We start from the raw sequence: 48,272 nt of genomic DNA, 5'->3' as shown, positions 1-48,272 counted from the left end.
TAATGGACAAACTGCTGTTCCAAGCTGAGAGTTTTGTCCGATAGAAGGCCTCTAATGGATAAACTGCCGTTCCGAGCGAAGAGTTTTGTCCGATAGAAGGCCTCTAATAGACAGGACTCACGTCCCGAGCAAAGCGTTTTGTCTAATAAAAGATATCTTTATCAATCAAATGAGGTGATCTTATGACATTTAAACCACTAGACCTCACATTTTTTCATCAACCGACACTTGAATTAGCGCCATCTTTATTAGGCAAGGTGCTTGTGAAGGAGTCGGAAACGGGTGTAGCAGCTGGAATCATTGTTGAGACAGAGGCATATATGGGTCCAGAGGATCAGGCAGCCCATAGTTTTGGGAACCGGAGAACGCAAAGAACAGAAGTCATGTTTGGTCCTGCGGGTTTCGTTTATACATATGCGATGCATACACATTGCTTAGTCAATGTTGTTAGTGGAGAAGTAGGAAAACCAGAGGCTGTGTTAATAAGAGCGGTTGAGCCGATTTTAGGGATTGAACAAATGTATGAGCGCCGGGGGTTGAATAAGAAAAAGCAAGAATTAACAAGCGGACCAGGAAAATTAACGAAGGCACTAGGAATTGTAAAAGAAGACTATGGAAAGCCAATTTTTGAGCCACCTTTATATATAGCAGAGGGAAAAGAGTATAAAGAAATTGAAAGTGGTCCAAGAATTGGTATAGATAATAGTGGGGAAGCAAAAGATTATCCTTGGAGATTTTGGATTGCTGATAATCCATATGTTTCTCGAATAAGATCTAATAAGTTTAAAAAAATGTAAAGTGCCAGGTAACTGAATATCTGGCACTTTTCAAACGTTAATTTAGTTGTATCCTTAACAATTGATCATCATCTTCACTTGGATTTCCGCGTCCATCTCGATTACTCGTGATCGTATAAAGGTTAGTATCTTCAATGTAAATATCACGCATTCTACCACTATTCTCATGAAGAGTGTCTACTGATTTGCTTTCAAGATCAAAGCTACGGATCCGCGAATCTCTTAAGGTTGCAATGTATAATTTCTCATTATAATAGTCTATTCCAGAAGGTGCCCAAGTTGTTTCTCCTGTATGAAAAATAGGTTTGACCATCCCGTTTTCTTCTTCATCTCCCTGAATAATCGGCCAGCCATAGTTCTGACCAGGCTCAATTAAATTGATTTCATCATGGGCACTTTGACCATGTTCACTACTATAAAAATTTCCTTTATCATCCCAAGCTAAGCCTTGAGGGTTTCGATGTCCAAAGGAATAAACATAGGATTGACTGAATGGGTTATCTTCTGGAACTTGTCCATCTAATGTTAACCTAAGAATTTTTCCAGCTAAACTATTCTTGTCTTGTGAAAGGTCTGGGTTTGCAGCATCTCCTGTTGTTACATAAAGCATACCATCAGGCCCAATCTTCATTCGGCCACCATTATGAATAGCGGCACCTGGAATGCCTCCTAGTAGTTCCTTCACTTCCACCCATGCTTCATCCTGTTTATGAAGGAGAACAATTCTGTTTTGAATGGTACCATCTTGTTGATAAGTATGGTAGGCGTAGGCTTGCTGAGTGGCTACAAAATTAGGAGCAAGCAAGAAACCGAGTAATCCTCCTTCTCCTTCATGTAATACATCCTTAGTCAGGGAAAGAGTATGAATGTTTTTGGTCGGGGAATCCAAATCTATTTCTATGATTTTACCTTCTCGTTGACTAATATAAAATGTATTTTCCTGTTTGGTAATCATCCATGGGATGTCTAGATTTTTTGCAAGTGATTCAGCGGGGACTGCAATCGTTTCGAGATGATCAGTAGTTGGGTTAGTAGATTCATTGTCTTTCGTTGAACAGGCTGTTATTGTCATCACTAGTACTATTAAAATAACGAACTTCTGCATATGTATTCTCCTTTCCATTTCCTGTTTTCTATTTTACACCTGTTTAATCATGTTGAAACAACGAATCATGCTATTTTTTGAAACAAGTTGCTAGCCATTTTAAAATTAGGCTGTTTCTCATAGTTTGTTGTTTTAGACATAATTGAAACGATAATTATAAGTAGGATGAATACACGGAGACTCCTGCGGGACCAGTGGCCAAAGTGAGACCCCACAGGAGCGTCAGCGACGAGGAGGCTCAATGGTCACCCGCCGGACGCGGAGTGTATTCATCCTGCGGTTTTGAAAGCAATAATATATACGGAAACAGCCTAAAATGATCACCAATCTAGTGAGGAGGGATAAAGTTGGAGAATCAACAGGTTGCATTAGTTACAGGCACATCAAGTGGCTTTGGATTACTAACTTCAATTGCTTTAGCGAAAGCAGGATATTTAGTTATTGCTACGATGAGAGATTTAAATAGATCTGGTCAATTAATGACCATGGCGAAGGAATTGGGTGTATATGAAAAAATTCAAGTACATCAGCTTGATGTGACATCAGAAGATTCAATCCACCAAATAAAGAATTTGGTGAATTCCATTGGACAAATCGATGTTTTGGTAAACAATGCAGGATATGCCGGAGCTGGTTTTGTTGAGGAAATTCCAATTACTGAATATCGAAAACAGTTCGAGACAAATGTTTTTGGAGTCATTTCAGTTACTCAAGCTATTTTACCAATTATGAGAACTCGTGGCAGAGGTAAGATTATTAATGTGAGCAGTATAAGCGGGAGAATAAGTTTCCCAGGTTTATCTCCATATACATCCTCAAAACATGCACTAGAGGGCTGGAGTGAATCGCTTCGAATCGAGTTAAAAGCTTTTGGCATTGATGTTGTTTTAGTCGAACCCGGCTCCTATCAAACGAATATTTGGACCAGTGGTAAAAAAGTAACAGAGAAATCTCGTTCTACTAAATCTCCCTATTTTCAAACAATGGTTAAAATAGAGGACCATTTGAATAAGAATATGAAAAACTATGGAGATCCAAATGAGGTAGCAAACCTCATCGTTACCATTGCAAGGAAAAACAAAACTAAGTTACGTTACCCAGTAGGGAAATCTGTGGGGGTGACAATGTTTCTTAAAAATCTACTGCCATGGAGTGTATGGGAGAAGTTAGTCTTAAAGCAATTAAAGTAGTAGTGTAAGAGACTTAACATGCTATATTGGGCGTAGTTGATTCCACTCACCTAAAGTGGAGTTCAACTACGCCCTTATAAAATAGTCTGAAGAAAATATAAAATGAGAATAGATCTAGTATAAACAAAATACCTTAATCTCAGTAATACGAAAATAAAAGTGAATTACGATAATAGGCACTTGTATTTACGGATTCATTTGGTTAAACTATAAAACGTAATGATTACGATTTAATTCAAGGAGGCACAAAATGTATGATTGGTTAGTTATTGGAGGTGGTATTCATGGTTGTACTATCTCAACATATTTAATTAAACATAAGAAAGTGCAAATTGAAAGGCTTTGTATTATCGATCCACACACTGAGCCTATGGCCAGATGGAAACGAAATACGGAAAGAATCTCAATGCAATATCTCCGGTCTCCGTCCGTTCATCACATTGATGTTCCACCATTTAGTTTGCAGCAGTTCAGCAAAATTTCCGAAGAGCATAACCGATTTTATGGGGTTTATAAACGCCCGTCACTTGAACTATTTAATGAACATTGTGATGAAGTTATATGCGAAACAGACCTTCAGAAAAGTTGGCATAGAGGTTTAGTAGAAAGTATTCGAAAGGAAAAAGGAGATTGGAGAGTAACTACGGAAAAAGGAGAGGTAATTAGGTCGAAAAATATAGTCATTGCTATTAGCGTAAATGAGCAGCTGCTGATACCTAATTGGGCAAAGGAACTTACTATACATGAACCCAAAAGAGTTCAACATATATTTGATGAAAACCAAGGAGATATAACGGAGATTAAAGCTCCTATTGCGATTATTGGCGGAGGAATTTCTGCAGCCCATCTTGCCATAAAAATGTCGAGAGAATACCCAGGTGAAGTAACACTAATAAAGCGTCATCCGTTTCGGGTTCATGACTTTGATAGTGATCCAGGCTGGTTAGGGCTAAAACTACAAGGTCCATATCGAAAACTTAAGGATTATAATGTTCGTCGAGAAAAAATAAAAGAGGCTAGACTAAAAGGGTCTATTCCTAGGGATGTCTTACGTAAAGTAAAGAGTCTAGAAGCTGAGCAGAAATTGCGTATTATAAATGGTGAAGTTAGCTCTTATAAAATGGAACCGGAATATCTAATGCTTAACATTAACGATATCTCTATTCAAACTAGAAGCATATTACTCGCAACAGGTTTTTCACCAACGAGACCTGGGAAATGGGTAGAAAAACTTATTGAAGTAGAAAAGCTAAGTTGTGCACAATGTGGCTATCCAATTGTAGATGAGAACCTGCAGTGGTACCCGCATTTGTATGTAATAGGCCCGTTGGCTGAGTTGGAAATAGGACCAATTGCTAGAAATATTTCAGGAGCGAGGCAGGCGGCTGAAAGAATAGTAAGTCATTTATAAAGTATAAATCGTAATGATTACGAAAAACAACAAGTAAAAGGGTGAAGATGATGAAAAAGGTACCAGTAACTGTCTTAAGTGGCTATTTAGGATCTGGGAAGACGACATTATTAAATCATGTGTTGCAAAACAAAGAAAATTTAAAGGTTGCAGTTATTGTTAATGATATGAGTGAAGTAAATATTGATGCATCAATGGTAAAAAAAGGCGGGTTTTCTCTTACTGAAGAAAAGCTTGTGGAAATGCAGAATGGTTGTATCTGTTGTACCCTTCGTGAGGATTTAATCGTAGAAGTGGAGCGACTTGTTAAAGATGGCGACATTGATTATATCTTGATTGAATCGTCGGGTATTTCTGAGCCTGTACCTGTTGCACAAACATTTAGTTATATTGATGAAGAATTAGGGGTTAATTTATCAGAGTATTGTCAGCTTGATACGATGGTAACCGTAGTTGATGCGAACCGCTTTTGGCATGACTTTGCATCTGGAGAAAGTCTACTAGATCGAAAACAAGCCAATGATGAAACAGGTACAAGAGAAGTTGTTGATCTACTTATTGACCAAATTGAATTTTCAAATGTTCTCATTTTAAATAAAATTGATTTAGTCGATCGAAAGAGCATTGAGGAATTGAGAGCAGTTCTTCAAAAGTTGAATCCAGAAGCGAAGATTGTTGAAAGTGCTCATTCTGTTGTAGGATTATCCAATATCTTGAATACTGGCATGTTTGACTTTGAAAAAGCAAGTCAATCTGCTGGTTGGATCAAGGAGTTGAACGAAGAGCATATTCCGGAGACGGAGGAGTATGGTATCTCCTCTTTTGTGTATCGTAGAAGAAAACCATTTCATCCAGAAAGATGGCTAAAATGGTTAGAGAATTGGCCTGTGGAAATCGTTCGTGCAAAGGGGTTCTTTTGGCTAGCAACTCGGAATGATACATCAGGACTATTATCCCAAGCTGGTACATCTATTGTCTTTCAAGGTGCAGGAGAATGGGTTGCTTCAAATCCTGAACAAGAACAAGCTAGATTTCTAGAAGAAGAGCCAGAGATGTTACATCGTTGGGATGAGGTGTATGGGGATCGAATAAATGAGCTTGTTTTTATTGGGATTGACTTAAAAAAGGAGGATATAGAGCTTGGTCTGGATTCTTGTTTGTTAACAAAGGAAGAAATGAATCAAGATTGGAGCAAAATGTCTGATCCCTTGCCATCTTTTTGAGGAATCGACTTTAACTGCGCATGATGTTATTGCTAAAAATGAGCATATTACTATTAATTAGTACTTGTCAAATCGTAATCATTACGATATCATAGATAAATCGAAATGGTTACGGTTATTGTGTAAAAAAATGTACATAAAAAAGGGGTATAATGATGAGATTATTTAAAGGGCATTTTTATAAAATTAGTATTTTACTAGTATGTATAAGTTTGTTGAGCGCGTGTGCACAGTCATCACAGAATAATTCTGAGAAAAACGAAGGAAAGCACATTAGCTTTCTTTACAATTTTTCAACGAATTCTCTAGATCCTCATGTGGATTCTAGTTATGTGCCATTAAGGGCGGGAATCACAGAAACATTAGTCCAATTAGATGAAGAAAATCTAACGGTTGCACCATGGCTAGCAGAAAGTTGGGAAGGTGAGGATGGACAAAATTGGACAATTAACCTTCGCAAGGATGTTACTTTTCATAATGGTAAAAAGATGGATGCAGAAAGTGTTAAAGCCTCACTTGAACGAGCATTACAGGAGAGTGTGGCGATTCAAAATGCATTGAAAATCGATAAAATTGAAGCTGAAGGATATACTTTACATATTTCCACAAAAGTGAACTTTCCTGAATTTATTTCGGAGCTTGTTAATCCGAATGTGTCAATTATCGATGTAACAGAAGAAGACATTATCAATAAACCAGTTGGTACTGGTCCTTTCGTTTTGGAAAAATTCACACCAGGAAGCAAGCTTGAGCTTAAGCGCTATGATCAATATTGGGATGGGCCTTCAAAGCTTGATACTGTTACATTTGCTTTTAATGAGGATGCAAGTGCTCGAACTCTTGCGCTGAAGTCTGGGCAAGTAGATATTGTTTATCGTCCTGAGGTTGAGAGCTTAGAATCGTTGCGTGCTGAGGAAGGGATTAAAGTTGAATCTACTGCAACCTTCCGTGTACACCAAATGACGATGAATATGGAACGAACAAGTTTAAAGGATGTTAATGTACGCCGGGCAGTTGATGCATTAATTGATCGCCAGAAGATTGTTGATACAATTCTGTTAGGCCATGCTGAACCAGCTATTGGACCATTTTTACCTTCATTACCGTTTGCACCGACTTATGAACAGAGTGAAACGGGTACAGGATCTGACATCGCAATTAAGCACTTGGAGGAAGCGGGTTATTCATTACAAGATGGGAAAATGGTAAAAGACGGAGAGCAGTTAAAATTTACGCTATTAACTTATAGTGCTCGAGCTGACTTACCGTTAATTGCTCAAGTATTTCAATCAGATGCTAAACGTATTGGAATTGATGTAGAAATACGTCAAATCGATACTCCTGAGGAATATATGGCATCAAACCGTGATTGGGATTTAGCTACGTATAGTAATTTAACAGCTCCGCGTGGGGATGCTGGTTATTATTTAAATGCAACCTATCACCCAACTGGCGCTCTTAACTTTAGTGGATCTCATGAACCAGAGTTGACTGCAATCATTGAGAAGCTGAATCAAACGGTTTCCCAGGAAGAACGAGCTGTTCTTGCAGAACAGGCAGCTGATTATGTGCATGACAATGTAATCAATTCTTTTGTCTTACATCCTTCCACTATTGTTGCCTATAACGATAATAAGGTTGAGAATTGGATAACCACTCGAAGTGAATATTACATGATAACAAACGAGCTGGATGTGAAGTAAATGGTTCAAATTTTAACAAGAAAGTTTTTGGAAGTTTTCCTTTTTATGTTATTTATTACATTCGTTAGTTTCTTATTTGTACGCCTTGCACCTGGAGATCCTGTGCTAACGATTTTGAATGTTGATGAGTTATCAGTTAGTCAGGAACAAATCGAGGAATTAAGAGAAGAAATGGGATTTAACAAGCCTTTACTGACCCAGTATGGGCTTTGGCTACTTAATTTCGTACAATTGGATTTCGGAAATTCTTACGTAACAGGTCAGCCTGTAATGGATATGATTTTAATTGGATTACCTGCTACTATCGAATTAACTCTTGGTGCACTCATCGTCATGTTGATTGTATCGATTCCCCTCGGTTCATTTTCTGCTCTTTATCGGAACAGTTGGATTGATCAGGTGAGTAGAATTCTATCCATTCTTGGGGCTGCTATCCCGAGTTTTTGGCTTGGATTGATTTTTATTGATTTATTCGGGGTGCGTTTGAACCTGCTACCAACCATGGGGAGAGATGGTTTCTCCTCATTGGTTTTACCCTCTTTGACACTTGGACTCGCGATTTCAAGTGTTTATGTTCGATTGCTTCGATCGAGCTTACTTGATTCGCTTAGTCAGGAATTTATTAGAGCGGCTAGAGCTCGTGGATTATCAGAGCAACGGATCTTTTTTGCACATGCATTCCGACATAGTCTTCCCCCAGTCATTACAGTATTTGGAGTAAGTTTGGGAAGCTTAATTGGCGGTGTAGTCGTGATAGAAGTTTTATTTGCATATCCAGGGATTGGAAAGCTTGTTGTTGATGCAATACGTCAGCGTGATTATCCGCTAATACAAGGCTATATTTTAGTGATGGCGGTCATTGTTTTTATCGTAAATACATGTGTAGATCTATCATATCGATACTTAAATCCTGAAATGAAATTAAAGGAAAGAGAGACTAACTGATGAGAGGATTATCAATACCCTTGCCAAAAGCAACAAAAAACAAAAATCCACTAATCCTACTGGTACTATTTCTAGGGTTAACTTTGGTAGTGGTTATTTATGCTTTTCTTTTTTTAAGGCATGATCCGACATTAACCAATCTCGATACCCGTCTCCAGGGGATGAGTATCCAGCATCCGCTTGGTACTGACCAACTTGGCCGGGATGTTCTGACTAGATTATTACTTGGTGGACAGCAAACAATCGGCTTTAGCTTCTTGGCGTTAGTTGTTGCTCTTTTCATTGGTGTCCCTTTGGGTATTATTGCTGGATATAAACGTGGGTTAGTTGATCGAGTATTCATGCGAATTGCTGATGGTTTTATCGCTTTTCCGGATACGATTGTTGCCATTGTTTTAAGTGGTTTACTTGGTCCGGGAATCGGTAACTTAGTTCTTGCCATTGTATTAGTTAAATGGGTTAACTATGCTCGCCTAGTTCGAAGCACTGTTTTATCAGAATCACAAAAGGACTATGTGGTGGTTGCCCGGATTAATGGTCTATCACCAAGTAAAATCATGCGTAAGCATTTGTTTCCCCATGTGGTAGGGCATGTTCTTGTTCTGGCGAGTCTTGATCTCGGTAAAATTATTTTACTCATTTCTGCCTTATCTTATATTGGACTTGGTGCTCAACCGCCAACTCCTGAATGGGGAGCAATGTTAAATGATTCACGTCCATATTTTCATTCAAGACCCGAGTTAATGGTATACCCAGGTCTTGCGATTGTGATTGTTGTATTATTTACGAATATGCTGGGCGATTATTTCCGTGATCATTTTGATGTGAAGAAAGAGGTACAGTGATGATTTTATCGATGGAGCAAGTATCAATAAGCGGCAGAGATAATAAGATTGTTAATAATGTATCGCTTTCCATACGTAAAGGAGAGTGGTATGCACTGGTAGGTCAAAGTGGTAGTGGAAAAAGTTTGCTTTCACAGGCCATTGGGCAAATGCTACCTCCTAATTTAAAAGTTGAAGGAAAAATACTCTTCAAAGAAGAAGATTTACTATCGTTATCACCAAAACAGATGAGGTCAATTCGTGGTGAAAAGCTATCTTATATATTTCAAGATTATCAAGGATCATTTACTCCTTTTAGAACGATTGCCCAGCATTTTGATGAATACCTGAAGGCACATGGTGTTCGTGATCGGAAAATAAGAAAACAAAAATCTATAGATGCGCTTGAATCGGTCGGGTTAGATGAAGCATTATACAGCCGATATCCATTTCAGTTAAGCGGAGGACAGCTTCAGCGTGTTTCGATTGCGATGGCCCTTATGCTGTCTCCTGATTTATTAATTGCTGATGAAGTGACCACAGCCCTTGATAGTGTCTCTGGGCATAGAGTCTTAGAATTGCTAGCGAAGTTACAAAAAGAAACAGGCTGTGCGATTTTATTCATCACTCATGATTGGCGTCATGTTAGACGGTATGCAAGCCGTCTTGCGGTCATGAAGGAAGGGGAAATCGTTGAATCAGGTGGGAAACATCGTATATTGGATCATCCACAACATGAATATACAAAGCAGTTAATTGCTGCTGCACCCACACTGGAACGAGGCCTTCCATCAGGGTTAGAGGAGGTAAAGGGTATATGAGCTTGCTTACGGTTACAAATCTTAAGAAATCATACACATCTGTAGCAGTAAACAACCTGTCATTTGAACTTGAAAAAGGTGAATGTCTCGGTCTAGTCGGTGAAAGTGGTTGTGGTAAAAGTACATTAGCTCGCTGTCTACTCCGAATTGAAACCATTGACAGTGGTTCGATCTATTTTAAGGATGCAGCCATTGAAAGACATAATGAACGTCAGATGTATCCTTACCGCAAAGACATCCAAATCGTGTTTCAAAATCCTTCAGCGGCTTTAAATCCTAAGCTTAAAATCAAGGATTCTTTAATTGATCCTTATGAACAGTATAAAAAAGTTCTTAAGCTTAGCCATTTTTCACATACCTCAAAGGACGCCTATGTGAAACAGCTTCTTGAAGCAGTTGAACTGCCAATGGATTTAGCCAACAGGTATCCACATGAATTAAGTGGGGGGCAGAAACAGCGGGTAACAATAGCTCGTGCGATTAGTATTGAACCAGAATTGATTGTTCTAGATGAACCTACAGCAAGTCTAGATGTCATCTCTCAAGGGGCAGTGCTAACACTACTAACAAACCTTCGCAAAACATTAAATCTCTCTTATTTATTTATTTCACATGATCTTGCTGCTGTTAAGCAAATGAGCCAGAGAATGATGGTTATGCAAAACGGAGAGATAGTTGACCAGTTTAACAGTGATCAACTATTTGATGTGGAGCGACATCCTTATACAAAAGAACTTATATCTATTTTTTAATACACTGTTTAAATCCGCAGGCTGAATACACTCCGCGTCCGGCGGGTGACCAGTGAGCCTCCTCGTCGCTAACGCTCCTGTGGGATCTCACTTTGGGCACTGGTCCCGCAGGAGTCTACGTGTATTCAACCCTGCTTGTGACTACCGTTTCAATGTTTTATGTCAAAACGACAAACTTAGAAACTCTCCTATTTAAACAATATGAACCTACATTTTTACCCCTTTCCATTCGCTATGATTATTTTGACTTTTGGACTGCTCGTCTTTTGGTTCTGGAACAAAGGCAAGGATGATGATCCCGATAATGAATAAGAGAACGAGACTAAATACCCCACTACTTGAATTGCCTGTTAATTGAGCTGTAACTGCTACTAATAATGGTCCCATAATCGATGCGAATTTTCCAAAAATGTTATAAAAGCCAAAGAACTCATTTGAATGCTCCTTTGGAACGAGCTTGGCAAAGTATGAACGACTTAATGCTTGAATTCCGCCTTGGGAACTAGCAACGAGCATCGCCAAGATCCAAAAGTCTAGGGTTGTTTCTAAAAAATAAGCGTAAATACAAACAATAATATAGACGAATATTCCTATATAAAGCATCTTTTTGCCTGTGAATCTCTCAGCTAATCGTCCATATAACAGGGTAAAGGGTGCTGCAACGACTTGTGTGACGAATAAGATAATTAATAGGTTAGTAGGAGTGATACCAAGATCTGAACCGTAGGCAGTAGACATGGTAATGATAGTACCAACACCATCTATATAGAAAAAATAGGCTAGAAGAAATAGAAATAGTGCTCGATATTTTTTTATTTCCTTAAAGGTTTTTCCAAGTCGTTTAAAGCTATTAATAATAGGCTTAGGTTCCCGTTTAATAAAATGTTTTTGCTGCACATTTCGTAACAGTGGGATAGAAAAGAGCCCCCACCAGATTGCAGTAATGATGAATGCTATTTTACTAGCTGTTACTGTAGCAATTGGAAGAATCTCGTTTTGTGCTAAAATGATGATCGCGATACTTATGATAAATGGAATGGTGCTACCGATATAGCCTAATCCAAACCCTCGTGCTGAAACTTTGTTCATTCGCTCTTCTGTTGTGACATCAACGATAAAGGCATCATAAAAGACATTTGCTCCGGCTGAACCAACTGCTGCAACTGTATAAATAATTAATAAAAGAAGCCATTGATCACCTGGAATAAAAGCAAGTAAGGCTGTAAATAAAACACCTAAACTAAAGAAGAATGTAAAGAACTTTTTTTTAAGACCTTGGTAATCTGCAATTGTGCCAAGAATGGGACCGAGCATAGCTAAAATGAATGTAGCGATGGCTATGGTGTACCCTAAATATGCAGTAGAATTTGAAGCGCTAACACCTGCATTTGTAGCGGCAGCCTTATAATATAATGGAAAGACTGCTGTTGAAATAATGATTGAATATGCGGAGTTTGCCCAGTCATAAAACATCCAACTATTTTCTTGCTTTGTAAAACGCCTCATCGTCATTTCCCTCCCTCAACAAGCCTATCTATATTGTACTAAATGGCTCGTCATAAAATGGTAAATTCATCAAAAAATTAGATATTCTTTACAAATCAGATATGTCATAAAACCAAGGTCCTAGCCAAAGGGTCTTTAACATCGTTAGAGAAGTTTCATTTACCCAATCAACAAACCACAGATAAATATGTTAAACTTTTAAAATAGTAAAAGTGTCACTAGGTATGTGGCGGAAGGATAGAAATAACCTTTGGGAGAAATTAAGGAGAATGTCTCTTGGATAATTTTAATCAGCAATTCTTATATGCAATAGTAATCATTGGTCTAGGATATGCCCTTAAGAGATTTAAGGTCCTTAAGGAACAAGATGGCGAAGGCTTATCAAGAATTATCTTTAATATAACCTTACCTGCACTCATCATTGTTACTTTTAATGATATAAACATCGATTATTCTCTCATTTTACTAATAGTGATCGCCTTTTTTTATGGTCTCTTCATTGCATTTCTTGGGCTTTGGGTATTTAAAAAGGAGTCTAGGAAAACTAAAGGGATGATGGGTATGATGATCCCGGGATTTAATATTGGATTATTTGCCTACCCTCTTGTTGAAGGAATATGGGGGAAGGACGGACTAAAGTATTTTGGGATGTTTGATGTAGGGAACGCCTTGATCGTATTCGGAGTCAGTTATCTTATTGGAAGTTTCTATGCTCAAGACAACGTAAAGTTAGGATTTAAAGAAATAACAGGAAAAATGGTAAAATCGATTCCCTTGATGACCTATCTTCTAATATTTCTATTAAATCTGACTGGTTACCAACTTCCTTCTTTTTTCATTGAAGTTTCAGAGATTGTCTCACTAGCAAATATGCCATTGGCCTTATTGTTGTTGGGGATCTACCTAAACTTCTCTTTTGAGAAAAGCTACAAAATTCTTGCTATAAAATTCATAGCTTTTAGATATGGTGTTGGGCTCGCTCTAGGAATTATTTTGTATATCATACTGCCGTTTGAAGATATGTTTAAATATACGGTCCTCATCGGTCTAATTCTACCGACGTCTGTTTCAATCCTGCCTTATTCAGTTGAATTTGATTATGACAGGAAATTTGTCGGGACTGTTTCTAATCTGACGATTATATTAAGCTTCTTTTTATTATGGGGGATTGGAAATCTCCTTCTATAACACGAATAAAAACCTGGTGATTTGTTCTACAATCATCAGGTTTTTTGGTTGATATCACTAATAAGAGACTCTAAGATTTGTAGAAATGTTTAATGACAACCCTTCTTGAAAGCCATTACGATAGGAGACAAAATTCGTATTGTGGGAAAGGTGAAGATGATGAAAACACTTTTAATAAAAAATGCACGAAATATCATTACGATGGATAGTGAAAGAACTCAATACCCTGGAGGAAGTATTTATATTGAAGGGCAGGAAATTAAAGCAATTGGTGTAAACCTTCCGTATGAAACGGCAGATGAGGTCATCGATGCGAGAAATCAGATCATCTACCCTGGGTTAATTAATACGCATCATCATTTATATCAAACCTTTACGAGAAACATTCCTTTAGCACAAAATTGCGAGTTGTTTGATTGGTTAATTACCCTCTATGATATTTGGCGTCATATTAAGCCTGAGGATGTCTATCTAAGTGCAGCTGTAGGACTTGGTGAATTATTGAAGAGTGGGTGTACAACAGCATCTGACCATTTCTATGTTTTTCCTGATGGAATCAGTGGAGAGCTAATTGATGAAGAGATTCGGGCAGCACAGGAATTGGGAATTCGATTCTTTCCAACCAGAGGCTCTATGAGTCTAGGAAGATCAAAAGGTGGACTTCCACCAGATGAGGTAGTTCAATCAGAAAATGTCATTCTTAAGGATACAATGAGGGTGATTGAAACCTATCATGATCCAAGCCCCTTCTCTATGGTTCGTGTGGGAGTAGCACCTTGTTCACCATTTTCAGTTAGTCGAGATTTATTGAGAGAATCTGCTAATTTAGCAAGAAGTTATGGTGTAAGAATGCACACTCATCTAGCAGAGTCACAGGATGAAGATCAATTTTGCTTAGAGAAATTGGGGATGAGGCCACTTGAGCTAATGGAACAAACAGGCTGGGTTGGAAATGATGTATGGTTTGCTCATGGAATTTGGTTTAATGAACAAGAAATAATCAAGCTAGGTACATGTGGATGTGGTGTGGCTCATTGTCCAAGTAGCAATATGAAAATGAAATCTGGAACGATGCCTATCATGGACATGTTGGGAGCTGGAGTGAAAGTTGGTTTAGGTGTAGATGGATCTGCATCAAACGACTCTTCAAATATGTTAATGGAATTAAAGGTTATGAATCTTCTCCATAATCTTCAGCATGGTACTAAGGCACTTAGTGCAGAGGATTGCTTGTACATAGCGACAAAGGGGTCTTCCAAGGTACTCGGATGGGAGGATTCAATTGGCTCTCTAGAAGTAGGTAAAGCAGCAGATTTATTTATGGTTAATGCGAATCGTTTAGAATTTGCAGGTGCGTTGTTTGATGATGCGTCACTTCCTATTTTGACAGGCACACCTCAAGTGGATAGAACAATTGTGGGTGGAAAGACAGTCGTAAAGGACGGTAGGTTGGTCAATGTGAATGAAGAACATCTAGCAATTGCTGCTCAAAAGGCTGCTTCTAGAATGTTGGAAACTGCAAGCAAGTACATGAAGAAGAATTATAAAAAATCTAGAATCACTAAGAAAGTATTTAGATAAAAGGGTTTAATGAAAGCTAACGCTTTCATTTTTTTAACTTAAAAACTCTTCTGAAAAATTGGTAATCTATCTAAATGTTACAGATGTTTTCGTCTAAAATAACCAATGACAAAAATAAACTAATAAATTAGTATGAGTTATAACAACTTGTGTAACATTTTATAACATTAGTAGATGTGAGATGAATTAACTGAAATTTATTAAAATACAGTATCTTCAGATATTTAAATCTTTAAGGGGGAGATGTAATTGGTGGTAGCAGAGAGTGAAGTAGTGGCATTTCAACAGGTGAGTAAGGTTTATAACACTGGCACGGTCGCACTTAGTAATTTTCATTTATCGATTAAAGAAGGTGAATTTATTAGCTTTTTAGGTCCTTCTGGTTGTGGAAAGTCAACGGCCTTGAGGATGGTTGCGGGTCTGGGTGAAGCGACGAACGGTGAAGTGAAAGTGTTTGATCAAAAGCCATTAGATGTCATTCGTAATTCAAATGACATTGCTTTCGTTTTCCAGGATGCAAATCTCCTCCCTTGGAGATCGGTTCTTGACAATGTGTTACTCCCTCTTGAATTAAGAGGTGGTAATAAGAAGGTTCATAAAGAAACGGCGCTAAGAGTTCTTGAGATGGTTGGGCTTAAGGATCATTTGAAATCATATCCACGACAGCTATCTGGTGGGATGAAAATGCGTGTATCGATTGCGCGTGCTTTAGCAGCTAAACCTAAAATGTTATTAATGGATGAGCCTTTTGCGGCTTTAGATGAAATTACGCGGCAAACCCTACAAATGGAATTATTAGAGATTTGGCGTAAAGAAAAAATGACAATTTTGTTTGTTACACACAATGTGTATGAAGCTGTGTTCTTGTCAACAAGAATTGCTGTAATGTCAGCGCGTCCTGGTCGGTTATCCTCGATGATTGATGTAAAACTTCCTTCGATAAGAAATTTGAATATGAGAACAGAAGATTCGTTTAATGAAATGGTGGAATTAGCATCTCAGTGCTTAGAGAATAGCACAGATGAAAGGAGCTAGGTTCATGTCTATACATTCGATAGAGGTAGCAAAAGAAGAAGTGTTAACGAAATCTAAGTCTAAGGAAAATCCTGTATGGTCCAAGTTTAAGCAATATTACATTGGTCCAATTATTGCGTTTATTGTGTTCATATCATTATGGCAAGTCATTCCGCTTCTACTTGATATTAAGCATTATATTTTGCCGAAGCCATCAGATGTTCTGGAGGCGGCAATTAAGGATTGGGATTTATTATGGCCTGCAGTCCAAATTACAGTTGTAGAATCAGTCATAGGATTTCTGTTTAGCGCTGTTATTGGAATTTTGGTGTCGATTCTCTTAGCGAGTTCAAAGATTCTAGAACGAAGTATATACCCGTACGCGATTATTCTGCAAACCATTCCTGTTGTCGCAGTAGCACCCATTATCGTCATCTGGTTTGGTGCAGGTTACAATTCAATCGTAGTGATCTCGTTTTTAGTCGGATTCTTTCCGGTCATCTCAAACACATTAATGGGATTAAATTCGGTTGATAAAAATATGGATGAACTATTTACATTGTATAATTCGTCAAATTGGCAAAAGATGTGGAAGCTTAGACTCCCTGCTGCAATGCCGTTTATCATGGCTGGTTTAAAAGTGTCGTGTACATTAACAATCGTTGGAGCAATTGTTGGTGAATATGTCGCTGGAATTGGTGGCGGAAAAGGTGGTTTAGGTTATTCTATAACCGTTGCAGCAATCCAGGTAAAAACAGCTTATTTATTCGCTTGTGGAATCGCTGCTGCTATATTAGGGGTTACCTTTTATCTCTTAGTCAGCTTTATCTCACACTTAATTCTTAAATCTTGGCACGAATCAGCAATGAAGGTTGAAAAATAAGGCTGTTTACTCAAAACTTGGTGTTTGAACATTAAAACGCTGTTACTTACTAGCAGGCTGAATACACGTAGACTCCTGCGGGACCAGTGGCCAAAGTGAGACCCCGCAGGAGCATTGCGACGAGGAGGCTCACTGATCACCCGCCGGACGCGGAGTGTATTCAGCCAGCGGCTTTAAAGGCAGAAACAATAGAACCAAATATAAAAGAGATACAAGGGGGAAAATGAAATGGAATTAAAGATCTTGAAGAAGTCAGGGTTATTTTTAATGGGATTAATGCTTATGCTTTTGCTAGCAGCTTGCTCTGAAAAAGAGGCTGGAGGTTCTTCTGAGGATTCTAGTGAGGGTGAGCAATCTGGTGAAGAAGCTGCAACTGAGGCAGTAAAGCTTGTATTAAACTGGTTTCCTAAAGCACAGCATGGTGGAGTTTTTGCTGCAAATGAAAAGGGATATTTCGAAGAAAATGGCTTAGATGTAACCATTGAACCAGGTGGTCCACAAGTATCATCCATCCAAATGGTAGCTTCAGGTAGTGCGCAGTTTGGCTTAGCGCATGCAGATCAGATGGTCATAGCAAGAAATCAAGGAATTGAACTTGTTGCTGTAGCTGCTGCAATGCAAGGTAGTCCACAAGCGTGGATGTACCATAAGGGTCAAGAAATCGGTGGGTTCGAAGATTTAAATGGAAGAACTGTATTTATTCAACCGGGGATTACCTATTGGGATTTCTTGAAGGGTCAATACGATTTGAGTGGAGCGAAGGAAGTGGCTTACACTGGTCAGCATGTGAACTTTATGGATGATGAAACATCTGTAACTCAAGCGTTTGTGACGTCAGAACCGTATTTTATGGAACTGGAGAATGTTGAAACAGAAACGATGTTAATTTCTGAATCTGGTTATGATCCATATAATATTGTATTATATGTAACAAAAGACTATCTAGAGGAAAATAAAGAGACTGTCCAAAAGTTCGTTACTGCGTTTGTTGATGGATGGGATTATTACAAAGATTCTCCAGATGAAATCACAAAAGTAATTAATGAAGCTAATACAGATATTGCGTTTGAGGCATTACAATTTGAGCAAACATCTCAAGCTGAATTCGTTTATGGTGGAGATGCTGCAGAACATGGTGTTGGCTATATGACAGAGGAAAGATGGAGTACTTTGATTGATCAACTAGCAGAGTTAGGATTACTTGAAGAAAAATTTGATGCATCAAGTATCTTTACAACCGAATTTCTATCCCACTAATAAAATTAAAAGGTGACTCTTGTTTATGGAGTCACCTTCTTTGCTAATTAAATAGATTTGAATGGAGGGAAAGAGAAAATGAAGGATGTCTATCAAGCTTACATGGATAATCGACTAACAATAGAGCCAACCAACCCTGGTCCATTGGATGGTTTAACTTTCTCAGTGAAAGATGTATTTGCGATAAAAGGTTATAGGAATGCGGCGGGAAATCCTGACTACCTTAGAACCCATGGCCCGTCAGAAGAGAATGCCCCGGTCATTGACTCTCTCCTTGAAAATGGTGCAAAGCTAATTGGTACAACTCACACAGATGAGTTAATGTATAGCCTAAATGGTGAAAATATTCATTATGGAACCCCAACTAATCCGAAGGCTCCAGGCCATATCCCTGGAGGCTCCTCAAGTGGTTCTGCTGTAGCGGTTGCTGGTGGAATGGTTGATTTTGCATTAGGAACAGATACGGGAGGCTCTGTTCGGATTCCCTCTTCTTATTGCGGAATCTTTGGTATTAGACCTACACATGGTGCAGTGGATATTACAGGTGTCATTCCTTTGGCAGATAGCTTTGATACAGTTGGCTGGATGGCAAGAGATATAAGCACACTGAAGGGTGTTGGAGAGGTTTTATTAAAGGAACAACAAGATCAAAGAGAAGAACCTTTTAAAAGGTGTTTGTTTTTAAAAGATGCTTGGGATCAACTGCTTCATAAAAGTACAGAGAGTTCATTAAGTGCATTTCTCCCTTCAATAAAAGAAGCTTGTGAGATGTATGAAGAAATTACTGTTTCTGATGAAGGGTTGGGTGAGTGGGCAAATACTTTCCGAATCATTCAGGCGATGGAGATATGGGAAGAGCATAAAGATTGGATTGAGGCAGAAAACCCACAGTTTGGTCCAGGAATTAAGGAGCGGTTTGAATGGGCAAGTACGTTGAGAAGAGAAAGCTATAAAGACCTCTTGTTACAAAGGGAAAAAATAACGAATCATCTAACTAGATTTTTAGGGGTCGATGGTATTTTTGTCATACCTGCTGCTCCTGGGTGTGCGCCTGTGAAAAATTTACGCGGAGAAGAACTTGAGGAATATCGATCTCGGGCCATGAGGTTAACGTGTATTGCTGGATTAGCGGGCTTGCCTCAAGTGACATTGCCTCTTGGAGAACATGAAGGTTTGCCGGTGGGTTTGTCTATTATAGGTAATCATCATCAAGATTTAAGGTTGCTTAACTTTGCTGCTAATTTACTAGAGAAATAACATATCGAGCTATGAAAATAGATGAACCTAAAGAGTTATTTCACTTTGGTTCGTCTTTTTGTTTGTCATTATCTTTGGTGGTTTTCGTATAGATTGTTGCTTTTAAAGTCGCAGGCTGAATACACTCCGCGTCCGGCGGGTGACCAGTGAGCCTCCTCGTCGCGAATGCTCCTGTGGGGTCTCACTTTGGCCACTGATCCCGCAGGAGTCTACGTGTATTCAGCCTGCTTGTTACTAGCGATTCAATGTTTTATGTTTAAAGCAAAGCCTTATATTTTTTCTTGATAGACATCCAATGCAGCTTGTAATGCTTTTCCTGTTTCTACTTTAGCTCCATGGCGGATAAGGACTGCTTCTAAAGCGCCTAGGACAAACAGAATGTTTTCTTTTCGACAGCTATAACCCATTGATCCGATCCTCCATATTTTTCCGTGAAGAGGTCCGAATGAGCTTGCGATTTCAATCCCGAATTCATGTAATAGCATGCTTCTTACTGACTCTGGCTCCACTCCTGCTGGTACCGTTACACATGTGACCATAGGAAGCTTACATTCGCGATTTCCATAGAGTGCGAGTCCCATTGCTTCAATACCTGCTATCAATGCCCTCTCGTGATGTAGGTGACGGTTGAAACGTGCATCTAACCCCTCTTCTAGTAAAATCCTCAAACCTTCGCGAAGAGCATACAGCATTGATGTTGCTTCTGTATGGTGATTTAGTCTTCTAGGACCCCAGTAATCTTGTAACATACTTAAATCAAAATAATTACTTTTGATAAATGAGTGATTAAGCTGTTGCTCGCGGATTCGATCTTCATCGGTGGAAATTCCTCGTTCAACCTTTTTCCTGGCGTTAATTACTTTCTCAACGCGATCATTAAAAGTAATAGGAGCCATTCCTGAAGGAACAGATAAACACTTTTGGGTTCCGGCAATCAACCCATCGATAAACCATTCGTCGACTTTCACAGGAGTTCCTCCGGTGGTAGCTACTGCATCAACAATTAGTAAACAATCTAACTCTCGACACGCAGCCCCAATTTGGTCCAAAGGCTGCATGCACCCTGTTGAGGTTTCACCGTGAACGATGGCTGTTATTTTTGGTGAAATTCTTCTGACTTCATCAATAATAACCTTTTGATCAAATACAGTACCCCACTCGCATTCAAGGGTGTGTACTTCTGCTCCATACCTTTCGCAAATTTCGGTGAGTAAATATCCGAAACGGCCGAATATTGGAACCAATACTTTATCTCCTGGTTCAATTACACTACATAGCATAGCTTCAATTCCTGACCTTGATGTTCCGTCAACCGGGAATGCCCATTTATTCTTCGTTTGAAATAAGTGCCTCAACATCTCCATTACTTCATTCATGATTGTTGTAAAGGCTGGATCGAACTGCCCTACTATAGGTGTGCTCATCGCTCTTAAAACTCTTGGGTCCACCTCTACTGGACCAGGAGTCATAATTGTTCGTAGTGGTGTATTTAAATCTCTATATGTCATAGTCGTTAACCCTCCTCATGATAAGCTAATTGATAGAGTAATTCTGTAAGAACAGATCTTCCTTTTTCCAGATCTTCCTTTTTAGTGCTTTCTTTTGGAGAATGACTAACTCCATTTTCGCTTGGTACAAATAATAAGGCTGTTGGACAATGTGTACCAAACACCTGTGCATCATGCCCTGCCCCGCTCACAATTGGTGAATAAGAAAACCCTTTTTCTTGCGCGATTTTTGTAAGGTGGTTGGTTAATGTGGAATCCATCATGACCGGTTTGACGCTCATCCACTGGTCGATTTCAATTTCCATTTCATGTTCCTTTGAATAGTCGATAAAGAAAAGTGAAAGTTCCTGACAGAATTGATCAAGTGTTTGCTCGTCGTAATGTCTAACATCTAAAGTGAATAATACCTCACCTGCAATAACATTAGGAACATTCGGTTTGGCAGTTAGTTTGCCTGTGGTGGCAACAAGCTGGGGGTCCGTTTCTTGTGCTTTTTTATTAATAAAGGTTATTAAATGAGAGGCGGCAAGCATGGCGTCCTTTCTGAAATTCATTGGTGTTGTTCCAGCATGATTGCTTTCACCGGTAATACGGATGTTAAAACGGCGTTGCCCAACGATGTGGCTGACAATTCCTAATGATTTATTGGTTCTTTCCAGTGTGATCCCTTGTTCTACGTGTAATTCTATAAAACAACCGATATCATCTCTAACAGGTGTTTCATACTGCTCAGGGTCAAAGCCTGCTGTTTTCATGGCATCTAAAAGCTTAATTCCGTCACCATCTGTGATTCTAGTTCCATCTTTTAAGGAGTATCGGCCTGTCATATTACCTGAACCCCAGAATGTTAATGGAAATCGACTACCTTCTTCTTCGCATAATGAAACAACTTCAATGGTTTTATTCGGCTGCCCGTGTTGGTCTATCAATCTTTTAACTGAAAGTAAGCTCGCAATGATTCCGTAGACTCCGTCATACATTCCCCCGTCAATCACTGAATCAATATGAGATCCTGTTAAAATGATGGGTGATTGAGGATTACTTCCTTCTAGTCTTCCGAATAAATTTCCGACGCTGTCGAAATAAGTAGTCAAACCTATTTCCTCCATTTTGGCCTTTAATGCATGCTGAGCATTGATCCAAGATGAAGAATAGAGTAACCGACTAACACCGCCGTGTTTAGATTGTCCGTAAGAAGAAAGCCATTTAACCATTGCTTCAGCCTCGGGTTGTTGATGATTAAAAATGTATTTAGAATCCAATGCCATTGCCAATCCTCCGTTCTGATAAGCTATTTATTTTTGGAAAGCGATTCATGTTCTTAGTAGTCTTTTTAGTTTACCAACTGACCCTTCCCACTTCATTAGCAAAAATGTAATAAATTCGTTCTTTTTTTGTGCTATCTAACTAAAAAGTCTAAAAATTATGATATTATTATAATCAAACATTAGGAGGTTGGGTTGTTATGAAGGTAGAGGAAGTATTGAAGGTTCCCGCCCTAAGGGGATCCCAAATAATCGGGGGGCACTCAGGGATTAATCGAGAGGTTTTACATGTTAATATGATGGATGCACCAGATATCATTTCATTTTTAAAGCCTTCTGAATTGCTAGTTACAACTGCTTATCATTTAAAAGACCAGCCATCACTCTTGTTAGAGTTGATTGATGAAATGGCCAATAAAGAATGTGCTGCATTAGGAATAAAAACGAAGCGTTTTCTAAATGAAATTCCCCAAGAAGCAATTGATCTTGCAAATAAACGCTGTTTTCCGGTATTTGAATTACCAAATGAAGCCTCTCTTGGTGATATTGTAAATCATACGTTAAGTCATATTTTGGATAAAAGAACGAATGAGTTGCAATATGCAATTGATACACATAAGAAATTTACCAACCATATTCTAAGTGGAAAAGGTATTCCTCAACTACTTAAGAGCTTATCTGCTATGATTGGTTCTCCTGTAATCCTGCTAGACCAATACGCTAAGCCCATCTATTACACTAAATCAGATGAGAAATATATTAAACCGATTAATGATTTCAATTCTAGTGATGATTACTTTTTCTTTCCTAATACTCCATTTTTTATGTTTTCACTTTTGCGAAACAAAGAAACCTACTCAGTTTTCTCTGTATATACACATGAAAAGAAGGCAGGCTTCCTTCTTGTTGTAGGTGAAATAATACCTAATGATCATTCAACGATCTTAACGATTGAACAAGCGACGAATGTACTTTCCTTTGAATTAACAAAAGAAAATGTACTAAATCAACATTATAAACGGGTGAAAAATGACTTCTTCTATCATTTTGTCGATGGAGAATATTCTTCACAAGATGAGATTGTTAACCGGGCAAAGGAATTCAATTTACGAAATGAGCAAAAATATCTCTGTGTCACAGGTGAATTGGATGGCGGAGAGGTAATTGGAAGTTATACTCAAATCCAACTAAAGATCGATACAATTTATGAATTTATTGAGGATGAATTTAAGTCATTTTCGTTTCCATCACATTTATTTACAAAAGGCAAAACCTGTACCCTGCTTTTTGAATTGGTTGATGTAACTCAGGTCAAAACAGTGGTTCTACCTATATTAGAAACGATTCAAAAGAAAATAAACTCCCAGTTTTCGCGAACGATTTCTTTTGGAATCAGTAATGTTTCGTTGAATTTCTTTAATGTCAAAAATGCCTATAAAGAGGCAGGAGATGCTTTAGATATTGGGAAGCACTCAGGGAAATCGACTTTTATTCAAACCTACCGTACAAAAGATATTATGGAGTTATTGAGAAGTATTCCAAGACAAGATTTGAAGGATTTTTACAATAATGCGCTTGGTGGTTTATCGGCCCGAGAATATATAGACGACCCTACCCTTCTTCAGACACTATATGTTTATTTAGAAACACATTGTCAAATATCAGAAACATCAAAAAGATTGTTTGTACATCGTAATACAGTGGTATATCGATTGGAAAAATGCGAGGAGCTACTGGGTAAAAGTCTGAATGATTCAGAGACGACCCTTCAAATACGCTTAGCATATCAAATAAAAAACATTCTAGAGTGATAGTCTTTTTTGTTTTTGTGTGAAGTTATGCAGTTTGTTATAAGTTAAAAAGGAAAATTGTGTATCTTGTATAATGACAATTCTCTTAAATAGATGTATGGTGATAGTATACATGTAACATGTAGAGTTAGAAATGCTAACATACAAGTTAATTAGGAGAGAAGGAAGATGATGAATCTTACAGTATTAAATGGACTAACAGAAGATGAATTTACAGAAACGCTTGGTGAAATATATGAGCATTCACCATGGGTAGCGAAGCAAGCCGCGCAATACCGCCCTTTTGAAACAATAGACGTTCTACATCAAGCGATGATGGAAGTTGTTAGTAATGCACCTACTGAAGATAAACTCATGCTGATTCGGGAGCATCCTAACTTAGGGGACAAAATAGAAATGAGCAATGATTCAACGAAAGAACAACATGGTGCGGGGTTACAAAACTTAACAGAAGAAGAGTTTTCTCAATTTCAATCACTTAATAAAGCGTATATGCAGAAATTCGGTTTTCCCTTCATTTTTGCAGTGAAAGGGAAAAATAAACAAGATGTATATGAATCTTTATTACAGAGAATTGAACATATAGAAGCTGAGGAATTTACAACAGCACTTAAAGAGATTGATAAAATTGCAGGGTTCCGATTAAGAGATAAAATTATAGAATAAGAGGATGGATGAAATGTCAGGACTTACAACTCATATTTTAGATTTAACACACGGAAAACCCGCGGCAAATGTCAAAGTAGATTTATATGTTGTGACGGAAGCGTCTGGGATACTCGAGTATAGAAAATCTGTTGTTACAAATGATGATGGTCGTTTAGATACTCCCCTACTAGTAGAGGATGAAATGAAGGTCGGAGAATATGAGTTGGTGTTCTATGTTGGTGAATACTTTCGTGCAAAAGAAATGGAACTGACAGAACCTCACTTTTTAGAAAGAGTGCCTGTCAGGTTTTGTATAAGTGATGTAGAAGCACATTACCATGTGCCTCTTCTAGTTTCACCTTGGGGATATCAGGTTTATAGAGGTAGTTAAATGCATCAATAATGGTAATGAATTTTATTAAGGATCATGCAGACCCAGAAGATACATGGGGTTTGGGTGATCCTATTTATTTTTAAATCTTTTTTCTTTTCTAATACACAATTATGTTGTACAATCACTATACAAATGTTATACAACTTAAAAAGGAGTCGAAAACAATGTATGAAATAAAGGTGATTGATCAGAGTAAGAGTATTATTGGATTATCTTGGTTAGGAAAGGTTACGCCCCAGGATGTACTAGGTGTAAACGAAGAACTAAACCAATTGTTTACAAAGCTAAATATTAATGAATTTGATTTACTAGTCAATATGAGTGAAATTACAGTGCTATTCCCCGAGACCCAGAAGGAAATTGTAAAGCACCAAGCATGGTTGCTTCAAAAAGGAATGAGGCGTGCTGCTGTTGTTGTAAATAGCTCTGTAGCCAAATTGCAATTAAAGAGAACGGCGAAAGAATCAAGACATCAAGGTGAATTTCATTTTGATACACCAGAAGAAGCATTAACTTTCTTAAAAGATACTAGTTTGCAAGTCGTTTGAAAAAAAAATCAACCAATTGTGGCATTTATTGGGAGCTTTCTTCCTCTTTTGGTCTGGTTTTATAATAACAATTGGCACTATTGTGAATTGTTTTAAAATTAGGACAACTAGCACCTCTTGAGTTTTTCCTTATCAGTTGATAAAATAAAATGAAGTTATAAGCGAAAGGAATTATTCAATGGTAGCAAGAGGAAATTCTGATGATAAAGCGATTCAAGAAACAAAGCATACAATTATTAGTGCAGCACAACGTCTTTTTATGACCTATGGATACCGATCAGTCTCTACAAGGCAAATTGCGGATTCGTGTGGATTAACACAACCTGCTTTATACCATCACTTTCAAAATAAACAAACGATCTATATTGAAGTGGTTAAATCGATGATGGAGAGGACTGAAACAGCTCTTTTAAGAATTTATAAGCGTTATAACTGTTTGGAAGAAAGATTAGAGCAGGTTACATATTATATGCTCATGAATCATCATGAAGATCTAACTCAAATGTTTCACGATGTTCGGCATGAGATGGACGCTAACAATCAAATATTAATTCGGCAATGGTGGATGAAGAGTTATTTAGATCCTGTCATTTTGATGTTGAGTGAAGAGAAAGAAAACGGTACTTTAAAAGAATTAGAGTCACTGAGTACTAATGAAACAGAAATGGCATATTTTATCTTGGATATGATCAAATCCTCCTTCCAACTTTCTGTTAAGCAGCACCTGAATCCAACTGAAAAGAAAAAAGAGGCACAGCGAAAGGCTGCGTTAGTGGTGAAGATATTTTTAGATGGGATTAGTAAGGGTGTTGAGAAGGAGAGATAATGTTAAGGGTTGTTTAAGGGGTATAAGCCCCTTTTATTTTTAACATCAACTTATCAACTGATAAGTAATAATTTGAAAGAGGGAGTATGAATGAAGAGAAAACTGTTCCAATTAATTGGTAGTGGAGTTAGTGGGAAGAAAGGAAGATGGATTACTGTTGGATTTTGGATTGTGCTTGTCGCTTTGTTAACTGTCCTATTTCCAACGGCAGACTCACAAAAGAATGAAAGAGCTGAGATATTTCTTATCGAAACAGACTCGGCGGAAGCGAACGAAATTCTTGAACGTGAATTTCCTAATAACAATGGAATACCAGCCTTATTAACCTGGTTTAGATCAGAAAAATTAAGTGATGAAGATTTACAATTCATTCAGCAACTTTCTATGGAGCTAAGTGACACTCCTATCGAAGGAGCGACCGTACCACCATTTCATGAGATTCCTTTGCCAGTTTTAAAAGAACAAATTTCAGAAGATGGTACAACATTTGTTCTACCTGTTATTTTTGATGAAGGATTAGAAACTCAAGAGATTAGTGAGAAACTTGAGTCTATAAAGGTTATGAGTGGTTCCGTTTTTCCAGAAAATCCATTCGATGCTCAAGTAGATGATGGTACCCTTCTTGTAAGGGCAACAGGACCAGCGGGAATCTCTGTTGATGCTACCGAATTATTCAGTCAAGGTGATTTGTCGTTACTAATAGGAACAGTCATTATCGTTTTAGTATTCTTACTAGTGATATACCGATCTCCTATTTTAGCGCTAATTCCATTGATCAGTGTGGGTATTGCTTATTCAGTGATAAGTCCAGTTCTAGGAATGATGTCAAAGCTAGGATGGATTGAGTTTGATTCACAAGCGATTGCAATCATGACTGTACTCCTTTTTGGTGCTGGAACCGACTATTGTTTATTTTTAATTTCTAAGTTCAGAAAGAATTTGAAGCTAGAGGTTGATAAATTTATAGCATTGAATCATGCGTTTGCTTATTCTTGGGGAGCGATTAGCATGAGTGGATTAACGGTCGTTGCGGCTTTGATTGTCTTACTAGTGGCTGATTATGGAGCCATTCACCGATTCGCGATTCCTTTTAGCTTAGCCATTTTCATTATGATGATTGCGAGTCTTACATTAGTTCCGGCATTACTTGCAATCCTTGGTAGAGCATCATTCTTTCCGTTTGTTCCAAGAACAAACGTGATGCTACAAGAAAGAGCACAAAGGAGAGGGAAAGAATTTCAACCTAATAAGGACAAAACCAAGATCGGATCTAGAATTGGTACTTTAGTGACGAAATCACCTTGGAAAGTCACGATCACGACTATAATCCTGTTAGGTGTTCTTGCTGGTTTTTCAACAAAGATAGAGTTAACATATGATACTTTATCATCATTCCCAGAGGATATGCCATCAAGAGAAGGGTTTGCGATTTTAGCAGAGCACTTTAATTCAGGTGAATTAGCACCAGTTTCTCTTATTGTGGAGTCGGATGATTCAGTGGCATTAGAAGAACAACTACGAAAACTAGAACTTGTTGAAGAAGTATCTGCTGGAATGGTTGGGGCAAATAATACAAACCTAGTAAAATACGAACTAGAATTAACCATCAACCCTTACTCAAACGAAGCGATCGAATATATTCCAGTATTAAGGGAGAAGATCACGACGTTTTTATCTTCCCAAGGTGTAGCACAGGCTGACGATAAGGTTTGGATTGCAGGGCAAACAGCAGAACAATATGATACGAGTATGATCACTAAATCCGATGAAAAAGCAGTCATACCAATTATAATTATACTCATATCCTTATTATTACTAGTCTATCTACGCTCTATTGTTGCCACGGTTTATTTGGTAGCTACTGTATTATTATCATACTTAAGCGCGTTAGGTTTAGGTTGGATCATTCTTCACCATTTCTTTGGAGTTGAAGCCATTCAAGGGTTTATTCCGTTGTATGCCTTCGTCTTTATAGTGGCACTTGGTGAGGATTATAATATCTTCATGATTTCAAGCATATGGAAACGAAGCAAAGAAGTACCACTATTGCAAGCGATTAAAGAAGGTGTTGCTGAAACTGGTGGAGTTATCACATCAGCGGGCCTCATACTAGCTGGAACTTTTGCTGTGTTGACAACCTTACCTATTCAAATTCTCGTCCATTTTGGTACGATAACGGCAATCGGTGTGTTGCTTGATACATTTGTTGTACGTCCATTTTTAGTTCCTGCTCTTACAACTTTATTAGGTAAATGGGCATTTTGGCCTTGGAAGAGAAGGATGCTGTTGGTGGAGGAGAATAGTAGAGAAAGAGAATATACGAAAGAATAAATGTGAAAGCTACTGTTAGACGTAATCTTTTACGTCTAACAGTAGCTTTTTAAGATCTGGTGCTAGGCGCCATTATGTCCGATTTTTTACGGATTTGTCGACCACATACCAGCAGATTTAATGAAAATTCGTGGATGTAGTTTTAATTGCGAAACAATAATTTCAGCTAGATCCTCTGGCTGCATAACTTTCTCAGGATTACCATCTGTTAAGTTTTCTTTATATGCAAGCTCAGTAGCAACCGTGCTTGGTGTTAGTGCAGTTACACGGATATTATTTTTACGTACTTCTAATGCTAATGATTCAGTCAGACCAAGCAATCCGAATTTTGAAGCGCTATATGCACTTGTAACAGGTGCACCTTTTTGACCTGCTGTTGAAGAGATATTAATAATGTCTCCTCCATTTTTCTCAATTAATTGTGGGAGTACTGCGCGCGTTACATAGTATACACCCATTAAATTCACATCAATGATTTGTTTCCATTCTGCTGGGTCTAACTCTAAGAATTTACCAAATTTCCCGATTCCAGCGTTATTAATTAAAATATCAAAAGTGCCAAGAGCAGCCGTTAATGACTCAACAGCAGAATTGACTTCTTCCATTGAAGAAACATCTGCAGTCGCATATGCTACCTTCACACCAAGTGCCTCTATTTCCTTAGCTACTTCAACTAAGTCCTTTTCTGTGCGAGCTAATAGACCGATATTTACCCCTTCATTTGCTAATGCGATGGCTGCAGCTCGGCCAATACCTTTACCTGAACCAGTAATAAGTGCTGTTTTACCTTGTAATGATTGTGCCATGTGTACCTTCTCCCTTCTATATGTAAAAATAAATAAATGATATCTGTTAAAACATCATGAATGAAATTATACCTCAAATCTTTCTCAAACATACGTGTTCATGCTTTGGATTATTACTTTCCGGTTTGTTCAAATTGCTTGATAATTTCAACAATGACATCAGTTGCTTTCACCATATTTTGGACAGAAATGTATTCGAACTTGCCGTGGAAGTTTTCTCCCCCTGTAAAAATATTCGGAGTTGGTAGTCCCATATATGATAATTGGGATCCGTCTGTTCCACCGCGGACAGGTCTAATGATTGGTTCAATATTTAAGTTTTTCATAGCTTTGTAAGCTAAATCGACAATCTCTTTAACAGGCTCGATTTTCTCCTTCATATTATAGTACTGATCATTCAGTTCAAGGGTTATCCGATCAGGTCCGTACTCCTCTTTTAACTTTTCTACGACCGTTTTCAAGTAGTCCTTTTTTCGGTTGAATTCTTCCTTATCAAATTCTCTGATGATATAACTGAGGGTTGTTTTCTCGACATCACCATTGAATGTATTTAAGTGATAGAATCCGCCGTATTCCTCGGTTAATTCTGGCGCTTGCTCTGCCGGCAGCTTGCCATGTAGTTCCATCGCAATCTTCATAGAGTTGACCATTTTGTCTTTAGCAGTACCTGGATGTACGTTTGTTCCGTTAATAGTAATTTTCGCAGCAGCTGCATTAAAGCTTTCATATTGAAGCTCTCCTAATGGTCCTCCATCAACTGTATAGGCGTACATTGCATCAAATGCTGTGACATCAAACTTATGTGGTCCCCTACCAATTTCTTCATCAGGTGTAAAAGCAACCCTTATTCTACCGCGCTTTATTTCTGGGTGTTTGATCAGATAGCTCATAGCCGTCATAATCTCTGTTATTCCAGCTTTATTATCAGCACCAAGTAAGGTTGTGCCATCTGTTGTAATGAGTGTGTGTCCTACATAGTTGGCTAGTTCAGGAAAATCAGAGGGTGAAAGGACAACATTTAATTCTTTATTGAGAGTAATGTCTTTTCCATCATAGTTTTTAACTATTTGGGGGTTCACATTTTTACCTGTGAAATCGGTCGCTGTATCAAGATGTGCTAAAAATCCAATAGTAGGAACTTCTTTTTCGGTATTAGACGGGAGAGTCGCCATTACATAACCGTTCTCATCAATGGTTACGTCTTTCATTCCAATCTCCTTTAATTCCTCGACCAACATATGAGCAAGCACTAGCTGTCCTTGTGTGGATGGACAGGTTTCATGGTCCTCATTTGATTGTGTGTCTACTTTTACATATTTAGTGAGTCGTTCAATGATTTCTTCTTTCATGGATTTCAGCTCCTTTTTAGATAAATTAATCATATTTCATCTAAAGAATCAAAAAATAAAGATGAAATTGCTTAAATTCGACAATTTTTGAGTAAATTAGAAGAAAAAGGTCAGAATAATTTTTACATAATATCGAAATTGGGAGGATGCACTTGTGAAGGAAAAGATTGATCTAACTGCAACAGAAATGGCGTATATGTGGTCAAGTTACCAATGGGACAGTATGAATATCGCATTATTAACTTATTTTCAAGAAACTGTTGAAGATGAACAGATTCAACAAGTTGTGGATATGACTTTAGAGGGAAGCAGAAAACATCATCAGAAACTTGAAGAGATCCTAAAAAGTGACCAAGTTCCATTGCCAATCGGCTTCTCAGATAAAGATGTACATCTTAATGCTAAAAAAATGTATACGGACGAGTTTATTTTGTATTTTATATGGTTTATAGGGAGAGGAAATTTAACCTTCTGTAGCCAGGCTTTAAATACGGTTGCGAGAAAGGATATCTCTAAGTATTATGATGAATGTGCTGCAGGTGGATTAAAACTAGTTAATCATACTAGAGATTTATTACTGGATAAGGGGTTATGGCTAAGATCACCATACATACCAGTTCCTAAAGAGCAAGAGATGGTTCAAAAGCAAAGTTTTCTAAATGGGTGGTTTGGTGATAAACGTCCATTGCTAGGAATGGAGATTGGGCACCTGTTTTTTAATATTATCACAAATTCAATCGGCTTAAGCTTAATCACAAGCTTTGTTCAAGTAACAAAAACGGAAGAGATTAAGAAGTATTTAATCCGTGGAAAAGAAATTAGTGGGAAACATATAGAGGTGTTTTCGGATGTGCTAAAAGAGGAACAATTACCTGTCCCTTCCTCATGGAACTTTGGGGTAACTGATTCAGAAGAAGCTCCTTTTTCCGAAAAACTAATGCTTAGTATTATTACCTTATTAAACTCACAGGGAATTAATAATTACGGAATGGGGCTTGCAACCTCAATGAGAAGAGATGTAGGTCTACATTTTACGAGATTAACTGCGGAAGTGCTTCAATATGCTGAAGATGGAACCAATCTTATGATCGACCACGGATGGATGGAGCAACCACCAAAAGCACCAGTGAGGGATTAAATCAAGGGAATCACTAACTACCGCGGGATAAACGGGGCTCAGCGACCCCGCCTGTGGTTATCTGTGAATTACTTATAGCTCCACTTCTAATAATTCCAGCGAAAATGCCCTGCTATAGGTGTTTTAAATGATGTTAATTTTATTTCAGCTGCAAAAGGTGGATTATTATGAATCAAGTAAGGAGTGCCATCCTTTGCTCGCTTATCTGAAACAATACCAACATGATGGTAACCATCTAAAAAAAAGACAACATCACCTGGCTGCCACTCCTTTAAATTATCAAGGTCACCAGGTATAAGCTCAGTAGTAATTGATTCGGTGAATCTTTGAAAAAAAACAAATTGATTTGGGACCCTCCTAAAATCAATGTTTGGATCTGGCTTTCCACCTACTCTAGGGTAAAGGTCTGTGAAGTTAGTAATATCTTTATCCATTAAATCCTTTAATAAAATATCTGCACCATCAAGCCCACGCCAAATGACATCTGTACAAACACCCTCATCATCAGGTGGATAACCTCCAGCATAATAGGCGCTCTTATAGGTTGTTCTTTGCTCAACCTCTTTTCTAGCTGTATTTACGATATCTATGGGATCTGGGACACCGTTATGATTCCGATCAACTGTTGAATAGTGATCACCTACAATGACTTCCTTACTAAAGGGGTTTGATAGTGAAATCCCTACAGAATCTAATAGAATGCCATTTCGAAAAAAGACGACAAATAGAAGAATGAACATGATAAATAGAAATTTAAAAGAAATAAGTCTTTTTTTTATCTTCACATAATCCCCCTCAGTGCTTACCAGATTTTGTTAGTAATTTAATAATAAAATAAGAATTATTTGAAAACAATCAACAAAAGGTAAAACGTGAAGAAAAAGTATGATATGATTACAGGGAAAAATATATCTGTATACACTAGGGGTGCTTTTTTTAAGCTGAGAGAGACTTTTCTTAACCCTTTGAACCTGGTCTAGATAATGCTAGTGAAGGGAAGTGGCCTAATCGAAAGCGATAAATTACCTATTTCTCGTACATAGATTAAAACACTTCGGCAGCATATGTTGAGGTGTTTTTTTATTTATGTGATGCCATTACATTTCTATGATTAACAGAATTCTAAGTTCATTGTGTAGCAGCTAGAAAGAGGGTTATTTACTTGTCAAAAACATATCGTATTACCTTTATGGCGTTATTCGCCGCAATCGGAACATTTGGCTCATCACTATTATGGTTTCCTGCAGGTATAGCGAAAGCTTACCCTGTTCAGCACGCAGTAAATGTTGTAGCAGGTGTCTTACTTGGACCAATTCCTGCTGTAATCATTGCATTTGTCACAGGCTTATTAAGAAATTTATTAGGAACAGGTTCACTACTAGCCTTTCCAGGAGGAATGATTGGTGCCTTTTTAGCAGGTTATCTATACAAGAAAATGAAGAAAAAGTGGACTGCAGCCGCCGGTGAAGTGATCGGCTCAGGATTGATTGCTCCATTAATAGCTGTACCGTATGCAAAAGTATTAATGGGTACCTCTGTTGCTAGTTTTTTCTTTATTCCCCCTTTTATCGTGAGTAGTATTGCAGGTGCATTAATTGGATTGTTCCTCGTTACACGAATTCTTAAATCCAATGTATGGAAGGGATAATTGATAGATAAGTAGAGCTTTATTTTAGAACCAATAATTGAAAACCTAAAAGTAAAACCGCATGGAATTAAGAGGTTAATAACCTTGATTCCATGCGGTTAATTCATTTTATCTGCATTGCACGCCCCTTTGTTAAAATTGACGTTTTAACGATCCCATTTCTGCCTTCTCCTGACCGCCTTCGTGTAGCAATAGACGGAGAATTTCCTGTTAATCTATTATGGGGAGCTTAAGAAGCAGATATAAGCGGAGATATTCCGGTTAACTGCTCTAAATAAAACGAAGTCCATTGATTTGGGTAGGATAAGCGGAAAAGCTCCCTTTATTTTTAAGTAAATAAAGGTATTTTCCAATTTAATCGGAATTATTCCGTTTATTTTTCTTATACAGTAGAATCAACTTCCCCTTAGAACATTGTACGAAAACTGTCTTCTTTTATAGGAAAAAAATAAAAAAATTAGAAAAATAACCATTTCTAGCGTATAATTTGAAACAAAACTTTAGGATGGAGTCAAAGATGAATACATTTGTGCAAAATCAATTAAAATCATTTCAAGAACATCAAAAAAACAGAGGGCGCTTATTAATTAATTGTGCTGACCAGCCGGGTATCGTGGCCGCTGTTTCAGACTTTTTATATAAACAAGGTGCTAATATCCTTGAGTCTAGCCAGTATTCAACAGATCCAAAAGAAGGGACCTTCTTTATGAGGATTGAATTTGAGTGTGAAGGGCTAAAGGAGAAAAAGTCAAACGTAGAAGAAAATTTTAAAGAGATTGCTTCAACATTTGGTATGGAGTGGTCGTTTACCTTCTCAGAAGAGTTAAAGAGAACAGCGATTTTTGTATCAAAAGAGCTTCATTGTTTACGTGAATTATTATGGGAATGGCAGAGTGGAGATTTAATTACAGATCTTGCACTTGTGATCAGTAACCATGAGGAATGTCGTGAGATTGTGGAGTCCCTAGGAATTCCTTTTTACTATATTCCTGCAAATAAAGAGAACCGACCACAGGTTGAGAAACAGCAGCTTGAATTACTTGAGAAATATGAGATAGATCTCATTATTTTAGCTCGTTATATGCAGATTTTAACGCCTACTTTTGTGGCACAACATCCAAACCAAATCATTAATATTCATCATTCATTCTTACCGGCATTTGTCGGAGCACGCCCATACGAACGTGCTTACCAACGTGGGGTAAAATTAATAGGTGCTACTTCACATTACGTAACGAATGACTTAGATGAAGGCCCAATTATCGAACAAGATATTATGCGAGTAGATCACAGGGCTGATGTAGATAGTCTAAAGAAAATAGGTCGCTCGATTGAGAGAAGCGTATTAGCTAGAGCGGTCAAATGGCATCTAGAGGACAGGATCATCGTGCATCAAAATAAAACGATTGTTTTTTAATTTAAGGTAGTTTGTTGCTTTTTAGCCGATTTAACTTAAATTAGGTGTCGCTAGTCAATTGGAATGGAAGGTGCGAGCTCCTGCAGGATCTGCAGCACACGTGAGACCCCGCAGGAGCTTTGCTGTGAGGAGGCTCACGGACTGCCCTGCGGCAAGATCGCACCTGGAGTGGAAATTGACTACCTTGTTTATAGACCATAATGTTTATGAAAACAGTAATTTAATGAAAAGGAGTAACATGGGATGATACGGCGTTTTTTCACTTATTATTTACCACATAAGAAGCTATTTGCGCTTGATTTTAGTAGCGCAGTCGTTGTAGCGATTTTAGAATTAGCATTTCCTCTTGCCGTACAATGGTTTATTGACGACCTGTTACCAGGACAAAATTGGTCAGCGATCGTTTGGGTAAGTGCCGGATTGCTTGGTCTTTATTTATTTAGTACGGGACTACAATATATCGTAAACTATTTTGGACATAAGCTTGGAATTAATATCGAAACAGATATGCGTCAACAATTATTCACTCATGTTCAACGGCAATCATTCCGTTTTTTTGATAATACCAAAACAGGACATGTGATGAGTCGAATTACAAATGACTTATTTGACATTGGTGAGTTAGCCCACCACGGTCCAGAAGATTTATTTATAGCCATAATGACATTCTTAGGTGCGTTCTGGATTATGTTAACGATTAACGTTCAATTGGCGTTTGCGGCCATTGTTGTCGTACCATTTTTAGTATGGTTAATTATTGTTTGTAACCTTAAAATGAACAAAGCCTGGAAGAGAATGTACAGTAATATTGCTGATGTTAATGGGCGTGTTGAAGACAGTGTTTCAGGTGTAAGAGTGGTTCAATCATTTACAAATGAAGAGTTCGAGATTTCTAGATTTACAAAGGATAATCGTAAATTCCGTCATTCAAAGTTGGCTGCTTATAAAATTATGTCTTATAGCAGTTCAGGAATCTACATGATGACTCGTTTTATCACACTAGTTGTTCTTGTGTTTGGGGCATGGTTAAGCTTTACAGGCCAATTATCATATGGAGAACTGGTTGGTTTTGTTTTATATGTGAACGTTCTTTTGAAACCAATTGATAAGATTAGTGCCTTAATGGAATTATATCCAAAGGGAATGGCTGGATTTAAACGTTTTACTGAGTTAATTGACCAAGAACCTGATATAGTGGATGCAAAGGATGCAGTTCCAGTTAAGGATTTAAAAGGTGATATCTCGTTTGATCAAGTTTCTTTCAGTTATGAAGGAGAGAAGAAGGTTCTAGAGAATATTGATTTAACGATTCGAGCTGGAGAAACGGTCGCATTTGTCGGGCCTTCAGGTGCTGGAAAAACAACAATCTGTTCATTAATTCCTAGATTCTATGATGTGGATAAAGGTGCAATTACGATTGACGGGATGGATATTCGTCAAATGACGAAACAATCATTGCGCTCCCAAATAGGGATTGTACAACAGGATGTTTTCTTATTTACGGGAACGTTAAAAGAAAATATTGCATATGGGATGCTAGATGCGACAGATGAACAAATTGAAGAAGCAGCAAGGCATGCTTATTTAGAAGGGTTTATCGCATCACTTCCAGATGGATATGAAACTCAAATTGGAGAACGTGGACTAAAGCTTTCAGGAGGCCAAAAGCAACGGATTGCGATTGCGAGAATGTTCTTGAAAAACCCACCAATTCTTATTCTAGATGAAGCAACATCTGCACTCGATACAGAAACTGAATTATTTATCCAAAAAGCCTTAACAGAGCTTTCGAAAAATCGTACAACACTTGTGATTGCCCATAGATTAGCGACGATTAGAAATGCTGACCGAATTGTCGTTGTGACAGAGGACGGGATTGCAGAAGAAGGTAATCATGATGAGTTAATTGAGCATGATGGTATATTTGCTAATCTTCATCGAGTTCAATATCAACAATCATAAAAAGGCTATTTATCTCAAAGTTTGTTGTTTTAAACATACAACATTAAAACGGTATTTCAAGCAGGCTGAATACACGTAGACTCCTGCGGGATCAATGGTCACCCGCCGGACGCGGAGTGTATTCAGCCTGCGGCTATAGAAGTAACAACCTATACGAAAACAGCCTAAAAAAAGAGGATGCACTGCATCCTCTTTTTCAATTGCTTTCATCTTACCTATTTGGTTGAATTTGATTAGTGTACATATGTTGATGAGAGTAAATAACGTCTGTTGAGTTTGTTGTTGGATAATAGTGTAAGTGTATAATATTTTGATAAGGATCATATTGAATATATTTTGGATAAATGACTGTTCTTTGTGTCATATTTGGTAAATACCCATTTGGCGGATAAAATGGCGGTATTGATTGATGTGGCTGGTATGCCATAATTATTCCTCCTTTTGTTAGTCTTTGATAGTATATGTAATAATAAGATTGTTGCTTTCACCTATTTTAAATGTAAGCAAGTTATCATATTTCCTGAGGGAAGGTTCATTTTTTAGAATATAAAGATTATAATAATTTCTTAGCCTTAATAATTGGAGAGAAGTAATCATGACAAATACACAAAAACATTCTCATGATGTGATGGAAGTTTGCGTGCTGGCAGGAAAAATTATGCTTCAAAGCGGGGGAGAAACCTATCGTGTTGAAGATACAATGACACGAATTGCAGCAGCATTTGGATTTCATCATTCACATAGTTTTGTTACTCCAACCGGTATTATCTTTTCAATCGATGGAGAACAATCAACGAAACTAATTAGAGTGTCTGACCGAACGACAGACTTAACGAAAGTAACGATTGTAAATGGAATTTCCAGAAGGATTAGTGGTGGAGAGCTTGTTGTTAAAGATGCTTACCAAGAATTAAAAGAGGTTGAAGCTTCAGAATTAATGTTCCATCCATTCATTCAGATATGCGCGGCAGCCATTGCGAGTGGTTGTTTCCTAATTATGTTTGATGGAAAGTGGAATGATTTTATTCCTGCAATTATTGCTGGAGGAATTGGTTTTTCAAGCGTCATGTACCTTCATAATCTTGTGAAATTAAAGTTCTTTGCTGAGTTTATGGGATCAGCCATTATTGGTTTAATCGCCATCCTTTTCGTTCACCTCGGGATTGGAATTGATTTAGATAAAATCATTATTGGTTCGGTGATGCCACTCGTTCCAGGCTTATTAATTACGAATGCAGTCAGAGATTTGATTGCGGGGCATTTAGTATCTGGGATCTCAAAAGGAGCAGAAGCCTTTTTAACAGCCTTTGCAATCGGAGCAGGGATTGCGATCGTTTTTACATTATAAGAGAGGGGGAACATATATGCTTGAACAACTAGTGACTAGTTTTATTGCATCAGCAGCATTTGGTATTATTTTTAATGCGCCAAAAAACTCACTATTAAAGTGTGGTTTTGTCGGTATGGTTGGATGGGTACTTTATTATTATTTAGTTGAAATGAACATGGACTATGTTTTTGCAACTGTATTAGCTTCGCTACTAATTGCACTCATTAGTCATTTATTTGCCAAACTTTATCGAACCCCAATGATTATCTTTAGTGTTGCTGGTATCATCCCATTGGTTCCTGGGGGATTAGCATATGATGCCATGCGAAATTTTGTTGAAAATGATTATAGTCAGGCATTACCATTAGCAGCCAGAGCATTTATGATTTCAGGTGCAATCGCCATCGGCCTCGTATTTTCAGAGGTGTTAAATCAAATCATACGAAAGCCAAAAATATAGACATAGGACGATGTACTTCTTAACCAACATGGAGGAGGCTCGTCTTTTTTTTATGCTTTTTTAAAAGTTTGTTATTTAGACATAAGACATTGAAGTAATAGTTAAGCAGGCTGAAGTACACGTAGACTCCAGCGGGACCAGTGGCCAAAGTGAGACCCCACAGAAGCGTAAACGACGAGGAGGCTCACTGGGAACCCGCCGGACGCGAAGTGTATTCAGCCTGCGGGTTTTAAAGGAACAATCTATTTATTTTTATCATTATTAACCTAAATATTAACAAACCTATTGCTAAAACTAATGTTATTAGTTAAAGTGTTAATATGATTAGTTTATAAGGAGTGATAGCTTTGTTGAAAATAAATCGTTATGAAACTTTGTATCAATTAGCCTTTTTTCCTCGCCTTTTTCCGGTTAATTGTTATTTGATAGAGGAAGAAAATGAATTAACCCTAATTGACGCAGGATTGCCTCTAAGTAAGAAGGGAATTATTAAAACAGCCAAAAGAATCGGAAAGCCGATTACTAAGATTGTTTTAACTCACCCCCATGATGATCATATAGGCGCCCTTGATCGGTTAAAGGAAGAGCTTGTAGATGTCTCTATTTATGTATCTATAAGAGATGAGAAACTTATGCGTGGTGATCGAACGCTAGAGCCTGGTGAGCCGGAAACCCCAATTAGAGGAGGGGTCCCTACAAAATTAAAAACAAGGGCATCGATCTTGGTCAAAGAGGGAGATACGATTGGTTCATTAAAAGTAATCGAAACGCCCGGTCACACGCCTGGTTCAATTTCACTGCTTGATACTAGAAATGGAGCGTTAATTGCAGGTGATGCATTTCAAACAAAAGGTGGAATGGCTGTTGCAGGGAAAATTCAACCGTTGTTTCCGTTTCCTGCAATGGCAACGTGGAACAAGGAGATTGCCTTAAAAAGTGCAGAGAAGATGCTAGACTATAACCCTTCTATCCTAGCGATTGGACATGGTAAAATGATTAAACAGCCTAAAAAATTAATGGAGCAAGCGATCATAGAGGCAAGAAAGAATTTAGCATAAAACGAAAGAGGAGATCAGCATGTCACCAAGAATTGGGTTAGACTCTACCATCATACTAAAAACAGCTGCAGACATGGTGAATGAACAAGGGTTGGATGCTATTACATTAGCATCACTAGCAAAGAGGTTATCTGTCCGCTCACCCTCGCTATATAATCATATTGCTGGCTTAGAAGATCTAAAAAAACAACTAGCTATATATGGAATTGAACAACTCTATACAGCTTTAATACAGTCTGCAATCGGTCGTTCTGGAAACGAGGCTGTCCATGCGATGGGTGATGCGTATGTTTCCTTTGCACGTGAAAATCCTGGCATTTATGAGGCCACTCTTCTTCTGCCAATGGATCCAGATGTACAGCAAGCAGGCTCAAAGATCGTTGATCTTACTTTAAAAATCCTGGCGCATTACAACTTAACGGAAGATGAAGCCATTCATGGGGTCCGTGGAATAAGAAGTATCTTACATGGCTTTGCTTCACTTGAGCAAAAGGGTGGGTTTGGCTTACCATTAGACGTGAATGATAGTTTAAAAAGACTAATTGACTCTTATTTAGTTGGTATAAATAAGCATAGCGGAAATCCCATGTGAATTAATCCTTTGCATGGGGTTTATTCTTTAGCACTGTCTGGTAGAATAGATAAGGGAATAAAATTGGATATCATTTCTTCTTACAATGGATATCTCATCCCTTTTGTGATATAAATACAATTAACATAAATGATGTCTGGTATAGATAAAGAAAGGTTGAGTTTTATGGAAAAAAACACATCACATGCGTCAAATTTTATTAAAGATATAATGACGGAAGACCTGAAATCAGGAAAGCATAAGGAAATTATTACACGCTTCCCGCCTGAGCCAAATGGATACTTACATATCGGTCATGCAAAATCAATTGTGATTAACTTCGGATTAGCAGATGAATTTAACGGGAAAACGAACTTGCGTTTTGATGATACAAACCCTTTAAAAGAAGATGTAGAATTCGTTAATTCAATAAAAGAAGATGTAGAATGGTTAGGTTTTGAATGGGATGACTTACGTTTTGCGTCAAATTACTTTGATCAAATGTATGAGCATGCTGTTTCTTTAATCAAAAAAGGTCTTGCATATGTAGATGATTTATCTGCAGATGAAATCAGAGAATATCGTGGAACATTGACAGAGCCAGGAAAAGAAAGTCCTTATCGCAATCGTAGTGCTGAAGAGAGTCTTTCATTGTTTGAACAAATGAAAAATGGTGAATTCCAAAACGGTGAAAAGGTATTGCGCGCAAAAATTGATATGTCTTCACCTAATATTAATTTAAGAGATCCTGTTATTTATCGGATTTCACATACAACACACCATAACACTGGAGACAAATGGTGTATCTACCCAATGTACTCATTTGCACATCCTTTAGAGGATGCGATTGAAGGTGTGACCCATTCAATTTGTACATTAGAGTTTGAAGATCAACGTCCCCTTTATAATTGGGTAATCGAAAACTGTGAGACAGAAGCAAAGCCACAGCAATATGAATTTGCTCGCCTTAATCTGACAAACACGGTTTTAAGTAAACGTAAATTAAAGCAGCTTGTAGATGAGAAGTATGTGGATGGATGGGATGATCCACGTATGCCGACGATTTCTGGATTAAGACGAAGAGGGTTCACTCCTGAAGCGATTCGTGAATTCTGTAAAGAGCTTGGGGTTCATAAAGGAAGCGGAGTGGTCGATGTTCAAATGCTTGATCACTTTACCCGTGAAGATCTAAAATTAAAGGCACCACGAACAATGGCAGTACTTAAGCCGTTAAAAGTAGTGATTACAAACTATCCTGAAGGTCAAGTTGAAATGCTTGATGCTGAAATTAATCCAGAGGTTCCTGAGATGGGTACACGTCAAATTCCCTTTTCTCGTGAGATTTATATTGAGCAAGATGATTTCATGGAAGACCCACCGAAGAAGTACTTCCGCCTATTCCCTGGAAATGAAGTTCGCTTAAAGCATGCTTATTTCATTAAATGTGAAGAAGTGATTAAGGATGAAGAAGGTAATGTGGTTGAGCTTCGTTGTACGTATGATCAAGAAACAAAGAGTGGAACAGGATTCACTGGCAGAAAGGTAAAAGGCACCTTACATTGGGTTGAGGCTACTCAAGCAGTACCAGCCGAGTTCCGCCTTTATAATCCATTAGTTTTAGATAGTGAGGAAGGTCAAGCAACAGAATCATTCCTTGACCAAGTCAATCCAAATTCAATTGATATTATTAACGGCTTTGTTGAACCAAACATGAAGGATGCGAAAGCACAGGATAAGTTTCAGTTCTTCAGACACGGCTATTTTAATGTTGATCCTAAGCATACAACATCCGATAATCTTGTTTTTAACCTTGTTGTATCACTTAAGAGCTCGTTTAAACTATAAATGACTTCAAGAAAGACTGTTGAACAATCAATGGTCTTTCTTTTGTTTTGAAGGTAAACCACCCTTCCTTTTTGATAATTCTTATTTAGCCTTAAACCACTTTAGAAATTTATCAACAAGGGATTCATTAGGGATAAAGTCTTCAAGGCTTGTTTCGTAAAATTGATAGTTGCCTTTTCCTTTAAATTTTGCGAAATACATTGCTTTATCAGCCATTCTCATCAATGATTCAATATCCAGGGCATCTTTAGGATAAATGGAAATTCCAACACTAGGAGTAACTTCTATATGCTGATCAAGAATGAGATAAGGACAAGAGACACTTTGTACGATCCGATTAGCAATCAAACTAACTTCTTCTTGAGAAGTTTCCTCAAAAACTAGGATAAACTCATCTCCTCCTATTCTTGATATAAGGTCTTCTTCCCTGACGCTTTCTTTTAATCGATTAGCGACCTGTTTAAGAAGTGCATCTCCTAGATCATGACCAAGGTTATCATTTACTTCTTTGAATCCATCTAAATCAATGAACATCACCACGAAGTCATGTTCCTTTCGTTCTGCGCGTGATAGCACTTTCCTTAAGTGAGTTTTTAACATAGTTCGGTTTGGTAAATCAGTAAGACTATCATAATAAGCCATTTGTTTTAAAGTTTCTTCCTTTTGTTTCATTTCCGTAATATCAATAACAAGCCCCAATACTGTCTCCGTGGTGCCAGTTGAGGTAACTTTTGAGTTGGTACGTAATTCCTTCCAGCGAATTTGTCCATCTTCTAGGACCACTCTAAATTCCACTTTAGTTGCAGTTCCAGTTAACCATTCTTCTTTTTTATGCTGAAAATGTCTTCTATCTGCTGGATGAAGTAAATCCTCAATCATTCTGATTCCTTGCGAAGTTTTGTATTCATGGAACTTATTAAAAAATGTCCAACTATTTTCTGAAATGTTATATAGAAATACAAGAGTATCCATTCCTTGAATTAACTCACTAAATACATTTTCTCTGAATTGAAGCGTAGTGTTTTTTTCTTCCAAATCTGTTACTTGATATGCTAAATCCGTGGAGCTTATCTTTAATACCTCATATTTATTTATTAATGACTTTGCATTTTTATAAACTAGCATAATTGGTAATAAAAGCATTACAGGCAATAGGTATAATAAAACATCTATCTGAAAATAGGTGAGATATAAAAAAATTAATAGTTCAAGTACAAAGACTAATCCAATAGAGTAAACCCAAGCTTTACATTTGATCGACACGGTTATCACATCCATTTTTCTGAAATATATATTAGAATAGCATATTATTGTATTAAACTATCTACAAATTTCGACATTTTTTTTGAAAAAGACTGGACAATTTGGTAAGTATTTCATACGATGAAGTTTGTGTTTTCTTATAGGTCACATGATATATAGTTAAGCAAAGGGACTACCTAATGGTGGATGGGGAAATTGAACATATTTAAAATGCAAATGTCATTTAAAATTAAAGGGGTAATGTTATGAAATTAAAATTAAGAAAACCGCAATTTAAAAGTTTAAAGTTAAAACTTATACTAGGCTTTATGACCGTGATTTTTCTAACTCTAATCATGTCTGCATATAACTATATGTCAGTTTCAATGATTAACCATAGCTCAAAAGAGATGATAGAAGAAGAGCTACCATTACTGATTGCTGATGAAAAACTAGCATTCAATATTGCTCAGAGAATTGCATTGGTTAGAGGTTATTATATTTTTGGCGATCAAAGTTATAAACAGGATTTCAATAAATATACAGAAGATAGCAAAAAAATACAGGATGAGATCCTTCAGTTGAATGCCTCACCAGAAGTGAAAGAACTTATAGATAAGAGCATACAGTGGGGAAAGTTAATTGAAGAAAAGGTTTTTGTGGCTTATGACAACGGGAATCAAGAAGAAGCTAAGAGATTACTAGTTGAAGATGTACAACCATTAGCGATAGAAATAATGCAGGGATTTGGTGAATTGTCTAGTAAAAGACAAACTGAAATCTCTGAGAGCGGCGATTCTATTGTAAGTCAAGGTGAAATGATAGAATTGGTAGGCCTAGGTATTTCTGTTCTTATCATTGTATTTGGGATTGCTATAGCAATAACCATTGCGAACTCTATTGCAAATCCAATAAACAAAGTGGTATCTAATATGAATGAAATCGCCTCTGGTGATTTAAGTGGAAAAACAATAAAAACCAATTTAAAAGATGAAATAGGTCAACTAGTTGATGGCCTAAATAAGATGAAACAAAACCTCTCTGAGATAGTCGTAGAGATTTCTGGATCTTCAGAAATAGTAAATAACAAAAGTGAGGAGTTGACTCTATCTTCAAATGAAGTGAGGATGGGTACAGAACAAATTGCTGCAACGATGCAAGAATTATCGGCTGGAGCGGAATCACAGGCGAATTATTCGACGGAGCTAACGGAGGCTATGAATAAATTTATCGGCCAGATCGTCGAAGCTAATGATGAGGGCGTTATTGCAAGTGAGTCATCAAATAAGGTCCTTTCATTTACTAAAGAAGGCAATGAGTTGATGGGGAAATCAGTCGAACAAATGGTGGGTATTAACGAGATCGTCAAAGATGCAGTAGAAAAGGTAAGGGGACTAGATCATCAAACAAAAGAAATTACATCCTTAGTCGCAGTTATTGAAAATATCGCAAATCAAACCAATTTATTAGCATTAAATGCAGCTATAGAAGCTGCCAGAGCTGGAGAACATGGTAAAGGGTTTGCTGTAGTTGCTGGAGAAGTTAGGAAACTTGCAGAACAAGTAACTCATTCAATTACTGACATTACGATGATTGTTCAGAAAGTACAAGCGGAATCTAGCGGGGTTGCCTCCTCATTACAAGATGGCTATGCACGTGTTGAGGAAGGGACAAATCAGATAAAACTTACCGGAGAATCGTTTACTACTATAAATAATTTAGTTACTGATATGGCACTAAGAATGGATGTTATAACGGAGAGATTAACGAATATTAATGCTACAGCACAAGAGATGGATGGGAACATTGCCAACGTGGCATCTATAACGGAAGAATCGGCAGCTGGGATTGAACAAACATCAGCATCGGTTCAACAAACGAATAGTTCGATGACTGAAATTTCCAGTAATGCCCATTCCTTATCTGAGGTTGCAGAAGATTTAAATACATTAATAAGTAAATTTAAAATAAAGTAGGAAATTCATGTAAAAGGTCTGTTTCCGCAGATGATATATCCTATTATGAATCCAACCAAACGTTTATGTAATTAGTGAAACTATCAAATGTCCTTGTAATTCAAGGGCATTTTTATTATATTCAACTCTTTATACGAAATTAATTTAGTTATAATTGTTATAGGGTTTTATGAAGGTAACCCTAATTGAAGAGTGTAGAATAAAGTTCTACGTTTATTAGAGAACAGGTTATTTAAGTATACTTTTATAAAAGTGTTCAGAATTAATTAATTACCAAGGTAGAACAAGGGGAGAGTCAGTAAATATAAAAATAGGGGGTGTATAACATGTCAGACGTATTAAGAAAAGAAATTAGAGAGAAAATCGAAAAGGGAGAATATAATTGTGAAAAGGAATTGACACTTTCAGTAATAAGTGGAAAATGGAAAGTGGTTATTATCTGGCATTTAGGACAAACTGGTTCACATCGTTTTAATGAGTTACAAAAGCTATTCCCTAAGATAACACATAAAATCTTATCAAATCAGCTAAAGGAACTGATTGAGGATGGAATAATACACCGTGAGGCATACCCAGAAGTCCCTCCAAGAGTAGAGTATACTTTAACGGAAGTTGGAAAATCTCTATTGCCGATTGTAGAGATGATGTATGATTGGGGTAAAGCCAGGATGGTTGTTTTAAAGGAAATGATGAGTGATAAATAAAAACTTATTTCCTGTTAAATCTCCGACAGTATCCTCCAGGTAACTTCATAACCAAAAAGTTCGTACTTGTTAATTTTGATGATTTATTTATAATCACATTTAACATGTATTTTTTAAGGAGGAGAAACAATGAAGTTACGTGTTTCTGCAGTTCAATATCATCTTCACACTATTCAGTCCTTTGAGGATTTTGCTAAGCAATGTGAGCACTATATAAAAACGGCTGAAGAGTTTGGAGCTGAGTTTGTGCTGTTCCCAGAGTTTTTCACGACTCAATTGCTTTCAATAGGAAGTGAACAAGGGACTAAGCTTACGATTAATCAATTACCAGGATTCACTGAACAATATAGACAACTTTTTTCTTCCTTTGCGATTCAAACAGGTATGCATATTATTGGTGGGACCCATGTGATTCGCAGAGATGATCGATTATATAATGTGGCACATCTGTTTTATCCAGATGGTCGAATTGGAGAACAGGCAAAACTTCATATCACACCGACAGAAGTGAATGAGTGGAATATGTCTCCAGGTAATGAACTTAATGTTTTTGACACTGATAAAGGAAGAATTGCGATTCTAACTTGCTATGATATTGAGTTTCCAGAGATTGTCCGTATGGCGAAAGCACAGGGGGCAGATGTGATTTTCTGTCCTTCTTGTACAGATGATCGCCATGGTTTCCACCGTGTTCGATACACAAGTCATGCGCGAACCATTGAAAATCAAGTTTATGTTGTGCTTACAGGAACCGTTGGATCACTTCCAACCGTTGATTTTATGCGTGCAAACTTTGGGCAGGCAGCTATAATTACTCCAAATGATATTCCATTTCCACCACAAGGGATTCAAGTCGAGGGTGAACTGAACAACGATATGATTGTTACGGCAGATCTAGATTTGAATTTATTATATGAAGTAAGAGAAAGAGGTTCTGTTACGACTTGGCGTGATCGTCGTACAGATTTATATACGGATTGGAATAGTTCGAAAATACAGGGCGAGTAGGCACTTATAAAAAGGAGAATGATTCGATGGAATATATTAGAGTTACTAGTATTGATGACCCTTTATTTAAAAAGCTTCATGACTTAATGAAAGAGGTATTTCCTAAAGAGGAAGTGTTAGAATATTCTCTTTGGAAAGAGCCTTTGGAAGACCCTAGTATTCGTGTTTTTGTTGCACTTCATGAGGATGAGGTTGTTGGTGTAACAGAATATCGTTATTATCCTGATTGGAATATAGCGATGACTGACTTCACAATTGTAGGGAGACCTGGCTTAAGTCTTGGGCGCTTTCTTGCTCAAAGCCGTCTAAAGGACCTAAATGAGCTAGCAAAGGCAAATGGAAAAGAATTGTTTGGGATGTTTGCTGAAATCTATAACCCGTACGACGGAGAAAACCATGAGTTTGGTGGAGTGAAAACAATGGATCCGTTCGTTCGTCGTGAAGTGTTATCACACCTTGGCTATAAGCGACTGGACTTAGAGTATGTTCACCCATCATGGGAAAATGACGGGACAGCTGTTCAAGGATTACAACTCTCTTTCATGCCAACAGATGATCAAGTAAATGAGTTACCTGCTTCACTTGTGGTCGATTTCTTAAGCACTTATTACAGTGTTCTTTCTAATAAACCACAAGAATGGTTGGACATGATTGAGACTTTGAAAAAGAGTGAAACAGTGGGATTAAAACCGATTTAAGAAAAAGGCTTGCTTCTTTATGTGTTTTGTTTTTGAAAGGAATATAGATGAACAGACCAAATCGAATATGATTTGGTCTGTTTTTTTATTTAATTCTTAAGAGAGAGATAGGATGAATAGAGCGGTTTTTATAAGACAAAGTGAATGATAAGCAGAGGTGTTTTGTCCAATAGAGAGGCTCTATCAGACAAAATGAATGAAGCGAATGGGTATTATGTCCGATAGAGGGGTTCTATCAGACAAAGTGAATGATAAGCATGGGTGTTCTGTCC

43 protein-coding genes and 1 riboswitch are annotated in these 48,272 nt (G+C 37.6%); of the genes, 34 read left to right on the top strand and 9 right to left on the bottom strand.

The genetic code is table 11. From position 1 onward, the window contains the following. Window positions 1-182 precede the first annotated feature (182 nt). Entirely contained in the window at window positions 183-797 is a 615-nt protein-coding gene (locus BLQ56_RS10900; RefSeq protein ID WP_090853672.1) for a DNA-3-methyladenine glycosylase, read from the top strand. Between the two features lie 37 nt (window positions 798-834). Here BLQ56_RS10900 and BLQ56_RS10895 read toward each other — a convergent pair whose 3' ends face one another. Beyond that, window positions 835-1,902 carry a PQQ-dependent sugar dehydrogenase gene (locus BLQ56_RS10895; RefSeq protein WP_090853670.1) on the bottom strand — a complete coding sequence of 356 codons (1,068 nt, stop codon included), beginning with the start codon at window positions 1,900-1,902 and terminating at the stop codon, window positions 835-837. Between the two features lie 347 nt (window positions 1,903-2,249). On the opposite strand from BLQ56_RS10895, the gene BLQ56_RS10890 reads away from it, so the two are divergent. From BLQ56_RS10890 to BLQ56_RS10855, 8 genes are all read left to right on the top strand, one after another. Next, window positions 2,250-3,092, top strand: coding sequence for an oxidoreductase (locus tag BLQ56_RS10890; RefSeq protein ID WP_090853667.1), 843 nt, complete (start codon window positions 2,250-2,252; stop codon window positions 3,090-3,092). A gap of 250 nt (window positions 3,093-3,342) precedes the next feature. Further along, complete coding sequence (locus tag BLQ56_RS10885) at window positions 3,343-4,503, top strand: NAD(P)-binding domain-containing protein (RefSeq protein WP_090853664.1); 1,161 nt, start codon at window positions 3,343-3,345, stop codon at window positions 4,501-4,503. Window positions 4,504-4,550: 47 nt separating this feature from the next. Continuing rightward, window positions 4,551-5,726 (top strand): GTP-binding protein, encoded by a 1,176-nt coding sequence (locus BLQ56_RS10880; protein ID WP_090853661.1) that lies wholly within the window; start codon window positions 4,551-4,553, stop codon window positions 5,724-5,726. 155 nt (window positions 5,727-5,881) lie between these two features. Further along, complete coding sequence (gene nikA, locus BLQ56_RS10875; RefSeq protein ID WP_386756464.1) at window positions 5,882-7,429, top strand: nickel ABC transporter substrate-binding protein; 1,548 nt, start codon at window positions 5,882-5,884, stop codon at window positions 7,427-7,429. Next, window positions 7,430-8,374 (top strand): nickel ABC transporter permease, encoded by a 945-nt coding sequence (nikB, locus tag BLQ56_RS10870; RefSeq protein WP_090853655.1) that lies wholly within the window; start codon window positions 7,430-7,432, stop codon window positions 8,372-8,374. It begins immediately after the preceding gene. Beyond that, window positions 8,374-9,219 (top strand): nickel transporter permease, encoded by an 846-nt coding sequence (gene nikC / locus BLQ56_RS10865; RefSeq protein WP_090853652.1) that lies wholly within the window; start codon window positions 8,374-8,376, stop codon window positions 9,217-9,219. The genes nikB and nikC overlap by 1 nt, the downstream gene beginning before the upstream one ends. Continuing rightward, a complete protein-coding gene (locus BLQ56_RS10860; RefSeq protein ID WP_090853649.1) occupies window positions 9,219-10,019 on the top strand; it encodes an ABC transporter ATP-binding protein in 801 nt (266 codons plus the stop codon). Before nikC ends, BLQ56_RS10860 begins: the two co-directional genes overlap by 1 nt. Beyond that, on the top strand, window positions 10,016-10,771 hold the full coding sequence (locus BLQ56_RS10855) for an ABC transporter ATP-binding protein (RefSeq protein ID WP_090853646.1): 756 nt from the start codon (window positions 10,016-10,018) through the stop codon (window positions 10,769-10,771). The genes BLQ56_RS10860 and BLQ56_RS10855 overlap by 4 nt, the downstream gene beginning before the upstream one ends. A 207-nt stretch (window positions 10,772-10,978) precedes the next feature. Here BLQ56_RS10855 and BLQ56_RS10850 read toward each other — a convergent pair whose 3' ends face one another. Then, on the bottom strand, window positions 10,979-12,277 hold the full coding sequence (locus BLQ56_RS10850) for an MFS transporter (protein WP_090853643.1): 1,299 nt from the start codon (window positions 12,275-12,277) through the stop codon (window positions 10,979-10,981). 276 nt (window positions 12,278-12,553) lie between these two features. On the opposite strand from BLQ56_RS10850, the gene BLQ56_RS10845 reads away from it, so the two are divergent. The 6 genes from BLQ56_RS10845 (at window position 12,554) to BLQ56_RS10820 (ending at window position 19,457) form a co-directional block, all read left to right on the top strand. Then, window positions 12,554-13,465 (top strand): AEC family transporter, encoded by a 912-nt coding sequence (locus tag BLQ56_RS10845; protein ID WP_090853640.1) that lies wholly within the window; start codon window positions 12,554-12,556, stop codon window positions 13,463-13,465. Window positions 13,466-13,621: 156 nt separating this feature from the next. Further along, entirely contained in the window at window positions 13,622-15,046 is a 1,425-nt protein-coding gene (locus BLQ56_RS10840; protein ID WP_090853994.1) for an 8-oxoguanine deaminase, read from the top strand. Window positions 15,047-15,295: 249 nt separating this feature from the next. Then, window positions 15,296-16,081 (top strand): ABC transporter ATP-binding protein, encoded by a 786-nt coding sequence (locus BLQ56_RS10835; RefSeq protein WP_090853638.1) that lies wholly within the window; start codon window positions 15,296-15,298, stop codon window positions 16,079-16,081. A gap of 4 nt (window positions 16,082-16,085) precedes the next feature. Then, entirely contained in the window at window positions 16,086-16,943 is an 858-nt protein-coding gene (locus BLQ56_RS10830) for an ABC transporter permease (RefSeq protein ID WP_090853635.1), read from the top strand. A 228-nt stretch (window positions 16,944-17,171) separates the two neighbouring features. Then, window positions 17,172-18,200, top strand: a complete 1,029-nt coding sequence (locus BLQ56_RS10825; RefSeq protein ID WP_090853632.1) for an ABC transporter substrate-binding protein — start codon at window positions 17,172-17,174, stop codon at window positions 18,198-18,200. Window positions 18,201-18,278: 78 nt separating this feature from the next. Next, window positions 18,279-19,457 (top strand): amidase, encoded by a 1,179-nt coding sequence (locus tag BLQ56_RS10820; RefSeq protein ID WP_090853628.1) that lies wholly within the window; start codon window positions 18,279-18,281, stop codon window positions 19,455-19,457. A 269-nt stretch (window positions 19,458-19,726) separates the two neighbouring features. On the opposite strand, the gene BLQ56_RS10815 is transcribed toward BLQ56_RS10820, so the two are convergent. Beyond that, window positions 19,727-20,965, bottom strand: coding sequence for a pyridoxal-phosphate-dependent aminotransferase family protein (locus tag BLQ56_RS10815; RefSeq protein WP_090853625.1), 1,239 nt, complete (start codon window positions 20,963-20,965; stop codon window positions 19,727-19,729). Window positions 20,966-20,970: 5 nt separating this feature from the next. Further along, on the bottom strand, window positions 20,971-22,233 hold the full coding sequence (allC, locus tag BLQ56_RS10810; RefSeq protein WP_090853622.1) for an allantoate deiminase: 1,263 nt from the start codon (window positions 22,231-22,233) through the stop codon (window positions 20,971-20,973). 197 nt (window positions 22,234-22,430) lie between these two features. Here allC and BLQ56_RS10805 point away from each other — a divergent pair, with 197 nt between their 5' ends. The 6 genes from BLQ56_RS10805 to BLQ56_RS10780 all read left to right on the top strand — a co-directional run bounded on the left by BLQ56_RS10805 (window position 22,431) and on the right by BLQ56_RS10780 (window position 28,788). Further along, entirely contained in the window at window positions 22,431-24,041 is a 1,611-nt protein-coding gene (locus BLQ56_RS10805; RefSeq protein ID WP_090853620.1) for a PucR family transcriptional regulator, read from the top strand. 168 nt (window positions 24,042-24,209) lie between these two features. Next, entirely contained in the window at window positions 24,210-24,707 is a 498-nt protein-coding gene (gene uraD, locus BLQ56_RS10800; protein WP_090853618.1) for a 2-oxo-4-hydroxy-4-carboxy-5-ureidoimidazoline decarboxylase, read from the top strand. 13 nt (window positions 24,708-24,720) lie between these two features. Beyond that, a complete protein-coding gene (uraH, locus tag BLQ56_RS10795) occupies window positions 24,721-25,080 on the top strand; it encodes a hydroxyisourate hydrolase (protein ID WP_090853615.1) in 360 nt (119 codons plus the stop codon). 167 nt (window positions 25,081-25,247) lie between these two features. Next, window positions 25,248-25,631, top strand: a complete 384-nt coding sequence (locus tag BLQ56_RS10790; protein WP_090853612.1) for a SpoIIAA family protein — start codon at window positions 25,248-25,250, stop codon at window positions 25,629-25,631. 178 nt (window positions 25,632-25,809) lie between these two features. After that, window positions 25,810-26,457, top strand: a complete 648-nt coding sequence (locus tag BLQ56_RS10785; protein ID WP_090853609.1) for a TetR/AcrR family transcriptional regulator — start codon at window positions 25,810-25,812, stop codon at window positions 26,455-26,457. Between the two features lie 90 nt (window positions 26,458-26,547). Next, window positions 26,548-28,788, top strand: a complete 2,241-nt coding sequence (locus tag BLQ56_RS10780; RefSeq protein ID WP_090853607.1) for an MMPL family transporter — start codon at window positions 26,548-26,550, stop codon at window positions 28,786-28,788. 86 nt (window positions 28,789-28,874) lie between these two features. Here BLQ56_RS10780 and BLQ56_RS10775 read toward each other — a convergent pair whose 3' ends face one another. Then, window positions 28,875-29,594, bottom strand: a complete 720-nt coding sequence (locus BLQ56_RS10775) for a 3-ketoacyl-ACP reductase (protein WP_090853604.1) — start codon at window positions 29,592-29,594, stop codon at window positions 28,875-28,877. A 113-nt stretch (window positions 29,595-29,707) separates the two neighbouring features. Beyond that, a complete protein-coding gene (gene pepT / locus BLQ56_RS10770) occupies window positions 29,708-30,943 on the bottom strand; it encodes a peptidase T (RefSeq protein ID WP_090853601.1) in 1,236 nt (411 codons plus the stop codon). A gap of 154 nt (window positions 30,944-31,097) precedes the next feature. Here pepT and BLQ56_RS10765 point away from each other — a divergent pair, with 154 nt between their 5' ends. Beyond that, the gene (locus BLQ56_RS10765) at window positions 31,098-32,081 is read left to right on the top strand and encodes a DUF3231 family protein (protein ID WP_090853598.1); all 984 of its coding nucleotides are present in this window, start codon (window positions 31,098-31,100) and stop codon (window positions 32,079-32,081) included. An 86-nt stretch (window positions 32,082-32,167) separates the two neighbouring features. Here the strand turns inward: BLQ56_RS10765 and BLQ56_RS10760 are convergent, their stop codons facing one another. Beyond that, complete coding sequence (locus BLQ56_RS10760; RefSeq protein ID WP_238457244.1) at window positions 32,168-32,866, bottom strand: DUF1287 domain-containing protein; 699 nt, start codon at window positions 32,864-32,866, stop codon at window positions 32,168-32,170. Window positions 32,867-32,994: 128 nt separating this feature from the next. Beyond that, window positions 32,995-33,096: riboswitch (TPP riboswitch) on the top strand. A 147-nt stretch (window positions 33,097-33,243) separates the two neighbouring features. Here BLQ56_RS10760 and thiW point away from each other — a divergent pair. The 3 genes from thiW to BLQ56_RS10740 all read left to right on the top strand — a co-directional run bounded on the left by thiW (window position 33,244) and on the right by BLQ56_RS10740 (window position 37,108). Beyond that, the gene (thiW, locus tag BLQ56_RS10755) at window positions 33,244-33,729 is read left to right on the top strand and encodes an energy coupling factor transporter S component ThiW (RefSeq protein ID WP_090853596.1); all 486 of its coding nucleotides are present in this window, start codon (window positions 33,244-33,246) and stop codon (window positions 33,727-33,729) included. A gap of 517 nt (window positions 33,730-34,246) precedes the next feature. Further along, entirely contained in the window at window positions 34,247-35,146 is a 900-nt protein-coding gene (gene purU, locus BLQ56_RS10750) for a formyltetrahydrofolate deformylase (RefSeq protein ID WP_090853592.1), read from the top strand. 243 nt (window positions 35,147-35,389) lie between these two features. Further along, window positions 35,390-37,108 (top strand): ABC transporter ATP-binding protein, encoded by a 1,719-nt coding sequence (locus BLQ56_RS10740; protein ID WP_090853586.1) that lies wholly within the window; start codon window positions 35,390-35,392, stop codon window positions 37,106-37,108. A gap of 211 nt (window positions 37,109-37,319) precedes the next feature. On the opposite strand, the gene BLQ56_RS10735 is transcribed toward BLQ56_RS10740, so the two are convergent. Further along, a complete protein-coding gene (locus BLQ56_RS10735) occupies window positions 37,320-37,535 on the bottom strand; it encodes a hypothetical protein (protein ID WP_090853583.1) in 216 nt (71 codons plus the stop codon). A 168-nt stretch (window positions 37,536-37,703) separates the two neighbouring features. Between BLQ56_RS10735 and BLQ56_RS10730 the strand changes: the two genes are divergently transcribed. The 5 genes from BLQ56_RS10730 (at window position 37,704) to BLQ56_RS10710 (ending at window position 42,372) form a co-directional block, all read left to right on the top strand. Then, complete coding sequence (locus BLQ56_RS10730; protein WP_090853580.1) at window positions 37,704-38,456, top strand: threonine/serine exporter family protein; 753 nt, start codon at window positions 37,704-37,706, stop codon at window positions 38,454-38,456. A gap of 16 nt (window positions 38,457-38,472) precedes the next feature. Then, window positions 38,473-38,898 carry a threonine/serine exporter family protein gene (locus BLQ56_RS10725; protein ID WP_090853577.1) on the top strand — a complete coding sequence of 142 codons (426 nt, stop codon included), beginning with the start codon at window positions 38,473-38,475 and terminating at the stop codon, window positions 38,896-38,898. A 350-nt stretch (window positions 38,899-39,248) separates the two neighbouring features. Beyond that, window positions 39,249-39,956, top strand: coding sequence for an MBL fold metallo-hydrolase (locus tag BLQ56_RS10720; RefSeq protein ID WP_090853988.1), 708 nt, complete (start codon window positions 39,249-39,251; stop codon window positions 39,954-39,956). Between the two features lie 19 nt (window positions 39,957-39,975). Further along, complete coding sequence (locus BLQ56_RS10715) at window positions 39,976-40,548, top strand: TetR/AcrR family transcriptional regulator (protein WP_090853574.1); 573 nt, start codon at window positions 39,976-39,978, stop codon at window positions 40,546-40,548. 165 nt (window positions 40,549-40,713) lie between these two features. Then, on the top strand, window positions 40,714-42,372 hold the full coding sequence (locus BLQ56_RS10710) for a glutamine--tRNA ligase/YqeY domain fusion protein (RefSeq protein ID WP_090853571.1): 1,659 nt from the start codon (window positions 40,714-40,716) through the stop codon (window positions 42,370-42,372). A gap of 81 nt (window positions 42,373-42,453) precedes the next feature. Here BLQ56_RS10710 and BLQ56_RS10705 read toward each other — a convergent pair whose 3' ends face one another. Beyond that, window positions 42,454-43,635, bottom strand: a complete 1,182-nt coding sequence (locus BLQ56_RS10705; RefSeq protein ID WP_175490263.1) for a GGDEF domain-containing protein — start codon at window positions 43,633-43,635, stop codon at window positions 42,454-42,456. Between the two features lie 245 nt (window positions 43,636-43,880). Here BLQ56_RS10705 and BLQ56_RS10700 point away from each other — a divergent pair, with 245 nt between their 5' ends. From BLQ56_RS10700 to BLQ56_RS10685, 4 genes are all read left to right on the top strand, one after another. Then, a complete protein-coding gene (locus tag BLQ56_RS10700; RefSeq protein WP_090853565.1) occupies window positions 43,881-45,590 on the top strand; it encodes a methyl-accepting chemotaxis protein in 1,710 nt (569 codons plus the stop codon). A 326-nt stretch (window positions 45,591-45,916) separates the two neighbouring features. Then, window positions 45,917-46,294: a winged helix-turn-helix transcriptional regulator gene (locus BLQ56_RS10695; protein WP_090853562.1), complete on the top strand. Its 378-nt coding sequence runs from the start codon at window positions 45,917-45,919 to the stop codon at window positions 46,292-46,294. Window positions 46,295-46,423: 129 nt separating this feature from the next. Then, a complete protein-coding gene (locus tag BLQ56_RS10690; RefSeq protein ID WP_090853559.1) occupies window positions 46,424-47,302 on the top strand; it encodes a carbon-nitrogen hydrolase family protein in 879 nt (292 codons plus the stop codon). 26 nt (window positions 47,303-47,328) lie between these two features. Continuing rightward, window positions 47,329-48,000, top strand: a complete 672-nt coding sequence (locus tag BLQ56_RS10685; protein ID WP_090853557.1) for a GNAT family acetyltransferase — start codon at window positions 47,329-47,331, stop codon at window positions 47,998-48,000. The last annotated feature ends 272 nt before the right edge of the window (window positions 48,001-48,272 follow it).

The sequence above is a fragment of the Litchfieldia salsa genome (genome assembly GCF_900104555.1).
Lineage (GTDB): Bacteria > Bacillota > Bacilli > Bacillales > Bacillaceae_L > Litchfieldia > Litchfieldia salsa.
Note: the sequence above shows the minus strand (reverse complement) of the source record. Positions and strands in the feature narration are given on the sequence as shown.

Coding starts and splice junctions, on each gene's coding strand:
- BLQ56_RS10900 (WP_090853672.1), top strand. CDS start 183: ATGACATTTAAACCACTAGACCTCACATTTTTTCATCAACCGACACTT.
- BLQ56_RS10895 (WP_090853670.1), bottom strand. CDS start 1,902: ATGCAGAAGTTCGTTATTTTAATAGTACTAGTGATGACAATAACAGCC.
- BLQ56_RS10885 (WP_090853664.1), top strand. CDS start 3,343: ATGTATGATTGGTTAGTTATTGGAGGTGGTATTCATGGTTGTACTATC.
- BLQ56_RS10880 (WP_090853661.1), top strand. CDS start 4,551: ATGATGAAAAAGGTACCAGTAACTGTCTTAAGTGGCTATTTAGGATCT.
- nikA (WP_386756464.1), top strand. CDS start 5,882: ATGAGATTATTTAAAGGGCATTTTTATAAAATTAGTATTTTACTAGTA.
- nikB (WP_090853655.1), top strand. CDS start 7,430: ATGGTTCAAATTTTAACAAGAAAGTTTTTGGAAGTTTTCCTTTTTATG.
- nikC (WP_090853652.1), top strand. CDS start 8,374: ATGAGAGGATTATCAATACCCTTGCCAAAAGCAACAAAAAACAAAAAT.
- BLQ56_RS10860 (WP_090853649.1), top strand. CDS start 9,219: ATGATTTTATCGATGGAGCAAGTATCAATAAGCGGCAGAGATAATAAG.
- BLQ56_RS10855 (WP_090853646.1), top strand. CDS start 10,016: ATGAGCTTGCTTACGGTTACAAATCTTAAGAAATCATACACATCTGTA.
- BLQ56_RS10850 (WP_090853643.1), bottom strand. CDS start 12,277: ATGAGGCGTTTTACAAAGCAAGAAAATAGTTGGATGTTTTATGACTGG.
- BLQ56_RS10840 (WP_090853994.1), top strand. CDS start 13,622: ATGATGAAAACACTTTTAATAAAAAATGCACGAAATATCATTACGATG.
- BLQ56_RS10830 (WP_090853635.1), top strand. CDS start 16,086: ATGTCTATACATTCGATAGAGGTAGCAAAAGAAGAAGTGTTAACGAAA.
- BLQ56_RS10825 (WP_090853632.1), top strand. CDS start 17,172: ATGGAATTAAAGATCTTGAAGAAGTCAGGGTTATTTTTAATGGGATTA.
- BLQ56_RS10820 (WP_090853628.1), top strand. CDS start 18,279: ATGAAGGATGTCTATCAAGCTTACATGGATAATCGACTAACAATAGAG.
- BLQ56_RS10815 (WP_090853625.1), bottom strand. CDS start 20,965: ATGACATATAGAGATTTAAATACACCACTACGAACAATTATGACTCCT.
- allC (WP_090853622.1), bottom strand. CDS start 22,233: ATGGCATTGGATTCTAAATACATTTTTAATCATCAACAACCCGAGGCT.
- BLQ56_RS10805 (WP_090853620.1), top strand. CDS start 22,431: ATGAAGGTAGAGGAAGTATTGAAGGTTCCCGCCCTAAGGGGATCCCAA.
- uraD (WP_090853618.1), top strand. CDS start 24,210: ATGATGAATCTTACAGTATTAAATGGACTAACAGAAGATGAATTTACA.
- uraH (WP_090853615.1), top strand. CDS start 24,721: ATGTCAGGACTTACAACTCATATTTTAGATTTAACACACGGAAAACCC.
- BLQ56_RS10790 (WP_090853612.1), top strand. CDS start 25,248: ATGTATGAAATAAAGGTGATTGATCAGAGTAAGAGTATTATTGGATTA.
- BLQ56_RS10785 (WP_090853609.1), top strand. CDS start 25,810: ATGGTAGCAAGAGGAAATTCTGATGATAAAGCGATTCAAGAAACAAAG.
- BLQ56_RS10780 (WP_090853607.1), top strand. CDS start 26,548: ATGAAGAGAAAACTGTTCCAATTAATTGGTAGTGGAGTTAGTGGGAAG.
- BLQ56_RS10775 (WP_090853604.1), bottom strand. CDS start 29,594: ATGGCACAATCATTACAAGGTAAAACAGCACTTATTACTGGTTCAGGT.
- pepT (WP_090853601.1), bottom strand. CDS start 30,943: ATGAAAGAAGAAATCATTGAACGACTCACTAAATATGTAAAAGTAGAC.
- purU (WP_090853592.1), top strand. CDS start 34,247: ATGAATACATTTGTGCAAAATCAATTAAAATCATTTCAAGAACATCAA.
- BLQ56_RS10740 (WP_090853586.1), top strand. CDS start 35,390: ATGATACGGCGTTTTTTCACTTATTATTTACCACATAAGAAGCTATTT.
- BLQ56_RS10735 (WP_090853583.1), bottom strand. CDS start 37,535: ATGGCATACCAGCCACATCAATCAATACCGCCATTTTATCCGCCAAAT.
- BLQ56_RS10730 (WP_090853580.1), top strand. CDS start 37,704: ATGACAAATACACAAAAACATTCTCATGATGTGATGGAAGTTTGCGTG.
- BLQ56_RS10725 (WP_090853577.1), top strand. CDS start 38,473: ATGCTTGAACAACTAGTGACTAGTTTTATTGCATCAGCAGCATTTGGT.
- BLQ56_RS10715 (WP_090853574.1), top strand. CDS start 39,976: ATGTCACCAAGAATTGGGTTAGACTCTACCATCATACTAAAAACAGCT.
- BLQ56_RS10710 (WP_090853571.1), top strand. CDS start 40,714: ATGGAAAAAAACACATCACATGCGTCAAATTTTATTAAAGATATAATG.
- BLQ56_RS10700 (WP_090853565.1), top strand. CDS start 43,881: ATGAAATTAAAATTAAGAAAACCGCAATTTAAAAGTTTAAAGTTAAAA.
- BLQ56_RS10695 (WP_090853562.1), top strand. CDS start 45,917: ATGTCAGACGTATTAAGAAAAGAAATTAGAGAGAAAATCGAAAAGGGA.
- BLQ56_RS10690 (WP_090853559.1), top strand. CDS start 46,424: ATGAAGTTACGTGTTTCTGCAGTTCAATATCATCTTCACACTATTCAG.
- BLQ56_RS10685 (WP_090853557.1), top strand. CDS start 47,329: ATGGAATATATTAGAGTTACTAGTATTGATGACCCTTTATTTAAAAAG.